36 protein-coding genes and 1 pseudogene (1 of these 37 running past the window's edge) are annotated in these 57,671 nt (G+C 74.1%); 20 read left to right on the forward strand and 17 right to left on the reverse strand.

What is annotated here, in order from left to right:
* Together ABTY61_RS35335 and ABTY61_RS35340 are read right to left on the reverse strand one after the other, a co-directional pair.
* Positions 1–1,112, reverse strand: a 1,112-nt coding sequence (locus ABTY61_RS35335; protein WP_350509270.1) for an NAD-dependent epimerase/dehydratase family protein, incomplete at its 3' end; no start/stop codon positions are given.
* 403 nt (positions 1,113–1,515) lie between these two features.
* Entirely contained in the window at positions 1,516–2,094 is a 579-nt protein-coding gene (locus ABTY61_RS35340) for an NADPH-dependent FMN reductase (protein WP_350509271.1), read from the reverse strand.
* 211 nt (positions 2,095–2,305) lie between these two features.
* Here ABTY61_RS35340 and ABTY61_RS35345 point away from each other — a divergent pair, with 211 nt between their 5' ends.
* Positions 2,306–3,337 carry an AraC family transcriptional regulator ligand-binding domain-containing protein gene (locus tag ABTY61_RS35345; RefSeq protein ID WP_350509272.1) on the forward strand — a complete coding sequence of 344 codons (1,032 nt, stop codon included), beginning with the start codon at positions 2,306–2,308 and terminating at the stop codon, positions 3,335–3,337.
* 190 nt (positions 3,338–3,527) lie between these two features.
* On the opposite strand, the gene ABTY61_RS35350 is transcribed toward ABTY61_RS35345, so the two are convergent.
* A complete protein-coding gene (locus tag ABTY61_RS35350) occupies positions 3,528–4,046 on the reverse strand; it encodes a GNAT family N-acetyltransferase (RefSeq protein WP_350509273.1) in 519 nt (172 codons plus the stop codon).
* A gap of 51 nt (positions 4,047–4,097) precedes the next feature.
* On the opposite strand from ABTY61_RS35350, the gene ABTY61_RS35355 reads away from it, so the two are divergent.
* Positions 4,098–4,679: a TetR/AcrR family transcriptional regulator gene (locus ABTY61_RS35355; RefSeq protein ID WP_350509274.1), complete on the forward strand. Its 582-nt coding sequence runs from the start codon at positions 4,098–4,100 to the stop codon at positions 4,677–4,679.
* A gap of 97 nt (positions 4,680–4,776) precedes the next feature.
* Here the strand turns inward: ABTY61_RS35355 and ABTY61_RS35360 are convergent, their stop codons facing one another.
* The 6 genes from ABTY61_RS35360 to ABTY61_RS35385 all read right to left on the reverse strand — a co-directional run bounded on the left by ABTY61_RS35360 (position 4,777) and on the right by ABTY61_RS35385 (position 11,919).
* Positions 4,777–5,820 (reverse strand): hypothetical protein, encoded by a 1,044-nt coding sequence (locus tag ABTY61_RS35360; protein WP_350509275.1) that lies wholly within the window; start codon positions 5,818–5,820, stop codon positions 4,777–4,779.
* Complete coding sequence (locus ABTY61_RS35365; RefSeq protein ID WP_350509276.1) at positions 5,821–7,290, reverse strand: phenylacetate--CoA ligase family protein; 1,470 nt, start codon at positions 7,288–7,290, stop codon at positions 5,821–5,823.
* Between the two features lie 61 nt (positions 7,291–7,351).
* Positions 7,352–7,552, reverse strand: a complete 201-nt coding sequence (locus tag ABTY61_RS35370) for a hypothetical protein (protein ID WP_350509277.1) — start codon at positions 7,550–7,552, stop codon at positions 7,352–7,354.
* 98 nt (positions 7,553–7,650) lie between these two features.
* Positions 7,651–9,252, reverse strand: a complete 1,602-nt coding sequence (locus ABTY61_RS35375; protein ID WP_350509278.1) for a carboxylesterase/lipase family protein — start codon at positions 9,250–9,252, stop codon at positions 7,651–7,653.
* A gap of 236 nt (positions 9,253–9,488) precedes the next feature.
* Positions 9,489–10,163: a L,D-transpeptidase family protein gene (locus ABTY61_RS35380; RefSeq protein WP_350509279.1), complete on the reverse strand. Its 675-nt coding sequence runs from the start codon at positions 10,161–10,163 to the stop codon at positions 9,489–9,491.
* A 205-nt stretch (positions 10,164–10,368) separates the two neighbouring features.
* Entirely contained in the window at positions 10,369–11,919 is a 1,551-nt protein-coding gene (locus tag ABTY61_RS35385) for an MFS transporter (RefSeq protein ID WP_350509280.1), read from the reverse strand.
* Positions 11,920–12,067: 148 nt separating this feature from the next.
* On the opposite strand from ABTY61_RS35385, the gene ABTY61_RS35390 reads away from it, so the two are divergent.
* Entirely contained in the window at positions 12,068–12,709 is a 642-nt protein-coding gene (locus ABTY61_RS35390) for a TetR/AcrR family transcriptional regulator (RefSeq protein WP_350509281.1), read from the forward strand.
* Positions 12,710–12,935: 226 nt separating this feature from the next.
* Complete coding sequence (locus ABTY61_RS35395) at positions 12,936–13,607, forward strand: polysaccharide deacetylase family protein (protein WP_350509282.1); 672 nt, start codon at positions 12,936–12,938, stop codon at positions 13,605–13,607.
* 78 nt (positions 13,608–13,685) lie between these two features.
* Here ABTY61_RS35395 and ABTY61_RS35400 read toward each other — a convergent pair whose 3' ends face one another.
* Positions 13,686–14,477 carry a hypothetical protein gene (locus ABTY61_RS35400; protein WP_350509283.1) on the reverse strand — a complete coding sequence of 264 codons (792 nt, stop codon included), beginning with the start codon at positions 14,475–14,477 and terminating at the stop codon, positions 13,686–13,688.
* 413 nt (positions 14,478–14,890) lie between these two features.
* Positions 14,891–16,003: a peptidoglycan recognition protein family protein gene (locus ABTY61_RS35405; RefSeq protein WP_350509284.1), complete on the reverse strand. Its 1,113-nt coding sequence runs from the start codon at positions 16,001–16,003 to the stop codon at positions 14,891–14,893.
* Between the two features lie 259 nt (positions 16,004–16,262).
* Here ABTY61_RS35405 and ABTY61_RS35410 point away from each other — a divergent pair, with 259 nt between their 5' ends.
* From ABTY61_RS35410 to ABTY61_RS35420, 3 genes are all read left to right on the forward strand, one after another.
* Complete coding sequence (locus tag ABTY61_RS35410; protein WP_350509285.1) at positions 16,263–17,495, forward strand: hypothetical protein; 1,233 nt, start codon at positions 16,263–16,265, stop codon at positions 17,493–17,495.
* Between the two features lie 272 nt (positions 17,496–17,767).
* Complete coding sequence (locus ABTY61_RS35415) at positions 17,768–18,574, forward strand: ferritin-like domain-containing protein (RefSeq protein WP_350509286.1); 807 nt, start codon at positions 17,768–17,770, stop codon at positions 18,572–18,574.
* Entirely contained in the window at positions 18,571–19,377 is an 807-nt protein-coding gene (locus ABTY61_RS35420; protein WP_350509287.1) for a ferritin-like domain-containing protein, read from the forward strand. The genes ABTY61_RS35415 and ABTY61_RS35420 overlap by 4 nt, the downstream gene beginning before the upstream one ends.
* A 102-nt stretch (positions 19,378–19,479) precedes the next feature.
* Here the strand turns inward: ABTY61_RS35420 and ABTY61_RS35425 are convergent, their stop codons facing one another.
* The 3 genes from ABTY61_RS35425 to ABTY61_RS35435 all read right to left on the reverse strand — a co-directional run bounded on the left by ABTY61_RS35425 (position 19,480) and on the right by ABTY61_RS35435 (position 23,464).
* Positions 19,480–20,733, reverse strand: a complete 1,254-nt coding sequence (locus ABTY61_RS35425) for a helix-turn-helix domain-containing protein (RefSeq protein WP_350509288.1) — start codon at positions 20,731–20,733, stop codon at positions 19,480–19,482.
* 171 nt (positions 20,734–20,904) lie between these two features.
* On the reverse strand, positions 20,905–21,603 hold the full coding sequence (locus ABTY61_RS35430; RefSeq protein ID WP_350509289.1) for an SDR family oxidoreductase: 699 nt from the start codon (positions 21,601–21,603) through the stop codon (positions 20,905–20,907).
* A gap of 643 nt (positions 21,604–22,246) precedes the next feature.
* Complete coding sequence (locus ABTY61_RS35435; protein WP_350509290.1) at positions 22,247–23,464, reverse strand: alpha/beta hydrolase family protein; 1,218 nt, start codon at positions 23,462–23,464, stop codon at positions 22,247–22,249.
* Between the two features lie 112 nt (positions 23,465–23,576).
* Here ABTY61_RS35435 and ABTY61_RS35440 point away from each other — a divergent pair, with 112 nt between their 5' ends.
* The 4 genes and pseudogenes from ABTY61_RS35440 to ABTY61_RS35455 all read left to right on the forward strand — a co-directional run bounded on the left by ABTY61_RS35440 (position 23,577) and on the right by ABTY61_RS35455 (position 26,975).
* The gene (locus ABTY61_RS35440) at positions 23,577–24,212 is read left to right on the forward strand and encodes a TetR-like C-terminal domain-containing protein (protein ID WP_350509291.1); all 636 of its coding nucleotides are present in this window, start codon (positions 23,577–23,579) and stop codon (positions 24,210–24,212) included.
* A gap of 167 nt (positions 24,213–24,379) precedes the next feature.
* Positions 24,380–24,967 carry a fasciclin domain-containing protein gene (locus tag ABTY61_RS35445; protein ID WP_350509292.1) on the forward strand — a complete coding sequence of 196 codons (588 nt, stop codon included), beginning with the start codon at positions 24,380–24,382 and terminating at the stop codon, positions 24,965–24,967.
* Between the two features lie 43 nt (positions 24,968–25,010).
* Positions 25,011–25,226, forward strand: a pseudogene (locus tag ABTY61_RS35450) (hypothetical protein); the annotation flags it as partial.
* A gap of 33 nt (positions 25,227–25,259) precedes the next feature.
* On the forward strand, positions 25,260–26,975 hold the full coding sequence (locus ABTY61_RS35455; protein ID WP_350509293.1) for a DUF7927 domain-containing protein: 1,716 nt from the start codon (positions 25,260–25,262) through the stop codon (positions 26,973–26,975).
* Positions 26,976–27,044: 69 nt separating this feature from the next.
* Here the strand turns inward: ABTY61_RS35455 and ABTY61_RS35460 are convergent, their stop codons facing one another.
* Positions 27,045–29,459, reverse strand: coding sequence for a ricin-type beta-trefoil lectin domain protein (locus tag ABTY61_RS35460; protein ID WP_350509294.1), 2,415 nt, complete (start codon positions 29,457–29,459; stop codon positions 27,045–27,047).
* A 581-nt stretch (positions 29,460–30,040) separates the two neighbouring features.
* Between ABTY61_RS35460 and ABTY61_RS35465 the strand changes: the two genes are divergently transcribed.
* The 4 genes from ABTY61_RS35465 (at position 30,041) to ABTY61_RS35480 (ending at position 34,928) form a co-directional block, all read left to right on the forward strand.
* Positions 30,041–31,090 carry a substrate-binding domain-containing protein gene (locus tag ABTY61_RS35465; protein ID WP_350509295.1) on the forward strand — a complete coding sequence of 350 codons (1,050 nt, stop codon included), beginning with the start codon at positions 30,041–30,043 and terminating at the stop codon, positions 31,088–31,090.
* Between the two features lie 123 nt (positions 31,091–31,213).
* Entirely contained in the window at positions 31,214–32,833 is a 1,620-nt protein-coding gene (locus ABTY61_RS35470) for a sugar ABC transporter ATP-binding protein (protein WP_350509296.1), read from the forward strand.
* The gene (locus tag ABTY61_RS35475) at positions 32,830–33,870 is read left to right on the forward strand and encodes an ABC transporter permease (protein ID WP_350509297.1); all 1,041 of its coding nucleotides are present in this window, start codon (positions 32,830–32,832) and stop codon (positions 33,868–33,870) included. The genes ABTY61_RS35470 and ABTY61_RS35475 overlap by 4 nt, the downstream gene beginning before the upstream one ends.
* Positions 33,871–34,121: 251 nt before the next feature.
* The gene (locus ABTY61_RS35480) at positions 34,122–34,928 is read left to right on the forward strand and encodes a DeoR/GlpR family DNA-binding transcription regulator (RefSeq protein ID WP_350509298.1); all 807 of its coding nucleotides are present in this window, start codon (positions 34,122–34,124) and stop codon (positions 34,926–34,928) included.
* Positions 34,929–34,982: 54 nt separating this feature from the next.
* On the opposite strand, the gene galK is transcribed toward ABTY61_RS35480, so the two are convergent.
* A complete protein-coding gene (galK, locus tag ABTY61_RS35485; protein ID WP_350509299.1) occupies positions 34,983–36,125 on the reverse strand; it encodes a galactokinase in 1,143 nt (380 codons plus the stop codon).
* Positions 36,126–36,381: 256 nt separating this feature from the next.
* Between galK and galT the strand changes: the two genes are divergently transcribed.
* Complete coding sequence (galT, locus tag ABTY61_RS35490) at positions 36,382–37,485, forward strand: galactose-1-phosphate uridylyltransferase (protein WP_350509300.1); 1,104 nt, start codon at positions 36,382–36,384, stop codon at positions 37,483–37,485.
* A 79-nt stretch (positions 37,486–37,564) separates the two neighbouring features.
* On the opposite strand, the gene ABTY61_RS35495 is transcribed toward galT, so the two are convergent.
* Positions 37,565–39,091 (reverse strand): FMN-binding glutamate synthase family protein, encoded by a 1,527-nt coding sequence (locus ABTY61_RS35495; protein WP_350509301.1) that lies wholly within the window; start codon positions 39,089–39,091, stop codon positions 37,565–37,567.
* A gap of 518 nt (positions 39,092–39,609) precedes the next feature.
* On the opposite strand from ABTY61_RS35495, the gene ABTY61_RS35500 reads away from it, so the two are divergent.
* The 4 genes from ABTY61_RS35500 to ABTY61_RS35515 form a co-directional block, all read left to right on the forward strand.
* The gene (locus ABTY61_RS35500) at positions 39,610–40,866 is read left to right on the forward strand and encodes an NAD(P)/FAD-dependent oxidoreductase (protein WP_350509302.1); all 1,257 of its coding nucleotides are present in this window, start codon (positions 39,610–39,612) and stop codon (positions 40,864–40,866) included.
* 83 nt (positions 40,867–40,949) lie between these two features.
* A complete protein-coding gene (locus ABTY61_RS35505) occupies positions 40,950–42,191 on the forward strand; it encodes an aromatic ring-hydroxylating oxygenase subunit alpha (RefSeq protein WP_350509303.1) in 1,242 nt (413 codons plus the stop codon).
* Between the two features lie 2 nt (positions 42,192–42,193).
* Positions 42,194–51,340, forward strand: coding sequence for an amino acid adenylation domain-containing protein (locus ABTY61_RS35510; RefSeq protein ID WP_350509304.1), 9,147 nt, complete (start codon positions 42,194–42,196; stop codon positions 51,338–51,340).
* A protein-coding gene (locus tag ABTY61_RS35515; RefSeq protein ID WP_350509305.1) for an SDR family NAD(P)-dependent oxidoreductase crosses the window boundary here: on the forward strand, positions 51,337–57,671 show its 5' portion. The gene runs 2,479 nt beyond the window's last position; 6,335 of the gene's 8,814 nt are visible here — the first part of the coding sequence; it begins with the start codon at positions 51,337–51,339; its stop codon lies off the right edge, out of view. The genes ABTY61_RS35510 and ABTY61_RS35515 overlap by 4 nt, the downstream gene beginning before the upstream one ends.

Raw genomic sequence — 57,671 nt, forward strand, 5'->3', positions numbered from 1 at the left:
GGGGCCCCCCGCGCGGGGGGCGCCGCCCCCCCCCCCGCCCGCCGCCCGGGCCGGCCGCCGCCCCCCCCCCCCGCCGCCGCGAACTCCACCATGCCGTCGGCGAAGCCCACCCGGGCCCGCCAGCCGAGTTCCGCGCGCAGCCGCGAGGAGTCCGCGGTGATGTGCCGGACGTCCCCGAGCCGGTAGCGGCCGGTCACCACCGGCGTCGGCCCGCCGTGGGCATGGGCCAGCGCCCCGGCCATCTCCCCGACCGTCCGGACCTCGCCGCTGCCCACGTTGTACGCCCGGACGCTGCCCGGGGCGCGGTCGCCGACGGCGTCGAGCGCGGCGAGGTTGGCCGCCGCGACGTCCCGGACGTGGACGAAGTCCCGGCGCTGTCCGCCGTCCTCGAACACCAGCGGCGCCTCACCCCGGGCCAGCGCGGAGCGGAACAGCGAGGCCACGCCGGCGTACGGGGTGTCGCGGGGCATCCCCGGGCCGTACACGTTGTGGTAACGCAGTGTCAGGAGTCGGCCCCCGCAGGCGCGGGCCCAGGCGCCGGCCAGGTGCTCCTGGGCGAGTTTGGTGGCCGCGTACACGTTGCGCGGGTCGGCCGGCGCGTCCTCGGCGATCAGGCCGGGGCGCAGCTCGGCGCCGCACTCCGGGCACGGCGGTTCGAAGCGCCCGGCGTCGAGGGTGTCCGGGTGCCGCGGGCCGGGGGAGACGTCCCCGTGCTCCGGGCAGCGGTAGCGGCCCTCCCCGTAGACCACCATCGACCCGCCGAGGACCAGGCCGCGCACCCCGGCGCGGGCCATCGCGGCGATCAGGACGGCGGTGCCCAGGTTGTTGCAGCCCGCGTAGGCGGGGGCGTCGTCGAGGTCCAGGCCGAGGCCGACCATGGCCGCCTGGTGGCAGACCGCGTCCACGCCGGCCAGCGCCTCCTCGACCGCCGCCCGGTCCCGGACGTCCCCGTGCCGGAATTCGACGCCGTCCGGGAGCGCGGGCGCCGCGCCGGAGGGGTGGACGGCGGGCAGCAGCGCGTCCAGGACCAGGACCTCGTGGCCCGCGGCCACCAGGGCCCGTACGACCGTCGAACCGATGAACCCGGCGCCGCCGGTGACCAGAATCCTCATGACCGGCGACGCTACCGCCAGGCGGCGCGGCGGCCGCCGGTTCCGGTCGTCGTGTCACGCTTCGGTAAGACTCCGGGGTTCGACCCCCGTCGACGACGAGGTGTAGCGGTGGGTAGAGATGACATGTACGCTGCGTGTCGCCGAGTGAACAGTAATCGGGCCCGGCCGCTGCTCCGTGGGGGGAGTCGCGCCCAGGCCCGGTCGCCGGCCGGGGCCCGGCTGCACTCGTGGGGGAGTCGCGGCCGGGCCCGTAACCGGATGCCTCCGGTATGCCCGCCCGGTGCTTCCGGCAGACATGACAACCGTCCAGCCGGAGGCCCGTTCCAGGCGCGTCCGTCCAGAAGGGCCGGTGGGCGGGCCGGTCACCGGGTCAGGAGGCGGGCCGGTCGCCGGGCAGGGCCGGTCAGCCCTGGGCGCGGGCGGCGGTGATCTTGTGCTTGAGCGCCCCGAGGAGGTCCTGGAGGAGCGCGACGGTGCCCTCGTCGACGAGGTTGCCCGCGTCGTCGAAGCGCTCGTGCGAGCGGAAGACGATGACCTCGGGCTTGACCACCACGTCGGTGTGCGTCCAGACGAACACCTGCCGCAGGGCCAGCTGTGCGCGGACCGAACCGAAGTTGGTCGGGGCGGCGCCGAGGATCGCGGTCGGCTTCCGCTGGAGCGGCAGGCCCTCGGACTTCGTCCAGTCGGTGCTGACCCAGTCGATCGCGTTCTTCAGTACGCCGGGGACGGAGTAGTTGAACTCCGGTGTGGCGATCAGCAGCCCGTCGGCCGCGGTGATGCGGTCGCGCAGCTCCTGCACGACGGCGGGCCGGGCCTCGGGGGTGTCCTGGTCGAAGTCGTAGGGCGGGATCTCCCGCAGCCGGTCGTACACCTCGATGTCGAGGCCGCCCGGGTTGAGCTTGCGGGCGGCGTGCAGCAGGGCGGTGTTGTGGGAGTTCGCGCGCAGGCTGCCGGAGATGGCGAGGATCTTCAGGTCGGTCATGGCTGGGCTGGTCCTTCCTCGGGAGCGGCGGGGAACCGACCGGCCCCCCGGTTTCGACCGTAGGCGCGGCGCGGAGGCCCGGGGGGAGCCCGGACGCGCCACCGGGGGGACCATCGGCGCCAACGGGGACCGTTCGCGCCAGGAGGGGGACACTTCGCGACGGACGGGTGCCCGGGCCTTGATTTCTGGCGTGCCATTAGAATCGCGCGCTGTGCACAGAGACACGGTTCCCGCCCACCTGGTGCGGCTCGTCCGCAGCAGCGCGCTCCGCCTGGGGATAACCCCGCAGGAGATCGCGCTGGCCACGGGGCTGGAACCGGCCGCGCTCGCCGACGACCTGCTGCGGGTCCCCACGGCCGCGATCAACCGGATCTGGGAGCTGATCTTCGCCCGGAGCGGCGACGGGGCCGGCCTGATGGTCGCCGGGAACGTCCCGCTGGGCAGCCTGCACGCCTGGGACTACCTGGTCACCAGCGCCCCCACGCTGGCCGACGGCCTGCGGGAGGGGGCCCGTTGGATCGCCGCGCTGACCGATCCGGCGGTCTCGCTCGACGTGGTGGAGGACGGCCGGCACCTCACCCTGCACTACCACGGGCTGCCGTTCCGGGACGGCGTGGACCGGGAGATCAGCGTCTTCGCCCTGGCCACCTTCCTGCAGCGGATGCGGGAGGCCGGCGGCGCCTCGGCCGGACCGGTCAGGGTGGCGTTCGCCCACCCGGCGCCACCGCGGCACCGCCACCTGATCGACGCCTTCGGCACCGCCCGTATCGACTTCGACCAGCCCACCAACGCGATCGTCCTGCTCGACGCCGGGCAGGAGACCGCCACCGCGGATCCGGAGCTGGCCCGTATCATGCGGCGCTACGTCGAGATGGGCCTGGCCGCGGCCCGACCCGTCCCCGACTGGCGCGACACCTTCCGGGCCGCCCTGGCCGAGGCCCTCGCCGACGACCTGCTCTCCCTGGAGCGCGTGGCCGGCCGGCTCGCGGTGAGCCCGCGGACCCTGCAGCGCCGGCTCAGCGACCGCGGCACCACCTGGCGCGAGGAGATCGACGCGGTCCGCCACGAACAGGCCGCCCGGCTGCTGCGGGACACCCGGCTCCCGGTCCAGTCGATCGCCGCCCGCCTCGGCTACGCCGACCCGCGGGCCCTGCGCCGGGCGTTCCAGCGCTGGACCGGCCACACCCCGGACACCTACCGGAAGTCGGCGCTCCCGCCGACGGCCACCGCCGAGCACGGCTGACGGGGCGCCCGACCCCGGCGGCCTGGCGCGAGCTGTCCGCCGGGCACGAGGCGGTGTCCGAGGCCCCCGACGAGCTGCTGGACCTCCTGCTCGCGATCGGGGATCCGCCCCGCCCGGTGGGCCGCCGCTGCGAACGCTGGGCCCGGGCTTCGGCCTCGGCCCGGTAGCGGAGGGTCGGGCGGCGGGGCGCTCAGAGCCGCAGGTCCATCCGCTGCTCGACGGTGTCGAGCCCGAACTTGTGGGCCGGGCGGGAGACGGTCAGTTCGAAGCCGGCCTCCGCGTACAGGTGATGGGCGGCGTCGAGCCCGGTGATCGTCCAGAGCAGCACGCCCTCGTACGCGCGGGCGCGGGCCTCGGCCAGGGCGATTGCCAGCATCCGGCGGCCCAGGCCGCGGCCGCGGGCGACCGGGTCGAGGATCACCCAGCGCAGCTGGCCCCAGCCCGGGCGCTCCTCGGCCCGGACCAGACCGGCGGCGCCGACCACCCGGCCGTCCAGCTCGGCGACCCACAGCCGACCGGGCGCCGGGGTGCCCTCGACGGCTCGGGCCAGGGCCAACTCGGCCATGCCGGCGGCGACATAGGCCTCCATGGTGGCGTCCATGCCGTATTCGCGGGTGTAGAGGACACCGTGCAGGGCGGCGACGGCGCCCAGGTCCCCGGGGCGGTCGGCCTCGCGGACGGTCACGACTTCAGGTGCGGTGCTGGCCATGGCGGCATCCCCTTGTGGTGAAACACTCGTTTCAGTGGAACGATAGACCACGTGTCCACCCCAGCCACCGCACCTTCGCGCCCCGCGCCGCGCCGCCCGTCGATGCGCCGCGAGGACCTCCTCGCCGCGACCGTCCGCTACGTCGCCGAGCACAACGTGTCCGACCTCTCGCTGCGCCCGCTCGCGGCCGAGATCGGCACCAGCCCGCGCGTGCTGCTCTACCTCTTCGGCTCGAAGGAGGAGCTGGTCCGGGATGTGCTGGCGGTCGGCCGGGCCGAGCAACTGGCCCTGCTGGAACGCTCCGAGGAGGCGGGCGGCAGCGCCCGGGAGACCCTCGAACTGCTCTGGGCCTGGGTGGCGGACCCCGAACACCGGGGCGCGCTGCGGCTGTTCTTCGAGGGCTACGTCCGCGCCTTCGGGCACGCCGAACCCTGGCGGGACTTCGGCACCGCCTCACTGGACGAATGGCTTCCGCCGCTGGCCCGGGTGCTCGACGGCACCGGGGCGAACGCCACCGTGGTGCTCGCCGTGCTGCGCGGGCTGCTGCTGGACCTGCTCGCCGCCGAGGACGACGCCAACGCGGCCCGGGTGCAGGCCGCCTGGCGGGACTTCCTGGACGCCACCCTCGGCTGAGGCTGAGGCTGAGGCTGAGGCTGAGGCTGAGCCCGAGCCCGAGGCCCGACGGCGGACGGCGGACGGCTGGCGACGGATCGCGGGCGGGCGCGGGTGCTCAGACCATCCGGGCCGTGGTCGGGGTGTCCGCCCCCCGGCGGCCGGCATCCCGACGGGCCCGCCCCGGGGTCGCTCCGGTGCCCAGGACCCGGCCGTCACCGAGGGCCAGCCAGCTGCCCGGCGGCGTGCCCTCGGGCGCGGCGGCGTCGAGCGCGGCCGCGAGTTGGGCGTCGGACGGCGCCGGGAGCGGGAGCGGTCGGCCCGCGCGCCACTGGGCGGTGGTGCGCTCACCGCCCGAGCGCCGCCGCCAGTACAGGTGTTGGGCGACGATCAGCGGGCCCAGCGCGGTCAGCAGCGGGAAGCCGGTGGACAGCAGGCCGAGCGCGAAGCAGGTACTGACGGCACTGGTCACCAGCAGGCCCGCCAGCGCGGCGGACCACGCGGCCGCCCGGCCGTACGCCTTCGCGGCGACCAGCGGGAAGAGCACCAGCAGCAGCAGGTCGCCGAGGCCGGCCGCGACCGGCTGGGGCCCGCCGGTGAGGGCCAGTACCGGGGCGAACGGGCGGTCGCGGACCTGCTCGAAGAAGCGGGCCGTGGTGTCGGTGAGCGTGGTGGCGGCCAGGTCGTACGCGGTGAGCGCGGCGGCCAGGGCGGCGGTGTGCCCGGCCCGCAGCCCGCTCTGCGTCCACAGGTTCGCCACCCCGACCACCGCGACGGCGATCAGCAGGTCGCTGCCCGCCCGGGAGCCGCCCGGATGGCCGGTGAGCGCGGCCAGGGCGGTGGCGGCGGTCCCGGCCAGGGCGGCCGCCCAGGACCACGGCGTGGCCCGCAGCCCGGTGGCGGCGAGCAGCGGGGCGAGGGTGAACTGCACGGCCAGGCACAGGACCAGCCCGAACACGGCGGAGACGGCCGCCCCGGGCAGCGCGGTGTACAGCAGCGGCGCGACGACCACGCCGACGCACAGCACGGCGATGTCGCCCCCGGTGTACACCCCGACCGGCGGCCTGGGCATCCGGACCCGGGCGAGGTACCGGGCCGCGACGGCGATCTCGACGGCCACGGCGGTGCTCAGCGCGGTGAGCGCGAGCGGGCTGACGTCCATTCACGGCCTCCCGGGGCCCATGGCGGCCGAGGTCTCGAAGCTGTGTTCGCGCAGGTCGGCGCGGACCGGGGCGGTCGGCGGCATGGTGGCGCGGTCCTCGTGCAGCACGAGGTCGGACAGCCGCAGGCCGGCCGCCGCGGCCCGCTCCTCCAGCCGGTCGCGCAGGGCGGTCGCGGGCAGCCGGGGGACCAGCAGGTGCAGCCGGGCGGGACCGTCGGGGCCCTGCGGGCCCTCGGTGAGCGCGTACCGGGCGGGCAGCGGGACCTCCGGTTCCGCCTCCACCAGGTCGAGTACCTCGCGGGTGGTGACGGCGGTGCTCAGCGGGCCGGACCAGCGGCCGAGGATCTCCGAAGTGGCCGGCAGGTGGGCGAGTTCGCAGTCCGGCGGCCCGTCCGGGAGGCGGACCAGGTCCCCGGTGGCGTAGCGCAGCAGCAGGGTGCACTCGCGGTAGGGCACGTACGGGGTGTGCACCACGGTGCCGATCGCGCCCGGGGCGGTCGGCTCCCCGTCGACCGGGTCGAGCACCTCCAGGTGCCCGAACTCGGTGGTGTGGTGCAGATGGCCCCGGCCGCACGGGGTGGCGCCCGAGGGCAGGATCTCGGTCATCAGGTACGCCGATTCCACGGCCGCGCCGAACACCGCCTGCGCCCGGCGGCGCAGCGGCGCGGAGAGCACCTCGCCGCCGACGCTGATCGAGTCCAGCCCGAAGTCGCCGCTGCGCCAATGCTGTTGCTCCGCCTCCTGGACCAGCGCGGCCAGGTAGGAGGCGGAGGTGGTCAGATGGGTGATCTGCGGCTCCCTGCCGGGCAGGCCGAGCGGGGCGGCCAGGCGGTCCAGGGCCACCGCCGGGTCGACGGTGCCGAACTGCACGAAGCCGGCGCCGGCCCGGGTGGTCGACTCCTCGGCGTAGAGCAGCGGCAGGGTGGCGCGGGAGCAGCCCGCGTAGGCGACGGTGTGGCGGGGCCGCAGACCGAGGCCGAGCACGGCGGAGATGGTGCTGAACGCGATGGCGCTCTCGATCTCGGCGCGGGAGAACCACACCGCGGTGGGGGTGCCGCTGGTGCCGGTGGTGAGCGCCAGCAGGGCGGGGGTGGCGGCGGCGGAGACGAAGGCGGCGGGCAGCGCGCGCAGCGCCTGCTTGGAGGTGACCGGCACGCGCGACCAGTCCTCGGGCTCCAATGTCCGCGGATCGAGGTCCAGTTCGGCGAACCGGCGGCGGTAGTAGGCGGTGTGCCGGGCGGCGGCGCGGGCGGTCGCGCGCAGACTGCGCCGGGCGACCTCGCGGCGCAGCTGGGGGTCGACGTGCCCGGCCCGGCCGGGCAGCAGGGCCGAGTCCTCCCCGGGCTCGCCGAACTCGGCGATGGTGTCGACCAGGTCGCGGGCGAGGCGCTCCAGATCGCCCGGGCGGATCCGGCGGTTCGTCAGGATTGCTGCACCGTAGCGCAGTTGGCTCATTGCGGTCGCGAACAAGCGGGCTCCCCGGGCCAGGGTCGGACGGTACGCCACCCGGCCCTGGCCGGGGTCGGCCGGATCAGGCCATGTGCAGGAACATCGCCGCAGTGAGGGTGCTGAAGGCGTACTTGAGGTAGTGCTTGACCATGATCGGTTCCTCCTCCGTACGGGCGCGCGGCCGCTCGGGGCGCGCGCTGCGGTGTGGCCCGTGGCCGGCCGGTGGTCGGCGGGCAGCGGCAGTGTAGGCACGGCGCGGGGTTCCGGAACAGCCCATGTGCATGGGCAATTCTTCTGGCATTCACCTCAGTTGTCGGCGGGTGCCGGCTCAGTGGCGCCCGCCGGTGCTCAACTGCCTTGTCATGGAGTTGAGTTGATGCCCTAGAGGTCCAAGTCCGGGAAGCCGTAGTCGTCCCAGAGCGCCCGCTCGTCGTCGCGCGGCGCGTACCGGACGCTCGGTTCGAGGTCCCAGATCCGGGTCGCCCGGGAGTCGGGGGTGTAGCGCGGCCAGCCCGGCTCGCCGCCCCGGGCGAAGTCGGCCCAGGCCCCCATCATCCGGTCGGACAGCCGGGTGAGCGCGGGCCCCTGCTCGGCCACCGTCCGGGCGCCGCGCGGGAACCGGTGGAGGTCCAGGCCGCCGAAGAGGAAGGGCAGTTCCAGGGTGTGCGCGGCCCCCAGGTTCTGCGCGGCCGGCAGTCCGGTGACGTACGGCACGTGCCAGTCGAACTGGTAGACGTAGGTGGGCCGCCAGTGGGACTGCGCCTCGGCCAGGCGCAGGGTGGGCACCCGCTCGGTCTGGTCCGTGAGCATCGCGTTGACCACCCGCCCCTCGGCCAGGCCGGGGCGGTTCGCCGCGTAGTGGTCGTACATCCGCTGCTTGCGGTCGGCGAGTACCGCGGGGAAGGTCCGGTAGGCGCTCAGCGGGAGGTCCAGCACGGACGGGTTGAACAGCGCCCAGAAGTCGGTCTCGTTCTCCGTGCTGCCGGTCATCACGTCGACGTGGCGCGCGCTGCCGGCCGCGACCCGCTCGACCACCGGGCCGGGGATCAGCGAGCCGTCGATCCAGGGTCCGAAGAAGACGGCGGCGGACGGCCCCGACAGCCCGCCCTGGGCCTGCTCCTGGAGGTCCAGGACCTGGCGGGTGGTCAGCCGGTCGAGATCCGCGACGGTGTGGATCCCCCCGGTCGCGAAGACGTGCCCGGCGGTGCGCCGTGCGGCGGCCGCGGTGTGCACCAGGTAGCCCGGCCCGCTCTGGACGACGGCCCGCCGGAACAGCCGCTCGGGATGGTCCCCGGCCAGCATCGCGCTGATCGAGACGGCGCCCGCCGACTGCCCGAAGACGGTGACGTCCGCGGGATCCCCGCCGAAGGCCGCGATGTGCCGGTGCACCCACTCCAGGGCGGCCAGTTCGTCCCGCAGGCCGTTGTTGCCCGAGCCCGCGTAGGCCGGATCGAGCGCCCCGAGTTCCGTCCAGCCCAGGATGCCGAGCCGGTAGTCCAGGTTCACCACCACCGCGTCGCCGCGCACCGCCAGCCGGCCGCCGTCGAACACCGCCTCCTCGGCGGAGTCCAGTTGGAACGCGCCGCCGTGCAGGAACACCATGACGGGCTTGTGCCGGCCACCGGTGCCCGGCGCCCAGATGTTCAGGTGGAGGCAGTCCTCGACACCGTCCCCGCCCGCGCTCAGGTCCTGCGGACAACCGGGTTTGGCCTCCTCGGCCCGCAGCGTGCCCCGCCAGGGCGCCGCGGGCTGCGGCGGCCGGAACCGGTTGGCCCCGGTCGGCGCCGCCGCGTACGGCACCCCGAGGAAGGCGCAGCGCCCGTCCTGCGCCACCCCCGCCAGTCGGCCCAGCGAGGTCACGGCGCGACACCCGTGCCGCTCCGGCCCGTGGGACTCCTGGGCCCCTGCCGCCCCGGCGGGGGCCAACGCCAGCAGCGTGGCCGCGGCCGTCGCCGCCCACCGCTTCACCCTGTGCACGCGCACTGTTCCGCGCCTCCTCCGACTCCGCACGCGCGGCCCCCGGTCGGGGCCGCGGCGTGGTCTCGGCCCGAGTCTGGCGGGCGGCTTGACGCCCTGTCATAGGCGCGCGGGTGGAGCTTTCGGCTCCACCCCCGGATGGAGCGGGTGGAGATCGCGGCGCGCGCCCGGCGAGTTCGCCCTCGGACTCCCTGCGGCGAGGACCGGGTGGGATGCCGCGTCGGGCGCGGCGCGGGGAGTCGCTAGCCGATCGCGATGACGGGGTGGTCTGCGGGGTCGATCCAGTGCATGGTCCGGGTCAGGAAGGCGGCGGGGACGGCGACGCAGCCGGCGGTGGCGTCGGCTCGGGGGCCGAGGTCGTGGAGGAAGATCCCGGCGCCGCGGCCCTTGACGACGGGGGAGGTGTTGAAGTCGATCACCAGGGCGTTGTCGTACTGGACGGGGTAGTTGATGAGGTGTTCGCTGCCGAGGGGGCCCTGCTCGGTGAGGTGGAAGCCGCCCTGGGTGTCGGTGCGCATGCGGTTGTAGTGGGCGGAGGAGGGGTCCTGGACCCACCAGTCGTGGGTGGTGACGTGGTGGTAGGGCAGTTTCGTGCCCGGGTCCGGGGAGATGCCGAAGGCCTGGGTGAGGGTGTAGGTGCCGGTCGGTGTGGTGCCGGTTCCCTGGACACGGGTGAGGCCGTCGTGGAGGCCGCCGGACCCGATGCGCGCGTCGGCGGTGGAGTCGAGGGGCCGCCAGCGGCCGTCCTGTCGGCTCCAGAGGGTCACGGTGGCGCGGGTGCCGTCGGCCTTGACCGTGATCACCTGGCCGGCCAGGCGGGCTGTCACCGGCACGGGGAACGGGCCGTCGTCGGCCGATGCCTGCTGGGCGGGGCTTGCGCCGGTGGCTGTGACGGCGACGCCGAGTGCGAAGGCCACGCTCGCACAGCGGTGTGCCGGGCTGCGGCGGTGGGAGGACGGTGTCCGGGAAACGGCCATGGACGGTGCTTTCTGGTAGGGACGAGTCGAGCACGCCAGGGCCATGATCGGCTCACCGGGGTGGCCGTGCCGGTACCGACACCGCCGAGCGGACTCCGACGGTGCCGACCGCTGCCGCGAGGGCACGGCCGGCCGTGACACCGGCTCAGCGTTCCAGCCGGGCGGGCGCCGGCGACGCCGACCCGGGTGCGGGGGCGGGGTGGGCGCCGGGCAGGGCCAGGGCGAGGGCGGCGCCGAGGAGGCAGACGGCGAGGCCGACGGTGCAGGCGAGGTGGAAGCCGTGCATGAAGGAGGTCTGGACCGCCGTCCGCAGGGCCGCTCCGGCCCCCGGGGTCGAGGCCGTCGCGGTGCCCAGGGCCTCGGCCACCGAGCCCTTGGCCGCGGTGAGGGTGCCGGACGGGAGGGTGGCGAAGGCGGTGGTCGCGAGGTGGGAGGCGTAGAGGGAGGTGAAGACGCTGCCGATGACGGCGACGCCGAGGGTGCCGCCGGTCTCCCGGGTCGCGTCGTTGACGGCCGAGCCGACGCCGGCCTTGGCGGGCGGCAGGACGCTGAGGATCGATTCGGTGGCCGGCGCGGTCGTCAGCCCGAGGCCGAGTCCCATCAGGACCATCTGGCCGACGATCAGCCCGTAGGACTGGAAGGCGGGGGAGAGGGCGATCCAGCCGAACGCGCCCCCGAGGAGCAGCAGCCCGGAGGTCACGACCGTCCTGGTCCCGGCCCTGGCGGCGAGCGCGACACCGCCGAGCGAGCCGAGCGCGATGGTGAGGGCGACCGGCAGGATCCGCACGCCGGTGGAGAGGGCGCCGTACCCGCGGATGAACTGGAAGTACTGCGTCACCAGGAAGATGAAGCCGAAGAGCGCGAAGAACGCGACGGTGACCGCTCCGCTGGCGGCCGAGAAGGCCGGGGTGCGGAACAGGGTGAGGTCCACCATCGGGTGGCTGCGCCCGCGTTCGATCACCACGAAGAGGGCGGCCAGGGCGGCGGAGGCCGCGAAGCCCGCGAGGGTGGCGGGCTGGTTCCAGCCCCGGGTCGGCGCCTCGATGACGGTGAAGACCAGCAGGCCGACGGCGGCCGAGGCGGTGAGCAGGCCCGGCGGGTCCAGCCGGGCGCTCGACGGGTCCCTGGACTCCGGGACCCAGAGCCAGGTGGCGGCGAGGGCGACCAGTGCCACCGGCACGAGCGCGAGGAACACCGAGGGCCAGGCGAAGTGGGCCAGCAGGAGTCCGCCGACGACCGGGCCGACGGCGACGCCCAGGCCGGTGACCGCGCCCCACAGGCCGACCGCCTTGGCGCGGTCGCGGCGGTCGGGGAAGGCGTTGGTGATGACGGACAGGGTCGTGGGGAAGATGACGGCCGCGCAGGCTCCCATGGCGAAGCGAACGGCGATCAGCGCCCCGGACGACCCGGTGACGGCGCCCAGGGTGCTGGTGAGCGCGAAACCGGCGAGTCCGGTGAGGAGGGCGGGCCGTCGCCCGAACCGGTCGCCGAGCGAACCGGCGGTCAGGACGAGGGCCGCGAAGGCGAGGTTGTAGCCGTCGACGATCCACTGGAGGTCGCGGGTGGTGGCGTTCAGCTGGCGGCCGAGGTCCGGGAGGGCGACGTTGACGATCGTGGTGTCCAGGTTGATCGCGAAGGCGGCGAGGCAGACGGATGCGAGGGCCAGGGAGCGCCGGGGCGCGGGACGGTGGGGCATGGCTGCCTCCGACCAGGTGGAGCGGATGGTGCGGGCTGGACCGAGGGGTGGACCCTGCGGATGTTGACAGCGGGAACATCTGGACATCTGCCAGCATTCCACCGCAAAGTGGACACTGTCAACACCGGAAGGACGGGAGGGACGGACCGTGGCCACGAGCCGGGCCTACCACCACGGAAACCTGCGGGAGGCACTGGTCGCCGGCGGGGTCGACCTCGCCAGGACCGGCGGGCCCGCCGCCGTCGTCCTGCGCGCGGTCAGCCGGCGGGCGGGCGTCTCGCACAACGCCGCGTACCGGCACTTCGCCAACCACGAGGACCTGCTGGCGGCGGTCGCGGCGCGCTGCATGGAGAAGCTGGGGCGGCTCATGCTCGCCCGCTCCGCGGCCGTCGACCTGCCCGACGAGGTGGCGGCGGCCCGGGCGCGGCTGGACGCGATCGGCCGGGCGTACATCGACTTCGCCCTGGCCGAGCCCGGCTGGTTCCGCACCGCCTTCTGCGGTACCGCCACCCCCGAGGGGGAGGCCCGCCACGACGGCCCGAGCCACGACGGGCCCGGCTGCGAGGGCCCGGGCGAGGGCCCGTACGCCATCCTGTCCGCCCACCTCGACGAGTTGGTCCGGCTCGGCGCCTTCCCCGCCGACCGCCGCCCGGGCGCCGAGTACGCGGCCTGGTCGGCGGTCCACGGCCTGTCGGACCTGCTGGTCGAGGGCCCGCTGCGGGGCCTGCCCGGAGCCGAGCTGCGGACCGCGGTCGAGGCCGTCCTGTCGACCGTCGCCCGCGGCCTCTGAATACGGGGGTCCTTCATTTGTTCCGGCATTCGGGTGAACCGATGGGGAAAAGCCTGGCGCGAATGGAAGACGGGTCCGACGCTGCCAGAATTCAGTTTCCCTGAAAGCCGCCCGCGCGGGCGGTGCCACTGCAAAGACGCAGGAGCAGAACGTGCGATTCATCCAACCGCGTAGCATCCCGGGGCAGGCGACCGGCGTCGTTGCGGGCCGTTTTCCGTGGACGCTGATGTACCACTCCGTGGCGACCGTGGGTGAGGATCCTTATCTGATCACGGTCGACCCCGCGCGGTTCCGTCGCCAGCTGCGCTGGTTGTCCTCCTGGGGGCTGCGCGGGGTGGCGGTGGGCACCCTGCTGCGGTCCCACCGGGAGGGCGCCGCCGGGGGGATGGTCGGGTTGAGCTTCGACGACGGGTACCGGGACTTCGCCGAGGAGGTCATGCCCGCGCTGGTGGAGCACGGCTTCACCGCCACGGTCTACGTGGTGGCCGACCGGCTGGGCGGGTACAACGACTGGGACCGGCAGGGCCCGCGCAAGCCGCTGATGACGGCGCAGCACGTCCGTGAAGCCGTCGCCGCCGGGCTGGAGATCGGCTCGCACGGGCTGACGCACCGCCGCCTGGCGGGCCTGGGGGCGCAGGACCTGGCGGCCCAGGTCACCGGCAGCCGCCAGGTGCTGGAGGACCTCACCGGCCAGGCGGTGGAGGGGTTCTGCTACCCCTACGGTTCACTCGACACCGCCGCCGTGGAGGCGGTGGCCCAGGCCGGATACGGCTACGGGTGCGCGGTCAGCCCCGGCCCGCACAGTGGGGTGTACGCCCTTCCGCGCTGCTACATCGGTGACCGGGACGGGGCGCTGCGGATGACCGCGAAGTTGGCGCGCCACCGCTGGCAGCGCTGACGGTGCAGCCGGCGGAGCCGGGTGACGGGCGGTGCAGCGAACCGGTGCCGCCCGTCACGTCGATGACTTGACGGTGCGTCAGGAATCGGTGCCGGCGGGTTCCAGCCGCAGCCATGACTCGTGCCAGAGCAGGGCGCACTGGCGGTCGCAGCCATTGGCGATCGGCTCGCCGTCGCAGCGCAGGCCGTGGAGGATGAACCAGCGTCCCCCGGTGGGCTGCTGCCACCAGGCGAGCGACCGGTGGCGCAGCTCGGAGGCCCCGTGGCGGGTGCCGGTGTGGCGTTCCATGCCGGGCTGGAAGGGCACTCCGTCGAGGCAGTTGTCGGACCCGAGGGTGGCGCTGATCTCCGCGAGGCTGCGCACGGTGGCCCACAGGCCGGCCGGCCGGACGGCGGGGATCGGGGCGGCGGCAGGCTCCAACCACTCGTCGCGGAACAGCAGGGCGCAGTCCAGCCCGCAGCCCTGGGTGCCGTCGGCACCGTGGCAGGTGGCGCCGGCCAGGGCGACGGTGCCCGAAAGGCGGCGCATCCGGTAGTGGTCGTCGACCATCCGCCGCACGACGCGCTCGATCCGGTAGACACCGCCGCAGAACGACCATTGGCTGTGCGTGAACCACAGGCCGCGGTGGCGGTCCTCGGCGTCGAGGGTGGCCCGGACCGCCGCCTCGTCCTTCACCCGGACCCAATCGCCCACGGTGTAGCGGGAGGGCCGGCCGGGCGCCGGAGGGCCGTTCCGGCGCTCGCGCAGGTCCTCGCGGGCGATCCGGGCGCGGCGGATGACACCGAGCGGGGGGAAGTCGCGCAGGGGGAGGCTCTTGTACTGGCACCGCTTCACGGCCGCTCCGCAGCCCGGCTCCATGGTGCGGGTCAACCATGATTTCTCGACGGCCATCAGTGAGATCCCATCGGGTCGGAGATATCGGCAAAGGCTAGCGCACCCCGACTTTCCGAGTCCGCCCGTAGATCCTTTCCGACGCCATGTCGAGAGAAGTCTTTTCATGGGAAAAGCTGCGGGGAATACGGCCTGGGAATTCCCGGATCGGCGACTCGGCGCCGAGTCGCCTGTGTGCTGGAGGCGAATCGGATCCGCGGTTCCCCAAGGGCCGCGATATGTCGATTCCGGCTTCCCCTCAGGTGGCCTGGTGCTGACGCTGTCGGCACCCGTGATGCTCGCGGGAGCGGATCTGCCGACCAGGCCGGCGGTCGTTCTCCCGGTGGGGCGGGTGCGGTCCGCCGGCGGTGGCCGCGACGCTGCTCGCGGTGTGCCGACGGACCGCCGGCCCGTCACCTCTGGAGGGCGGCCGCCGTGTCGCGGATGGCGGGGAGCCGGTGGTAGAGGGCCTCGCCGGGGCATTCGGTGGCGAAGCCGTCGCGGTGGCCGGAGATGGGGGCGAAGTCGACCGTGGTGCCCTTGGGGTAGAGGCTGGAATCCGAGGCGGAGGTCAGCTGGGAGACTCCGTCGGCCTGTCGGCCGGTGAGGCCGAGCTTCCAGGCCGCGATCTTCGCGAGGCCGTCCTGCAGCTCCTGCGGCGGAGCGTCCGAGCTGAACGTCCCGATCGCCGCGATGCCGGAGGAGTTGCTGTTGAAGCCGAGCGTGTGGGCGCCGAGCACGGGCTGGTCGACGCCACCGGCGCGACCCTCGTAGACGGTGCCGCAGTGGTCGACCAGGAAGTTGTAGCCGATGTCCCGCCAGCCGTTGCTCTGCACGTGGTACTGGTAGATCGATCTGATGATCCTGGGCGCGTCGGAGCAGGCGTAGTCGGTGGCGGTCGCGGTGTGGTGGAGGAAGGTCACCCGGACCGCGCCGGTGTACACGAAGCCCGCCTCACGGATGGACTCGTCCGCGCCCCATCCCGCCCGGGTGACGATGCCGGGGCGCGGCGCGGCGAGCGCCTCGGGCCCGGCCGGGTGCTCGGGCATGGGTTGGCTCTCGACGGAGGCCGCCCCCTGGCCGGGGTCGACCAGTTCGACCCGCAGTCCGTGCGGGAGGCCGGCCGGACCGGGGCGCACGTCGACCGCGACGCCGTTGCTGCGCCCGGCCCACAGCGGTGCGGTGCCGCCGTGCGGGAGGGAGTCGGGGCCGTCGACGGAATCGGCTTCGAGGGTGTGCCAGTCGCCCCAGCGGCCGGTGACGGCGTCGCGGGTGCGGACGCGTACGGAACCGCCGGCGAGCGCCTTGGGCGAGCCGTCCCAGACCACGCCGAGGAGTTCGAACGAACGGGTGGCCCGGGGCGCGACGGTTCCGCCGGAGGTGAGGGCCACCGAGGTGACCGAGCCGCCTCCGGCGGAGGTGCGCGGTGCCGGGGCGACCGCGTTGTCCGCAACGGCGACGGTGGGCTGGAAGAGCAGGGCGGTGGTGCAGCCGGCCAGGACCGCTGCCGGGATTGAGATCCTCATGTAAGGGATGTTCACCGCAAACCGCCCTTCCTGCATGTCACCGAGGAGGCTCTCGCGGTCACGGAGGGCGGCCGGTGTGCGGGCGCGGCCGCGGCCGCGGCGCACCGGCGGGGGCGGCGGAGCGGACCGGGCGGCCGGCATTCCCCCGTTCTCAGCAATCCATTGGGCCGGGACGGTTAACCCGCGGCGGCGTGCCTCGTCGCCGGGTGGTAGAGACGCGTATTCAGAAGATCCGTTTTGCGGATCATCCAGGAGCGTCATGCGAACTCGAATCACCACCCTGGTCCTGTCGGGCCTGACTTCGGCGGCCCTCGTGTGGGGCGCCGGCGGCGTGGCCCACGCCTCGCCCGCCATCGACCACAGCGTGACCCTCGACTCGTCGGCGGCCCAGGGCGAATGGGTCGACAGTCTTCTGCGACTCGCCGAGGAGGACGGTGTCTCGTCGGACGGTGCCTGGACCAGCACCAGTCGCAGCGACCTCCAGTCGATGCGGCTCGTCCGCCCGGCGCACCGGGCCGACGCCGGCACCGAGTTCGAGGGGATCCCGGCCGAGGGCCAGGAGCCGGGCTCGGTCCAGCCGGACGACTCGGCCCGGCCCGGCGAGCAGGGGCAGCCGATGGAGCAGGGCCGGCCGCCGGAGCAGGCGCCGGAGTCGGCGCATCCCGAGGGCGCCTGGGCGGACGGCGGCGAGCACTGCGAGCAGGCCCCCGGCCACGAGTCCCACGGCCACATCCCCGGCCCCGGCGGCCCCACCGACTGCATCTGCCTGCCCGAGGTTCCCGGCGCCCCCACCGGGCACGGCGAGCACGGGGAGCACGGGGAGCACGGCGAGCACGGCGAACATGGGGAGCACGGAGAGCACGGCGAACATGGGGAGCACGGAGAGCACGGAGAGCACGGGGAGCACGGAGAGCACGGCGGCGGCTCGGAGCAGGGCCAGGGCCAGAACGGCCAGCAGGACCAGGGCCAGGGTCAGAACCAGGGCCAGGGGCAGGACCAGAACCAGGGCCAGGGCCAGGACCAGAACCAGGGGCAGGACCAGAACACTCAGCAGAGCCAGGGCCAGGACCAGCACATCGACGTGACCGTCGTCGTGCAGAACACCGTGGCCAACAACCTGAACAACAGCGCCAACAACAGTGCCACCAGCAACTCGAACAACTCCGCGCAGAACAGCGCCCAGAACTCGGCGCTCAACAACCAGTCGGCCTCGCAGGCCAACCACCTCTCCAACCAGCAGAGCCAGAACAACCAGCAGTCCGCGTACAATCTGAACAAGATCAAGTTCGTTGCGGAGGAGGTGGGGGTGCGGCCGCACAAGCCGTCCCACCACGGCGGGCAGGGCGGCGGCGAGTCGCACCACGCCGGACACCACCACCACGGCGAGCTGGCCCAGACGGGCGCCCCGAAGACGCCGGTCCTCCTCGGCCTCTCCGCCGCGTTCCTCGCGGCCGGCGTGGGGGCCATGCGGCTCAGCCGTCGGCGCAGCTGATCGGGCCCGTACGGGCGAGTGCGGATACCGTCCGAACGCCTGGGTGAAACGGCCTCCGCCAGGACTTCCTCCTGGCGGAGGCCGTTGCCGTGGGTGCGGGGCGGACCGCGCGGCATCCACGGGGGAGCCCCGGCCCCGTTCGGGCCGTCACCCCCACGGGTGAATTCGGGGGCCGTTCGGGGGGTTGGACCAAGCCGGGTGCGTAAGCGTGCCGAACGTCAGGGCAGAGCGGTCCGGCATCCGGCCGGGCCGCAGGGCCGAGACGGGACATGATGGCCAGCGAGCACATCGACACCCGGCTGCTGGAAGAACTCACCGAGCAGTCAGAGGATTTGAACAGCGACGCGCTGCGGATCACCCGCGGGGCGCTGAGCGACTTCCGGGAGGGCGGCGAGCCCGGGCGCCGGTGGTGGCAGCGCGGAGCGACCCTCGGGGTCCTGGCCGGCGGGGCGGGGGTGCTGAGTGCCGTACGGGCGGCGGCGGCTTCGCCGTCGGCCTCCGCGTCGGCCTCGGCGGACGACATCAGGGCGCTGCAGACCGCCGCGTCCCTCGAGAACCTCGCGGTCGGCGTCTATCAGACGGCGGCCGGGCTGCCGTTCATCAAGGACGGCAACAAGACGGTGGCCGCGTTCATCGCCAAGACCACCGAGCAGCACCAGGCCCACGCCAAGGCCTTCAACGCCGCCGCGACCGCGGCCGGCGGGCAGGCGCAGAACGACCCGGACCCGAAGTACAAGGCCGTCGTCGACCAGGCGCTGCCCACCATCAAGACTCCGGCGGACGTGGTGAAGCTCGCCATCTCCCTGGAGGACGTCGCCGCCCAGACCTACACCAAGAACGTCGGCCAGGTCAGTAATGCCGAGCTGCGCCAGCTGTTCGCCTCCGTCGCCCCCGTCGAGGCCCAGCACCGCGCCGTCCTGCTGGCCGTGCAGGCGCTGCTGGCGGGCAATGCCGCCGATCTGATCACCATCCCGGTCGACCCGGCGAAGCTGCCCGCGGCCGCGGGCAGCGTGGGCTTCCCCGACGCCTTCTACAAGACCGACAACGCCTCCCCGATCACCGAAGGGGCCGTGAAGTGAGCACCGACCGCACCTGGGAGCCCGCCATCGGCGAGGCCGAACTCGCCCGCCTGACACGGGACATGGAAGAGGCCCACCGAGCGACCCTGCCGGTCATGCGGGCCGCGGCGGTCGACCTGACCGAGGAGCTGCGCGCCACCGGCCAGGCCGACGCGGGCCGGCGCCGGTTCCTGCTCGGGGCGGGCGGGGTCGCCGCCGCCCTCGTCCTGGCCGCGTGCTCCAGCAGCAAGAACGTCAAGGACCCGGCACCGAGCAGCCCGGCCGGCACGATGCCCGGCTCGGCGTCGGCCTCCGGGAAGTACACCGGGGACCTCAGGGTCGTCGCGCTGGCCACCGCCCTGGAGAACCAGGCCGTGGGCGCCTACCAGGCCGCCCTGGACGCCGCGAAGGCCGGCAAGCTCGGCACCGTGCCCCCGGCGGTGGCGACGTTCGTCACCACCGCGATGGCCCAGCACAGCGACCACGCCAAGGCCTGGAACGCCGTCCTCACCGGGGCCGGTCTGCCCGCGATCACCGACGTGCCGCTGTCCAACCAGCCCGACACCCTGGCCGCGCTCGGCAAGGCCGCCTCGGTCGGGGACGTCGCCAAGCTCGCCCTGGAACTGGAGGACCAGGCCGCCCAGACGTACCTCTTCGCGACCTACAACGTCACCAGCCCCGCCGGCATCGCCACCGCGGCGAGCATCGCGCCGGTCGAGGCCATGCACGCCGCCATCCTGAACTACGTGCTCGGCCAGTACCCCGTCCCGGACGACTTCCTGCCCACGGACAAGGCCGCCAGCCCCACCCTGCTCACCGTCTGACCCGACACCCCCTCGAGACCGGGCGCGCGCCCGGCCCACCGGTACCCGACACCCCGCCGGCCGGGCCGGGCGCGCGCCCCCTGCCGGTCGGCCCGGTGGCGCTCAGCCGCCCTCGCGCTTGACCCATTCGCCGCCGCCCAGCGGGTAGTCGTAGCCGGGGCGGTGGACGTCGGCGCTGGTTCGGAAGGGCGTGCCGCCGTTGTCGATGTGGACGGTGCCGTGGCGGGCGCCGCTGGACCAGTCCAGGGTGAGGTCCCAGCGGACGTCGTGCGCCTTGGTGTGCGCGGTGACGTAGAAGACCTCCGGGTCGGACTTGCTGACCTTGTAAGGGAAGTCGCGCCGGCCGCCCTTGGTCGTGATCACCGGGCTGCCCCGGTCGAGGTCGACGTCGAAGGACTGGGCGTCCACCTGGCCGCCGCAGCCGACGCCCATCGAGTAGTCGTTCCAGGCCAGCGGCGCGCCCTTGGCGGTGACCCGGACGTGCAGCGCCAGGAGGACGACGGTGTCCGTGCCGGTGCCCTGGACGGTGAGGGCGACCTGCTGCTCGCCCGAGGAGACCGCGCCGTAGGCGGCGGCCCAGCGCGGCGCGTCGCGCTCGGGGGCGGGCGGGCCGACCTGGGCGGGCGCGCTGTTGACCAGGAAGTGCTGGCTGCACGGGTCGGCGTAGACGTACGGGCGGGTGCCGACGGTGAGCGGGGCGGGGCCGGTGTCGGCCGGGGCGGGGGTCGGAGTCGGGGTGGGGCCCGGGGGTGTGGCCCCGGCGACGGCGGCAGCGGGGGTGCTGGGCGGCGGTTCCGGCGTGGCCGTCGTGACCGGGTCGTCCGGTGTGCCCGTGCTGTCCGTGGTCGTCGATGCGGTGGCCGTCGCGCCGACGGCCTGCTGGTCGCCCCGCGCCTTGTCCCCGCCGCCCCAGATCGCGGGGCGCGCGACGGCCAGGGCGGCGGCCAACAGGGCGGCGGCCGTGGCGGATACGAGCAGCGCGCTGCGGCGCCGGCGCGGCGGCGCGGGTTCCGCCGGCACCACCTCGCCCACCGGTTCGGCCTCCGCCGCGGGGCGGTCCGCCGGGGCGCTCTCCGGAGCCCGCTCGATCCGGCGCCCCCGGGCCGCGTCGGCCAGGATCCAGCTCCGGTGGAGTGCCATGAGCTCATCGGGAGTCGCCCGGCACAACCGCGCGAAGCGCTCCGCCGACGCGAACTCGTGCGGCAGCGCCGTGCCGTTGCAGTACCGGTGCAGCGTGGAGGTGCTGGTGTGCAGCCGCTTGGCCAGCGTTCCGTAGCTCAGGCCCGAGCGTGTCTTGAGCTCGGTCAGCAGTCGCGCGAACTCCTCCGCGCCGGCGGTCCCCGTATCCTCCGACACCCGACGTCTCCCGTTCCCCGCGTCCCACCCCCGCCGACTCGGCCCTTGCGCGTCACCGCTGTTCAGGGCCCGTGCCGACGTGCCACCTTACCCATCGTGCTGATGGACGTGGCAGCCGGGACGGACGGTTGCGCGAGCCACGGTCATCCGACGGTCATGGAACTCCGGGCGTCAGCCGAGCTGCCCGGTCGGCCGCAGGGTGATGTGGTTGATGTCCACGCCCGCGGGCTGGTTGACGGCGAAGACGATGGTGTCCGCGATCTGCTCGGCGGTCATCGTCGGCGACTCCTCGGGGGTGCCGCCGCGCTCGCTCCAGAACGGGGTGTCCACCACCCCGGGGGCGACGACGGTCACGCCGACTCCGTCCTTGCCGACCAGCAACCGGGTGTTCTCGGCCAGCGCGTGCGCGGCCCACTTGGTGACCGAGTACAGGTTGCCGGGCGTGTTGCGCAGCCCGGCGACCGAACCGATGATCACGATCCGGCCCTTGGACTCCCTGAGCCGCGGCAGGGTCTCCCGCACCAGCAGGGCCGGGCCCAGGACGTTGGTGAGGACCATGGCACGCATGTCCTCGGGGGTGTGGCTCTCCAGGTTGCCGGGCAGTGAGAAACCGGCGTTGGCGATGACGTTGTCCAGCCGGCCCCACGCGTCCACCACGCTGCGCACGGCGGAGGCGACGTCGTCCGCGTCGCTGGTGTCGCCGGTGATCGTCAGCAGCCGCTCGCCCGCTCCGGCCGAAGCGGCGAAGGCGGCCAGCTTGACCGCGTCACGTCCGGTGACGGCCACGCGGTGGCCCTGCTTGAGCAGGGCGCGGGCGGTGGCGGCGCCGATTCCGGTCGAGCCACCGGTGATCAGCGTGACGGGTTCCATCGGGACGGCCTCCTCGGCGCTACGGGTCGTCAGGGCTGCGCCGGGGCCCGGCTGCCGATGAACGCGCGAGGTGGCGCGTGTGGTCGGCCGACTCCGGGTCGCCGGATCCCTGAAACGCCAGCACTATATCCATCGATCTTCCCGCCGAGCCGGTCGGCCGTCGCCGACCGGCGACGATGCCGTGCGAAGCGCCCGAAACCGCGCTTCCGGCACCCGTGTCGGGCCGCGCACTCACGTCGCGCCGGTTCCTTGCGGAGCGGTTCACGGCCGCCAGGCACCGGCCAGGGCGGACCCGGCCGAGCCCGCGCCGCCGTTCACGTACGCGTCGAGGGCCCCACCGGCTCCCGCGCTGTCCTGGACGGGCAGTGCGCGGAAGCCGGGCCCGGACCAGACGGCGCAACAGCTGGTGCCGGACCCCGAAGGCCTCCCGGGAGAAGCGGGTGGACTCCCCGAGGCCGACCACCGTCGCCCCGGCGGCCGACCGGCCGGCGATCTCGCCGGGTTCGGCGTCGGACAGGGGGAGGGCGGCGGTGGACCGACCGGAGCCCGCGGTGTTGTTCGGCATGCCGATCAGTCTCGACCTTGACGTCGACTTGAGGTCGAGCGACTCGGTCGCCGGGCTGCCGGACGGGGTGCCGCCCCGTCAGGCCGCGGGCCCGGGCGAGGGGGCGAGGGTGGTGTCGAGCCAGTCGAAGGTGACCTGCTGGAACCGGGCCATCGCGCCCATGTGGCAGTGCTCGCCCGCGCCTTCGGACTCGGGGAGGGTGATCAGGGTGTGCGGGCAGGTGAGGGCGGCGGCGACGCGCTGGGGCTCGCCGCGGAAGAACTGGTCGTCCTCGGCGGCCAGGACGAGGGTGGGGCAGGCGATGAGCTGGGCGACGCCGTCGAGGGAGTAGTCGGCGGTCCTGCGGATGTAGTCGGTGGGGGAGGCGGCGCCGAACGTCCACACGCCGTTGCGCAGGGCCCAGCGGAGCTGGGTGCTCACCTGCATCAGCAGGTTCAGCACCGGGTCGGCGAGGTCGTCGCGCCCGGACTCGATCCAGTCGCGCAGGAACGGCGGCATCATGCGGAGGTGGGCGTCGTGGTAGTCGTACAGGCCGTCGTCCAGGACCAGGGCGGCCAGTCGGTGCTCATGGGCGGCGGCGCGGGCGGTGAGGTAGCCGCCGAGGCTGTAGCCGAACAGGGCGAGCCGGTCGGGGTCGATCTCGGGCCGGGTGAGCGCGTAGTCGACCACCGGGGTGACCACGGCCTCCCAGTCGGAGCGGAAGACGAGTCCCTGCTCGCGCAGGGCGGCGCCCTGGCCGGGCCCGTCGTACGCCAGCACGTTGTAGCCGCGGCGCAGGGCGGCCGCGCCGATGACGAAGTAGGCCTCCTCCAGGGTGGAGTCGAAGCCGCTGGTGAAGATGACGGTCGGGCGGGGGAGGCCGGAGTCGTCGACGAGGAAGAGGTACCCGGGCAGGGTGGTGTCCCCGTAGGGGATGCGGACGGCCTCGACGGGGTTGTCCAGCAGGCCCGCAGCGGTCGCGAAGGTCTCCCGGGAGAGGGCGGAGAGCGCCTTGACCTCGGGGTCGTGGGCGGGGTCGTCGCGGCGGTAGAACTCGGCGGTGCGGTAGTAGTTCGAGGCACGCAGCAGGGCCTCGCGGGCGCTGACCCGGTGGCCGGCGGCGAGCGCGCCGGTGCCGATGGCGTGGACGCGCTGCGCGGTCTTCTTCCACTCGCGCAGCCAGGCCTCCTCGTCGCCCTCGCCGACGTTGCGCAGGATGGTCAGGACCTCGCCCAGGTCGGCGCCGCCTTCGTTGGCGAAGCCGGCCGCGCGCAGCGCCTCGAAGGAGAAGGACTCGTCCTCGTACAGGAATCGCATGGTGCACCCCAGACCCATTGTCGAGACGGAACGGTTCCGTCTCGCCTTCGCCACCGACGATAGACCTCGCCCAGTCGAGACGCAACCGTTCCGACTCGTGTAGGTTCGGGCCATGCCCAGCACTCCCGCCCCCCAGCCGTCGCCCCCCGCACCCGACCGCCCCCCGGGGCGCAGGCTCCCCGGCGGGCCCGTGCTCCAGGACTCGGTGACCGCGGCCATCGCCGCCGCGTTCTTCGAGGAACTGGCGGCCGCCGGCTATGCGCGGCTGTCCCTGGAGGCGGTGGCCAAGCGCGCCGGCGCGGGCAAGGCGGCCATCTACCGCCGCTGGACGTCCAAGCTGGAGATGACCGTCGACCTGGTCTCCGCCGTCGCCGTCGACGCCTCGGGGACCGCCGACACCGGAACCCTGCGCGGCGACGTCCTCGCCTTCCTCTCGGAGGTCGCCGACGCGCTGTGCCGGCCGCTCCCGGCGAGGATCATCCCCGACCTGATCGCCGAGGGCGGCCGCAACCCCGAACTGGCCGCGGCGCTGTTCAGCACCGTCCGCGACACCCGGCGGGCCAAGGCCGCGGAGCTCCTGGAGCGGGCGGTCGACCGCGGCGAGCTCCCCGCCGACCTGGACCGCGGGATCGCCCTCGACCTCCTCGTCGGTCCGCTCTACTGGCGCCTCGCGGTCGTCCACACCCCGACCGCCCCCGACCACCTCGACCGCCTCACCGACAAGCTGATCGCGGCCTTCCGCGCCTGAGGCCCGGCGTGCGGCGCGCTGCGTGCCCCGCGGCGGGTGGCGGACGGGTGACGGGCGGGGCGGGGCGGGCCTGACCTCCCGTCAGGCAGCCTGGCGTGGTGCGACTATCTGGGGCGTATCGGCGCATCCGGCACGATTCGACCGGTTCCCCTAGGAGGACCTCAGCAATGAGCCGTCGCACCCACCGCCCCGCCATGCTCGTGGCGCTGGCGCTCGTCCTCGCCCCGCTCGCCGGCTGCGGCGGGGTCGACGCGCCCGGCCCGGTCACCGTCGCGCCCCCGCCGCCGGAGAAGGCCTTCGGCCAGGCCTGCGCGGCGCTGCCCGGCGAGGGCCCCGGTAGCCTCGACGCGATGCGCGGCCTGCCCGTTCTGACCGCGATCGACCAGACCAAGGACCTCGGCCAGCTGTCCGCGCTGGTCAAGACCGCCAAGGCCAAGGACATCTTCGACTCGATGGAGAACGTCACGGTCTTCGCCCCGAACGACGCCGCCTTCGCCAAGCTGACGGACGACCAGAAGAAGACCCTCGCCACCCAGCAGGGCGCCGGCGACCTCGTCCGCAAGCTCATCGTCGTCCGCGACCTGCGCAAGGACGACCTCCAGGACAAGCAGTACAACTCGCTGCAGGGCGCCGTCATCAAGGCGGCCGGCAGCGGGGAGGACTACCGCATCGGCGGCGCGCAGGTGCTCTGCGGCAGCATCAGGACGGCCAATGCGCGGCTGGCGATCCTGGACACGGTGCCGGCCTTCGGCTGACGGGCGCCGGTGAGGCGGGCCGGTCCTCTGGACCGGCCCTTCGCGGGCGCGGAATGTGGTGGTGACGCACCGGGTGCCGGCTGGTGTGTCGAATGTGTCGATGACGGCGGCGGACGGGACCGTCTGCCCGATCGCGAACGGGACAGCGACGTGTCCGGCGGTGGAGATCGCGGTTGGTGATTCGATGAGCTGGACGCTCACTGGCAGGCTGGATGCGAATGCCACGGTGACGCCGATGAACTCGGTGACGGTCACTGGTGGTCCGGATCCGGGCACGCCGACGCATACGGCGGTGGCTTCGCCGAGCGGCACCCCCGTGCCGCAGGCGCACCTGACTGTGTCGAAGGTGCTGCTGACCAACCCGGTCGTCCCCGGGCAGCGGATCCAGTGGCAGGTCTCGGTGGCCAATGACGGTCCCTCCCGGGCCCGCAATGTGGTCGTCACCGACCGGGTGCCCGCTGGGGTACTGGATGCGTCGATGGCGGCGCAGGACGGCGCCGTGTGCCCGATCGCCAATGGGACCGCGACCTGTCCGGCCGTCGAGATCCCGGTCGGCGGCCTGCTGACCTGGACGCTGAGCGGCACGCTCGACGCCGGTGCCACGGCGACCCCGACCAACACCGCGCTCGTCACGGGTGGCCCGGATGCGAGCACCAGTTCTCACACGGCGGTGGCCAGTCCCTCGACCGGGCCGGTGGCGGAGGCGCGCCTGTCGGTGTCCAAGGTGCTGCTGACCGACCCGGTGGTCCCTGGGCAGCGGGTCGAGTGGCAGGTGGCCGTCACCAACCGGGGGCCGTCCGTTGCCCGGGACGTGGTCGTGGCCGACCGGGTCCCGGCCGGGGTGGCGGACCCGTCGATGACGGCGGATGACGGTACGGCCTGCCCGATCGCGAGCGGGACGGCGACGTGCCCGGCGGTGGAGATCCCGGTCGGCGAGACCCGGACCTGGACGCTGGCCGGCACGCTCGATGCCGGTGCGACGGTCACTCCGGTCAATACGGTCGTCGTGACGGGTGGGCCGGATCCGGGTACGCCGACCCACACGGCGGTCGCCTCGCCGAGTTCGTCGCCGTCGGCGCAGGCCCGGCTGAGTGTCGCCAAGGTGCTGCTGACCTCCCCGGTGGTCGCCGGGCAGCAGATCCGGTGGCGGGTGACGGTGACCAACGACGGGCCGTCGCGGGCACGCAATGTGGTCGTCACCGACCGGGTGCCCGCCGGGGTGAACGACGCGTCGATGACGGCCGACGCGGACGGGACGTCGTGCCCGGTCGCGGACGGGACGGCGACCTGTCCGGCCGTCGAGATCCCGGTCGGCGCCACGGTGGCCTGGACGCTGAGCGGCACGCTGGACCCGAACGCCACGGCCGTCCCGGTCAACACGGCGGTGGTGACGGGTGGTCCGGATCCGTCGGTAACGGCGCACACCGCGGTGGCGACGCCGACCGAGCCGATCACCGTGCTGCACGACCTGCTGCTCACCAAGCAGGCGAGCCCGGAGAACCCGAAGGTCGGTGACACCGTCACGTACACCGTGACGGCCACCAACCGGGCCAGTGGCACGTACCTCGGCGCCGTCGTCACCGACGACCTCTCCGGGGTGTTGGACGGGGCGGCCTATGGTGGTGACGCCCGTGCCGGCAGCGGGGGGACGGCCTACGCCGCGCCGCGGCTGACCTGGACGCTGGACATCCGGCCCGGTGCGACGGAGACGCTCACGTACACCGTCACGGTGAAGCCGGACGCGGGCGGGCGGACGCTGGTCAACCGGCTGACGGCCGACGGTTCGAACTGCTCGGACGGCAACGCCAACGCCAACGGCAACTGTTCGACCAGCACCACCGTCCGCAACACGCCGAGTCCGAGCCCGAGTCCGAGCCCGACGACCAAGCCCCCGCTGCCGCCCACCGGGAGTGGGAACCCGGTGCCGGCGCTGCTGGTCACGCTGGTGTTCCTGGTGCTCGGCAGCAGCCTGATCGCGGCCCGCCGCTCCCGGCGCTCCCGCCGCTGACCCGCGGGCACCGTCGGGCGGCCGGTTCGGCTGGCCGCCCGACGGTGCGGGGTGTTGACGGCGGTGGCGTCAGGGGAGGGTCCAGCGCTGGTTGGCGCCCGCGTTGCAGTCCCAGATCTCCAGGCGGGTGCCGTTGGTGGTGGCGAGGCCCGGGTCGTCGAGGCAGCGGCCGGACTGGGTGCTCCTGAGGGTGCCGTCGGGTTGGGGTGTCCACTGCTGGTTGGGGCCGGCGTTGCAGTCCCAGAGTTCCACCGGGGTGCCGTTGGTGGTGGCGCCGCCGGTGACGTCGAGGCACTTGCCGTCGTGGGTGAGGGTGCCGTTGGACCAGGTCCACACCTGGGCGGCGCCGCCGTTGCAGTCCCAGAGTTGGACGGCGGTGCCGTTGGCGGTGGAGTCGCCGTTGTCGTCGACGCACTTGCCGGTCAGGGCGGAGGTGATCGGGCCGGTGTGGGTGGTCGGGGTGCCCGGGGTGAGGGCGAAGTCGTCGAACTGGTCGGTCCGGTAGCCGGTCACGCCGAGGCCGGCCTGCCCGTTGGTGAAGGAGGCGTCGGTCGCGCTGCCCACGGTGACGCCGTCGATGCCGGCGGTGAGGGTGGTGTCCTGCATCGACAGGGTGACGGTGTGCCAGCCGCCGGTTCCCGGCGCCGTGACGGTGCCGCTCGCCAGGGTGGTGAAGTTCCAGCTGGTGTCGCTCTTGTCGATGGACCAGGCGCCGGTGTCGCTGAAGCGCAGGTGGTAGGCGTTCAGGCCGTTGTTGTTGCGACCCTGCTGGTTGACCCGGCCCAGGAGTTCGACGCTGCCCGACTGTTCGAAGAGGGTGTCGGCGCTGACGGTGTAGTTGGACCAGCTGCCGTCGCCCATGATCGTGTACGGCGCGTCGTAGGGTTCATCGGTCCACCGGATCGGCTCGGTCGGGGCCATCTGGCGCAGGCAGCTGCCGTTTCGGCCGCCGCCGCACGGGACGGTCCGGAAGGCGCCGTTCATGTCGGTGAAGTACTTCGGCGAGGTGGTGGTGGCGGCCGTCTCGAAGTCGTCCGCGTAGGGCAGGCCCATCGGCGCGGCGGGCGGCGGGGTGGCGGTGCCCTTGCCCTGACCGGTGGTGGTGGTCACGGTGTAGACGTGGCCGGGCTGGAGGGTGAGGGTGTACGCGCCGCCCTGCGGGGTGACGTCCTGGGAGTGGACGAACCAGTCGGCGGAGTCGCCGGAGTTCAGATCGGTGGACCAGACGTGGACCTGCCCGGTGGAGAGGCCGCCGGTGACGGTGAAGCTCGCGGTCTGGGCCGCAGTGGCGTCCATGGTCTCGATGACGGTGCTGTAGTCGTGGTTGTTCGGCGACTTGAGCGTGACGTAGCTGCCGTTGGTGCGGGCGCCGCCGAGGTAGCCGCTCGCGGAGTCGATGTAGTGCCAGCCGGGCTGGGTGAACTGGGCGGTGTGCGCGGTGACCCAAGTGGTCTTGCCGATCGTGTAGTGGCCGGACCAGGGCTGGTTCGCGATCGACATGCCGTCGGTGGAGAAGTACAGGTTGGGGTAGAGCGCGGCGATGACGGGCCAGTTGATGAAGGAGGTCATCCGGCCGTCGAGGTAGTCGCGGTTGATCCCGCGCGCGACCGCGCCCGCCCCGCCGTCGGCGTCCTCGGAGCCGTTCTCGCTGGCCCAGAGCGGCTTGCCGAGCGCCTGGGCGGCGGGGGTGCTGGGGCAGCTGCTGAAGTTGCTCATGTACCCGCACGGGTAGTGCACGCCGACGACGTCGACGGCGTTCTTGAACGCCGGGTCGGTGGCCATGGCGTCGGCCACGGCCCAGGTGTCGTCGGCGGCGACGACCTTGGTGGCGCCGTAACCGTGGGAGACCAGCGCGCTCTTGAGGCTCTTGTACCAGCCGGCGTTGAAGCCGCGTTCGTTCCAGCCGCCGAGGTAGGAGACGTCGAGGTGGTGCTGGGCCGCGCAGCCCATCCAGTCCATCAGGTAGTCGACGGTGTCCTGGGACCAGAAGGAGCCGCCGCTGCCGGTGTTGCCGATCCAGCCGGGGGTGCCCCAGGTCAGGCCGTAGAACGTGATCTTCGGGTTGCGGGCCATCGCCTGTTCGGCGAGCCACCACTCGTAGCCCTGGTCGCAGTCGACGGTGCCCTTGGTGTGCTCGATGCTGGGCTCGGCGCCGTCGGTGGAGTTGGTGTCGCCGCCGATCTCCAGTTTCAGCACCTGGAGGGAGGCGCCGTAGCCGGGCTTGAACAGGTAGTCCAGTAACTGGCTCCGCTGGGGCTCCGGATAGTCGACCAGCAGACGGGAGTTGCCGCCGCCGCCGGAGATCGCGCCGACCCCGTCGAAGGTGAGGCCGGGCTTGGTGCCGTCGACGGTGACGGCGCTGTGGACGGCGGCGGTGGCGGCGCCGGCGGTGGACGGGGTGGTCAGGCCACTGAGCGCGCCGAGCAGCAGGGCTGCGGCGCCGAGGGCGGTGCGGAGTTTCGAGGGCAGGTGTCTGCTGCGCATGGACGTCCTCCGGGGTGGGGGTGGGGGGACGGGGCCGGCCGACCGGGGCACCGAGTGCCGTGTCGGGTGCTGTGTCAGGTGCCGTGTCGGGTGCATGGCGGAAGGTCGGAGTGGAGCGTAGACCCGACTTCCAACACTAATCAACAGCATGGCTGAAGATTCAACGCCACCGATCGCGCGTCGCGACCGGCGCACACGATCGACCGCGCGCCGGGGGAGCGGTTGCTGCGCCGTCAACCCCTTGACGCCGTCCCGTCATTGGCGGAAGCTGTTCCGGATGCCTGCCTACCGGCCGGTAGGCAGGCACTAGGTCACTTCGAAGTCTCTGACCAGTGTGATTGTCGGGCTGCTGGCCCGTTTCGCGCGCGGGCGAGGGGCCGCCCGGCTGGTCGGCGCTCTTCGCATCCGCGCGGGGCGGGTGGCATAACGAGACGGTGTCGATCCTGCCTCGGAGGTAAACGCGAGCTTGACTCGGATGTGAACTGGGCGTTTCCTGATGCCTCATCGCGTTTGATTGCGATGTTTTCTGATCGACTGTGTTGCTTATGGTCGATCGGCCCACACCCTCAGGAGCCTCCACCATGCATCTCACCCTCCGTGGCCGCCTGGCCCCGCTCGCCGCGCTGAGCCTGGTCACCACTCTCGGTCTGACGGCCTGTTCCACCGGACAGACCTCCTCCTCCGGGGCCGACGCGTCGGTGGCCCCGGTGTCCGGCAAGGTCTCGATCACGTACCTGCAGAAGCAGGGCGACCAGCAGTACTTCGTGGACGAGGCGGCCGGCGCCAAGGCCAAGGCCGCCGAGCTGGGCGCCGACCTGAAGGTCGTGAACCTCGGCAGTGACGCCAACAAGACGGTCGGCGAGGTGCAGGCCGCGATCGCCCAGAAGAGCAACGGCCTGATCATCGTGGTGCCCGATCCGGCGGTCGGGCCGCAGGTGGTGCAGACGGCCCGGGACGCCAAGGCCGCGCTGCTCACCTCCGACGACCAGGTCTGCGCGAGCGGCCCCTCCCCGGCGCAGTGCGCCGCCGGAGACCTGGTGCCCCGGATCGGCTTCTCCGGCCAGCAGATGGGCCAGCAGGTCGGCCGGCGCGCCGCCGAGGAGTTCAAGAAGGCCGGTTGGAACGCCGCCGACACCCGGATCATCTCCGCCTGGAAGCAGGACGTCACCGTCTGCGGTGACCGGGTCAAGGCCGCCAAGGACGCCTTCGACCAGGCCGTGCCGGGTGTGCAGGCCATCGACGTCGCCACCGACAACACCCCGACCGGTGCGCAGGACAAGGTGGCCGCCACCATCACCGCCAACCAGGGCGTCAAGCACTGGGTGACCTGGGGCTGCAACGACGAGAACGTCCAGGGCGCCGTCACCGCCCTGCAGAACGCCGGGATCAGCCCGGACGACATCGACGGCGTCGGCCTGGGCGCCTACCTGGCCTGCAAGGACTGGTCCGCCGGCAAGCCCTCCGGGATGAAGGCCGCCCTGTTCATCAACGGCAAGGACGTCGGCGCCCTGTCGGTGCAGACCATGTACGACAAGCTCAAGAACGGCAAGGACTTCCCCAAGGAGGCCTTCGCCCCGACCAAGATGGTCGACGCCGCCAGCTGGCAGTCCGCGGGCGTGTCCTGCAGCTGACGCCGCGTTCGGCGTGACGTCGAGCAGGCGGTGCGGCGGGCGAGTGATTCACGCCGCCGCGCCGCCGCCGGTTCCGCCGCCCGTCCGCACCCCCGCCCGTACCGCACTGCCAACGAGGCCCCGATGACCCCACCCGAACCCTCGCCCCTCCCGCCACCGGGCACCTCCGCCGGCCTGAGCGCCGAAGGGGTGTCCAAGCGCTTCGGCGCCGTCCAGGCGCTGACCGACGTCACGCTCTCCTTCCCGCCCGGCCGGATCACCGCGCTGATGGGGGAGAACGGCGCCGGCAAGTCCACCCTGCTGCGCATCCTCACCGGCGACCACCGCCCCACCGAGGGGCGCGTCCTGCTGGACGGCCGGCCGCTCGACCTGCACTCCCCGCAGGACGCCCGCCGCGCCGGGATCCGGATCATCCCGCAGGAACCCGAGATCATCCCGCACGTGCCGGTCGCCGAGAACGTCTACGCGGGCTCGCTGCCCCGCACCGGGCTGCGCCGCCTGGACCGCGCCGAGCTGCGCCGCCGGATCACTGCGGACCTGGCCCGTCTGGGCTTCGACAAGGTCCTCGACCCCGACCTGCTCGGATCCGAACTCACCGCCGCCCAGCGCCAGTTGGTCGAGATCATGCGGGCCCTGACCGGAGCCGTCGCACCGCGTGCGATCGCCTTCGACGAGCCCACCTCCTCGCTCTCCGAGCACGAGGTCGAGGCCCTGTTCGCGCTGATCGGCCGGCTGCGCGACGAGGGCATCGCGGTCGTCTACGTCTCCCACCGGATGAAGGAGATCTTCCAACTCGCCGACCGCATCGCGGTGTTGCGCGACGGCCGGGTCGCCGGGGTGGTCGAGGCCGCGGCCACCGACGAGGGCGAGCTGGTCCGGCTGATGGTCGGCCGCGACCTGTCCTCGCTGTTCGTCCGCCAGCAGGTGGCCACCGACCGCGTCGTGCTGGACGTCGACGGCTTGACCACCGACGACGTGCGCGACGTCAGCCTCAAGGTCCGGGCCGGCGAGGTGGTCGCGCTGGCCGGACTGATCGGCGCCGGACGCTCCGAACTCGCCCTCGCCCTGGCCGGCGACGCCCCGATCCGCTCCGGCACGGTGGCCCTCGACGGCGAGGTGCTGCGGCTGTGCACCCCGCGCGACGCCATCGCCGCGGGCATCGGGCTGGCGCCCGAGGAGCGCAAGGCCCAGGCGCTGTTCCTGCAGCGCACGATCCGCGACAACACCTCGCTGGTCAGCCTGCGCCGACTCAGCCGGTGGCGGTTCGTCAAGCGCCGCCAGGAGAAGGCCCTCGCCCAGGAGTACGCCGACCGGCTGCGGGTCCGCGCCCCCTCCGTCGAGACGGAGGTGCGCACCCTGTCCGGCGGCAACCAGCAGAAGGTCGTCCTGGCCCGCTGGCTCGCCCGCCGGCCCGAGCTGCTGATCCTCGACGAGCCCACCCGCGGCGTCGACATCGGCGCCAAGGCCGAGATCTACCAGATCATCGCCGACCTCGCCCGCGAGGGCACCGCCGTCCTGGTCATCTCCTCCGAACTGCCCGAGGTGCTCGGCCTCGCCGACCGGATCGTGGTGATGCAGAACGGCCGCACCACCGGCGAGCTCAGCCGTGAGGAGGCGACGGAGGAAGCAGTCCTCGCCCTCGCCATGGCCGACGACCTCGGCGCCGCCGACCGCCGTACCGCGGCCGACCGCCGTAGCCCGGCCCCCGCCACCACCCCCGCCCAGACCGGAGAGACCCGATGACCACCGCCACGCCCCCGACCGCCCCGGTGCCGGACACCGGAGCCCTGCCCGTGCGGTCCGGCGGCCCGCGCGCCCTGCTCGCCGCGATCGGCGGTCAGAACCTCAGCCTGATCGGCGCCCTGGTCGCCGTCGTCGCCCTCTTCGGCACCCTCAACCCCAACTTCGTCGGCTGGGACAACATCCAGGTCATCGCCGAGGCCGCCACCATCTCCGGACTGCTGGCCGTCGTCCAGACCGTCGTGATCATCTGCGGCGGCCTCGACATCTCGGTCGGCTCCCAGGCGGGCCTGGCCTCCGTCACCAGCGCCATGGTCTTCACCTCCAGCGGAGCCAACCCCTACCTCGGCATCGGCGCCTCGCTCGCCATCGGCGCCGGCATCGGCCTGTTCAACGGCGTCGTCATCATCTACGGCCGGGTCAACCCGACCATCGCCACCCTCGCCGGACTGGCCGCCTACAAGGGCGTCGCCCAGCTCGTCTCGGACGGCCGCGCCCAGGGCTACGTGCTCAACGACCCGGTCTTCGTCTTCCTCAGCCGGGGCAGGATCGCCGGACTGCCCACCATGGTCTGGCTGCTGATCCTCACCGCCGTCGCCGTGCACGTCCTGCTGACGTACACCGACATCGGCCGCAACATCTACGCCATCGGCGGCAACGACACCGCGGCCCGGCTGGCCGGCATCAACCTCAACAAGTACCTGATCGCCGCCTACGCCCTCTCCGGCACGGTGGCCGCCCTCGCGGGGGTGCTGCTCACCGCGCGCACCGGCAGCGGCCAGCCCGTCTCCGGCAGCGAGGGCCTGGAGCTCCAGTCGATCACCGCGGCCGCGCTGGGCGGCTGTGCCCTCAAGGGCGGCAAGGGCAGCATCGGGGGCACCCTGCTGGCCGTCGCGCTGCTCGGCGCGCTGCAGAACGGCCTCACCGTCCAGGGCATCAACTCCTTCTGGCAGAACGTCGCCCAGGGCGCCCTGCTGGTCGCGGCGGTCGTGATCCAGCAGCGGCGCAACCGCGAGCGCGCGGTCGGCCTGCCCGCCTGACGGCCGTACCCCGCGCCCTGCCCCTGCCCCTGGGTTCCTGCGGAGCCGGACGGACGATCCCGTCGGTCCGGTCCCGCGGGTCGGGTCGGGGGCGCACCCGGCCCCCACACGGGTGCGCCCCCGACCGCCACCTCCTCACGTCGGCCCGCCGGGGTGCGGGGATAATGGATCACGCGGGCTCCGGCCGCCGTCGCCGGTCGCCGACGGGGCCGCCCCCGGCCGTACCCGCTCGTTCGATCGAAAGGTCCTCCGTGGCTGACCAGACGTTGCTCGCCGCCCAGCGCCAGGCGCTGATCCTGGAGGCGATCCGCCGGACCGGCGCGATCCGGGTCGCCGAGCTGGTCGAGCAGTTCGGCGTGTCCGACATGACCATCCGCCGGGACCTCGACGCACTGGTACGCCAGGGCGCGGTGGAGAAGGTCCACGGCGGTGCGGTGGCGACCGGGGCGGCCAGCACCTTCGAGCCCGGCTTCGACGCCAAGTCCGCGCTGGAGGAGGGCACCAAGGCCGCGCTCGCGGACGCCGCGGTGCAACTGGTGGAGCCGGGCAGCGTGGTGGCCCTCTCGGCCGGTACCACGACCTACGCGGTCGCCGCCCGGCTGCTGGAGGTCCCGGAGCTGACCGTGGTGACCAACTCGCTGCGGATCGCCGACCTGCTGTGGGCGGCGGGCAGCGACGGGAGGGAGAGCGCGCCGACCCTGCTGCTGACCGGCGGGTCGCCGACCCGCTCGGCGGCCCTGGTGGGGGCGCTGGCCGACCAGACCATCCGTTCGCTGCACGTGGACCTGCTGATCCTGGGCGTGCACGGGGTGAGCGAGCAGGCCGGCCTCACCACGCCCAACCTGGCCGAGGCGCAGACCAACCGGGCCCTGATCGCCTCCGCCCGGCGCACCGTCGTGGTCGCCGACCACACCAAGTGGGGCGTCGTCGGCCTGAGCAGCTTCGCGACCCTGTCGGAGGTCGACTGCTTCATCACCGACGACGCCCTGCCTGCGGCGGCCCGCGGGGTGCTGGCCGAGGCGGTCGGCGAAATCCTCGTCGTCCCGACCGCCGGCTGACGCCGGATCCGACCGCGCGGGGGCTCAGCCCCCGTGCCGTCGGTCCGCCCGCGGTCAGCCCACCTTGCGGGCGCCCGCCGAGGGAACGGCGGTGAACGGGACCGGTGCGGCGTGGCCCGCGGTGCGGAAGGCCGCCGTCACGGCGGCCGAGACCTCGGCCACCCGGGGGGCCTCGACCAGGGCGATGACGGACCCGCCGAAGCCGCCACCGGTCATCCGGGCGCCCAGGGCCCCGGCGGCGACGGCGGCCTCGACCGCGAGGTCCGTCTCGGCGCAGGAGACCCGGAAGTCGTCGCGCAGCGAGGCGTGTCCGGCCGTCAGGATCGGCCCCAGCGCGGCGAGGTCACCGCGGACCAGGTGCTCGACGGTCTCCAGCACGCGCCCGTTCTCCGTCACCACGTGCCGTACCGGCGGCCGGAGTTCGGCGGGCAGCCGGTCCAGGGCCGGGCCCAGGTCGGCGGTCGCGAGGTCGCGCAGCGCGGGCAGGCCGAGCAGCTCGGCGGCGCGCTCGCAGCCGGCCCGCAGGGCGGCGTAGGCGCCGTCGCCGAGGTCGTGCTTGACCCGGGTGTCGATCACCAGCAGTCGCAGGCCCGCCGCCGCCAGGTCGAACGGGACGTGCCGCTGCTCCAGTGTCCGGGTGTCCAGGAACAGCGCGGTGCCGTCCGTGCAGCAGGAGGAGGCCATCTGGTCCATCACGCCGCAGGGGACGCCGACGAAGGCGTTCTCGGCCCGCTGGGCGAGCACGGCGAGCTCCGGCGCGCTCAGGCCGAGGTCGTACAGGTCGTTCAGGGCGGCGGCGGTGGCGCACTCCAGGGCGGCGGAGGAGGAGAGGCCGGCCCCGCTGGGCACGTCGCTGTCGAAGAACAGGTCGGCCCCGCCGATCTGGTGCCCGGCCTCGGCGAGGGACCAGAACACGCCGGCCGGGTAGCCGGCCCAGTCGGCGACCACGCCGGGCGCCAGGCCGTCGAGCGCGAGCTCGGTGATGGTGCCCCCGCCCTGGGCGCTGTACAGCCGCAGCCGGCCGTCCTCGCGGCGGCGGGCGCTCACCCGGGTGGTGTGCGGGAGGGCGATGGGCAGGACGAAGCCGTGGTTGTAGTCGGTGTGCTCACCGATCAGGTTCACCCGGCCGGGGGCGGCCCAGACGCCGTTCGGGCGTCCGCCGTGGACGGCCTCGAAGTCGGTGGCCTCGTCGATCATCTGCTGCTCCATGCCTGGTGCGCGGGTGGGTTCCCGTCGACGGGTGTTCGTCGACGGGCGGAAGTGAATTCCGACATAATCAAACATGACCGTCCCCACGGTCAACACCTGCGATGTCCATGTTCATCCGGGTCGAGTCAAGCGCCTGGGACGGCCGCTACCAGCGAAGATGCTTGTTGACAAGCGATCGTCTCTGTTTGAATCTGTTGAAGCTCGAAACTGCCGGGCCGACGCCCCACGCGTAAGGAGTACAGCGGTGCACAGAACCGCCACCAAGTTGGCCGACGGCCGCGAACTGGTCTACTTCGACCAGGGGCCGGGCGCGCTCCGCGAGGTCCCGGACGAGCGGCCGCTCGAACCGACCGCGAGCCTCTCCGAGGCCCGGCTCGACCCGGTGCTCGGCGAGTGGGTGACGGTGGCCGCCCACCGCCAGCAGCGCACCTACCACCCGCCGGCCGGCGAGTGCCCGCTGTGCCCCTCGCGGGACGGCCGGCTCAGCGAGATCCCGGCGCCGGACTACGAGGTCGCGGTCTTCGAGAACCGCTTCCCCTCGCTCGCCGCCGGCTCCGCCGACCACGTCGCGGCCCGGGACGAGCCCCTGCACACCCTGCGGCCCGGCAGCGGCCGCTGCGAGGTGGTCTGCTTCACCTCCGACCACGACGCCTCCTTCGCCGACCTCGACGAACCCCGGGCCCGCCTCGTCCTGGACGCCTGGACCGACCGCACGGCGGAGCTGTCCGCCCTGCCCGGCGTCCGGCAGGTGTACTGCTTCGAGAACCGCGGCGAGGAGATCGGGGTCACGCTCGCCCACCCGCACGGGCAGATCTACGCCTTCCCGTTCGTCCCCTCCCGCACCTCCCGGATGATCGCCCGGGCCGGGGCGCACCGGGCCCGCACCGGCCGCAACCTCTTCGAGGACCTGCTCGCCGCCGAACGGAGCTCCCCGGAGCGGCTGGTGCTCCGGGGCGAGCACTGGACCGCCTTCGTCCCGTTCGCCGCCCGCTGGCCGTACGAGGTCCACCTCTACCCGAACCGCAGGGTGCCCGACCTGACCGCGCTCGACGAGGCCGAGCGCGCAGAGTTCCCCGGGCTCTACCTCGACCTGCTGCGCCGCTTCGACGCCCTGTTCCCCGCCGGGCCCGGCGCGGCGCCCAACCGCACCCCGTACATCGCCGCCTGGCACCAGGCCCCCGACCAGGGTGGTGCCGAACTCGCCCTCCACCTTGAGCTGTTCACCGTGCGGCGGGCGCCCGGCAAGCTCAAGTACCTGGCGGGCGTGGAGTCAGGGCTGGACGCCTTCGTCACCGACGTCAGCCCGGAGGCCGCCGCCGAGCGGCTGCGCGCCGCCGCGCCCGCCTGAACCGGGCCCGGGGACGGCGACGGCCTCCCGCCCCGGCGGGGGTGGGAGGCCGTCGTGCGTGAGAGAGGACGTGCGCCGGTCAGGCGGTCGGCTTCGCGGTGACCAGGGCCGTGATCTCGGCGGCGAGGCGGGGGCCGAGCTCGCCCCAGCCTTCCTTGTAGCCGTAGACGCCGGCGAGGGTGCGGGCCTCGTAGTCGCCGTTCATGATCTCGATGTCGTCCGCGGTGATGAGGCCCGGGTGGGCCACGCCGACGGCCGAGGAGACCTTGAGCAGCTCCTTGCGCAGGGTGCGCAGGTAGACGGCGGCGCGGGTGGACTTGGACGCCGGGTCCAGGCCGCGGGCCAGCCAGGGGTTCTGGGTGGCGATGCCGGTGGGGCACTTGTCGGTGTGGCACTTCTGCGCCTGGATGCAGCCGATGGACAGCATGGCCTCGCGGGCCACGTTGATCATGTCGGCGCCGAGGGCGAAGGCGACCGCGGCGTTCTCGGGCAGGCCGAGCTTGCCGGAGCCGATGAAGGTGAGGTCGTCGGTCAGCCCCAGCTCGGCGAAGGTGCCGTAGACCCGGGAGAAGCCCATCCGGAACGGCAGCGACACCGAGTCGGCGAACATCCGGGGCGCGGCGCCGGTGCCGCCCTCGCCGCCGTCGACGGTCACGAAGTCGACGCCGCGGTCCCCGCGCTCCATCAGCGCGGCGAGCTCCTGCCAGAAGCCCATCTCGCCGACCGCGCTCTTGATCCCGACCGGCAGGCCGGTCTCGGCGGCGATCAGCTCGACGAAGTCCAGCATCGAGTCGACGTCGCCGAACGCGGAGTGCCGGGACGGCGAGGCGCAGTCCTGGCCGACCGGGATGCCGCGGATCGCGGCGATCTCCGGGGTGACCTTCGCGCCCGGCAGCATGCCGCCCAGCCCGGGCTTGGCGCCCTGGGAGAGCTTGATCTCTATCGCCTTGACCGGGGCGCCGGCCACGACGTCCTTGAGCTTGTCGAGGTTGAAGCTGCCGTCCTCGTTGCGGCAGCCGAAGTAGGCGGTGCCGAGCTGGAGGACGAGGTCGCCGCCCTGGCGGTGGTACGGGGACAGGCCGCCCTCGCCGGTGTTGTGCATGGTGCCGGCCTCCGCCGCGCCCTTGTTGAGGGCGGTGATGGCGGCGCCGGAGAGCGAGCCGAAGCTCATCGCCGAGATGTTCACCACGCTCGCCGGGCGGAACGCCTTGGCGCGGCCGCGCGGGCCGCCGAGCACCTTGGCCGAGGGCAGCGGGGACTGCGGGTCGTGGGTGTCGGGCAGGGCGCCGGCGAAGGTGCGCTGCTTCACGTAGGCGTGGCCCTGGACGTGCTCGACGTCGACCTCGGTGCCGAAGCCGAAGTAGTTGTTCTGCTCCTTGGCCGAGGCGTAGATCCAGGTGCGCTGGTCGCGGCTGAACGGGCGCTCCTCCTCGTTGGAGGTCACGATGTACTGCCGCAGCTCGGGGCCGATCGTCTCCAGCAGGTAGCGGGCGTGCCCGAGCACCGGGAAGTTCCGGAGCAGCGCGTGCTTCTTCTGGATGAGGTCGCGGGCAGCCAGAAGCGCCACCGCTGTCGCGGCGGCCGCGCCGATCTTCCGGGCTTGCATGGACGTTCCTCCTCGGTGCACGACTCCATCGCCGTCGGTGGAGTCGTCGTGTCGTGCGGGGCGTTGGGCGGCGGGCGCGCGGCCGGGAGGCAACGGCGCCCGTCGAGGGACCCGATGTGATCGTAGGACGCCCGTCCGACCGGTCTGCGGCCAGGGGCGGGTTCGCGGCCCGCTCCGGCGGCCCGGTGGACTTTCGGCCATGGCGTGGCCGAATTCCTCCGCGAACTTCACGAGTTACTTCACCCCAGTGATTCCGTGCCCTTCCGGTGGTGATTCCGGGGGCAATCGGAGAAACGGCGGGCTCGGTGAATGTGAGCAAGATGTGTGCCCTGCCTTGTCCGTATTTGGATGGACAGGAGGCGGGTGGTGAGGCGCGTAGACGGTCCGGGAATTGCCTTGCCTCTACCAAGTCTTGACCTTCCCTAGGGGATTACGTAGCCTCCTGATCAATACGGAGGGCCGGTCGCCCGGGTGTTCGAGCGAGCCTGTTGCCGCCGTGTGGGGACCAATTCGAATCCGTGGGGGATCTCGTGTACGACGTCATTGTTGTCGGTGCCCGCTGCGCCGGATCGCCGGTGGCCATGCTGCTGGCCCGGCAGGGGCACCGGGTGCTGGTGGTGGACCGGGCCTCGTTTCCCAGCGACTCCGTGTCGACCCACTACATCCACCAGGCGGGACTGCTGAAGCTCCAGGAATGGGGGCTGCTCGAGGAGATCGTCGGCGCGGGCACGCCGGCGCTGCGCAGGATGCACTACGCCTACCGCGGGGTCGAGCTCAACGGCTTCGCCGAGCCGGTCGACGGCGTCGACGCCGTCTACTGCCCGCGTCGCACCGTGCTCGACGAGATCCTCGTCAACGCGGCCCGCCGGGCGGGCGCGGAGGTGCTGGAGGGCTTCACCCTGACCGACCTGGTCTTCGACGGCGGACGGGTGGTCGGCGTCCGCGGGCGCGAGGGCGACGGCCCGGAGCGGGAGTTCCGCTCGACCGTGGTGGTCGGCGCCGACGGCTTCCACTCGACGGTGGCCAAGCGGACCGGCGCCGAGCTGTACAACGTCCGCCCGGCCGCCGGGTTCATCTACTACTCGTACTACACCGGGCTCGACGACTGGGGGCTGCACCACAAGACCGGCATGAACGAGCGCTGGTTCGGCACCTGGCCGACCAACGACGGGCTCCAGATGCTGGCGGTCATCTGCACCCGGCGTCAGCTCAAGGAGTTCCGCCAGGACGTCGAGGGCCGGTTCCAGGCCGTGTTCGACGACGTGTCCCCGGAGATGGGGGTCCAACTGCGGGACCAGGGGCGGCGCGAGGAGGACTTCAAGCCGATGCGCTACCCGGACAACTACTACCGCCGCGCGTACGGCCCGGGCTGGGCCCTGGTCGGCGACGCCGGGTACCACAAGGACCCGTACACCGGGTGGGGCATCACCGACGCCTTCCTCCACGGCCAGCTGCTCGCCGACCGGATCCACCAGGGACTGGCCGGCGAGCGGCCGATGGAGGAGGCGCTCGCCGAGTACAACAAGCTGCGGGACGAGGAGAGCGGCGACGTCTACGACTTCACCACCACGCTCGGCGAACTCACCGAACTGCCGCCCTTCTTCCGCGCCACGATGTCCGCGATGAGCGCCACCCAGGAGTGGACCGACCGGATGCTCGGACTGATCGGCGGCGTCGTCGAGGGACACGAGATCTACGCGCCGGACGCCCTGGAGCGCCTCTACGACAGCGCGGGTGTGCCGCAGGACCAGCGGATCTACGACCCCGCGGGCTGAGCCACCGCCCGGGTGCAGTACCTGATGTGTCGTCAACTCGACACGGTAGTCGTCGTTCTCCAGCCCGCCGAGGGAGCCAGTAGATGAAGCACGCCTCCAGCATGTTCGAGCTCATCAGCGAACAGCCCGAGCAGAGAGCCTACTTCGAGACCGGTGGGACCGGCCGGTCGCACGAGTTCTACACCGGCGAGGAACAGCACCGGCGGGAGATGGAGCGGATCTACGGCCGCCGCTGGCTGCCCGTGGACCACGTCTCCCGGCTCAAGGAGAAGGGCGCGTTCAGCACCCTGAACATCGGCACCGGATCCGTCCTGCTGCTGCATGGCGACGACGGGATCCGGGCCTACCACAACTACTGCCGCCACCGCGGTTACAAGCTCGTCGAGGAGGCCGCGGGCAAGCGGCAGAGCCTCGTCTGCCTCTACCACTGCTGGGTGTACGACCGCAACGGCGCGCTCAAGAGCCTCAACGGCACCTACCTCGACCACTTCTTCGCCAAGGACGAGAACGGGCTGCTGCCGATCCGCACCGAGATCCGGCACGGCGTCGTCTTCATCGCCTTCTCCGACGACGCCCCGGACCTGGACGAATCCCTGGGCGAGTTCGGCGAGTTCGCCCGCGTCTACCACCTGGCCGAGCTGGAGTGCGTGGAGGCCAAGGACTACCCGGTCGCCTCCAACTGGAAGCTGGTCGCGCACAACGTCAACGAGAGCCTGCACTTCCCGACCGCCCACAAGGACCTGCACCGGATCACCGACTTCGACGACGCGGGCACCTACGACCTCCGGGGCGACATCGTCGGCGCCTGGCAGTCGATCCGCGGCGGCTTCAACTCCGTCTCCATGACCGGCCGCAGCCGGCGCGCACCGATGCCGCTGGTGCCCGAGGCCGACCGGCAGCGGATCAACTGGATCACCATCCTGCCCAATCTGCTGTTCGGCTTCACCGCGGACTACGTGATGATGCAGTGGGTCTGGCCGGAGAGCCCCGGCACCTGCCTCGTCCGGCACTTCTGGCTCTTCCACCCCTCGGAGACCGCCAAGGACGACTTCTCGCACGAGGCCGTGTTCGCCCTGTGGGACAAGGCCAACTACGAGGACTGGACGATGTGCGAGCGCACCCACCGGGGCCTGGCGAACCCGCGCTGGGCGCCCGGGCAGCTCTCCCTCGACGAGGAGGTGGTCTCCCAGATCGACGCCTGGATCGCGGCACAGACAGCTGAGATGAACGGGACAAGTGATGCGGTTCACGCCGCCCCGCCGGGCCGAGCGGGCGTGACGGACCAGGCGGCCGCCTCCGGCGGCGCCGCGGTCGGCGGTGCGTGAGCATGGCGACGAACTGCTACCTCATCGGCGGCACCCGGGTCCTGACGCAGTGCGCCGCCCGACTCCTCGACGCGGGCGTGCGCATCGAGGGCATCCTCAGCGAGGACCCCGCCGCGGCCGCCTGGGCCGCCGAACACCGGATCCCGCTGCACGACCCGCGCGCCGACCTCACGGCGCTGCTCTCGGGCCAGCCCTTCGACTACCTCCTCAGCACGGTCAACTTCCGGATCCTGCCCGCCGAGGTGCTCGCGATGCCCAGGATCGCCGCGATCAACTTCCACGACGGCCCGCTGCCCCGCTACGCCGGCAGCCACGCCCCGGCCTGGGCGCTGTACGAGGGCGCCACCCGACACGCCGCCACCTGGCACCTCATGGCGGAGGCCGTCGACGCCGGAAACGTGCTGCTGGAGCGCTGGTTCCCGGTCCGCGAGCACTCCACCGCCCTGTCGCTGACCTACGAGACGGCCGAGACCGGCATCGAGCTGTTCGGCGACCTCGTCCCGTACCTCACAGCCGGCACCCTGCCCGAACCCGTCGACACCCGCGGCCGCGAACGCCGCTTCTACCGCCGCAGCGCCCGGATGGCCGCCGGCGGCGCCATCCACGCCGGCACCACGGCCGCCGAAGCCGTCCGCACCGCCAAGGCCCTCGACTACGGCTCCTTCCCCAACCCGCTCGCCCTGCCCGCGTACGTCACCGAGCAGGGCGCCGTGTTCAGCCGGCAGATCCGCTCGATCCCCCGCAACGAGCCCCGGACCGGCACGACCGCGCTCTCGGTGACCACCTCCGCGCTCACCCTGGCCGCGGCCGACGCCGACCTCGTGCTCAGCGACTTCACCGCCGTCGACGGCAGCGCCCTCAGCGGGCAGGCCGCCGCCCAGTGCCTCGGCATCGTCGAGGGCGCCCCGGTGCCGCCCGCCCCGCAGGAGCTGCTCGCGGCCCTGGCCGACGCCCAGCAGCGGCTGCGCCCCCACGAGCCCTGGTGGCGCGCCCGGCTGCGGGACCTGCGCCCGGCCCGGCTGTCCGCCGGGGACTTCTCCGCCGCCACGGCCCACTACGGCCGCTACGAGCTGGCGTACACCCCCGCCTCACCCGAGGACACGGTCGAGGTCGTCCGCGCCTTCCTGCGCGCCGTCGCCGAGCGCACGGACGACCCGGAAGCCCCGGAGGGCTTCGACTTCGCCTGGTCGCCGTCCGCCGCGCGGATCCTCGCCGAGCGCACCCACGGACTCGTCGCCGCCCGCTTCCCGGTCCGCTTCGAGGCCGATGACACCGGCGCGGCGCTGCGGCGCCGACTCGACCTGGCCGCCGGGAAGGGCGGCTACGCCGCCGACCTGGAGGCCCGGCTCGGCCTGGCCGGGCGCCCGCTGGGCGAACAGGATCCGACCTTCACCCGGGTGATGGTCCTGGAGCGGGACGCGGGCGAGGAGGCCTCCGCCGAACCGCACACCGAGGTCGCGCTGCTGTGCGTGCAGGACGGCCCGCCCACGGTGTTCGTCCGGGAGACGGCCATGGACCGGGAGGAGGCGCTGGCGTTCACCGAACGGGTCGAGGATCTGGCGCTGGCCGCGCTGTTCCACGGCGACGACCCGACGCCCGTGCGGAGCGGGGAACCGCCGGCAGTCGAGAGCGAGGGTCCGACCGTCCTGGACCTGGTGGCCGCCGCCGTCGCCGAACGGCCCCGCGCCGTCGCCGTGCGCTGCGGCGACCGCACCCTCGACTACGCCGGCCTCGACGCCTGGGCGGACGCGATCGCCGCCCGGCTGCACGACCACGGCATCGAACCCGGCTCGGTGGTCGGCGTCCTGACCGAACGCGGCCCGCACCTGCTGCCCGCGCTGCTCGGCGTCCTGCGGGCCGGTGCCGCCTTTCTGCCGCTGGACCCCGGCTACCCCGCCGACCGGCTGCGCCGCTACACCGAGGCCGCCCGGTGCGACCTGGTCCTCACCGACGACCGCACCCACGCCCTCGGGCAGTCGCTCGGCGCCGCGCTGGGCGTGCCGGAGGCGGACGGCGCCGCACTGGCCGTGCCGGCCCAGGTCGGCGCACCCGACCTCGCGTACGTGCTGTTCACCAGCGGCTCCACCGGAGAGCCCAAGGGGGTGGAGGTCGAGCACGGCGCCCTCGCCAACTTCCTCACCGGCATCGGCGCCCGGCTGGCCGTCCCGGCCGACGCCCGGGTGCTCGCGCACACCACGGTGGCCTTCGACATCTCCCTGCTGGAACTGCTCCTGCCGCTGACGCTCGGCGCCACCGTGGTCCTCGCCTCCCGCGACACCGCGCGCGACCCGCACCGACTGGCCGAGCTGACCGGCGAGGTGACCGTCGCCCAGGCGACCCCGAGCCTGTGGCGCCTGCTGCTGGAGACCGGCTGGACCCCGCCAGCCTCGCTCACCGTCCTGTCCGGCGGCGAGGCGCTGCCCGCGAGTGTCGCCGAGCCGCTGCACGCCTCCGCGCGGGAACTCTGGAACCTCTACGGCCCGACCGAGGCCACCATCTGGGCCTCCTGTCACCGGGTCACCTCCGCCGACGCGCCGCTGCCGCTCGGCGAACCGCTGCCGAACCTCCGACTGCACGTCCTGGACGGGCAGTTGGAGCCGTGCGCGGCCGGCGAAACCGGCGCGCTCTACATCTCCGGCGCCGGACTGGCCCGCGGCTACGCCCACCGGCCGGACCTCACGGCGGACGCCTTCGTCGTCCACCCGGCCGGCGGCGTACGGCTGTACCGCACCGGGGACGAGGTACGGCTGCACCCGGGCGGCGCGATCGAGTGGCTCGGCCGGGCCGACGCCCAGGTGAAGGTCCGGGGCAACCGCATCGAACCGGCCGAGATCGAGCGGGTGCTGGAGCGCTTCGACGGCATCACCGCGGCGGTGGTCGTCGCGGCCCGCTTCGAGGGGCGCGGCGAACCCCGCCTGACGGCCTACCTGGTCGGCGGGCGGACGGCGACCAAGTCCCGCCTGGACGCCTTCGTGCGCGCCGCGCTGCCGGAGTACATGGTGCCCGACGCCTACGTACGCATCGACGCGCTGCCGCTCACCGACAACGGCAAGGTCGCGCGCGCCCGGCTGCCCGAGCCGAAGCGGGACAACATCGTCCGCGCCGCCGACGGCGCCGAGCCGACCCGCCCGGCGGCCGAGGACCGCACCGCCGAGATCGCCCGGGTCTTCGCCGCCGTGCTCGGGCACACCGGGTTCACGGCGGACGGCAACTTCTTCGACCTCGGCGGGGACTCGGCCAGTGTCACGGTGGCCGCGGCGCGGCTGAGCGGGGCGCTGGGCGTGCGGATCAGCGCGGCGGACGTCTTCGCGACCGGTACGCCGGCCAAGCTGGCCCGACTGCTGGGGGCGGCGGAGGGGGCGGTGGCCGTACCTGCAGTGGCCGTACCTGCCGTCGTCCCTGACCCTGTCCCTTTCCCTGCTCCTGTCCCCGACCCTGACCCGGTTCCCGAGGCCGAGGCCGAGGCCGAGCCCGCACGGCCGCAGCCCGCGCCGCGCCCGGCCGACCACGGCGCGCTGGCCGTGGTCGGCATGGCCTGCCGGTTCCCCGGCGCCGCCACCCCGGACGAGTTCTGGCGCAACCTGGTCGACGGCGTCTCGGGTGTCGGTCCGGCGCCGGCCGGGCGGCGCGGCTGGGCCGAGCTGTGGTCCGAGGCCGACGACACGCCGGCGGGCTGGCTCGACGGCGTCGAGTACTTCGACCCCGCGCGCTTCGGCCTCACCGACCGCGAGGCCCGGCGGATGGACCCGCTCCAGCGCCTGCTGCTCAGCGTCACGGCTGAGGCGCTGGAGAGCTGCGGCCACGACCACGCCTCACTCGGCGCCTCCACCGGGGTCTTCGTCGGCACGATCGCCAGCGACTTCCCCGAACTGGTCGCGCGCAGCACCGGCCACGCCGATCCGCACGCGGCCACCGGCACCGCCATGTCGATGATCGCCAACCGGCTCTCGCACGTCTTCGACTGGTCGGGGCCGAGCATCGTGGTGGACACCGCCTGCTCCTCCTCGCTGGTCGCCCTGCACCAGGCCGCCATGCACCTGCGCGCGGGGGACGTGGACGCCGCCGTCGTCGGAGCGGCCAACCTGGTGCTCACCCCCGACAAGTCCCGCTCCTACGCGCGCACCGGCATGCTGTCCCCGCAGGGCAGGTGCCGCACCTTCGACGAGGCGGCGGACGGCTACGTGCGGGGCGAGGGCTGCGGCGTCGTCGTCCTCAAGCGGCTCGCCGACGCCGAACGCGACGGGGACCCGGTGCTCGCGGTGATCCGCGGCACCGCCGTCAACCACACCGGCGGCAGCGCCGGGTTCCTGACCGCGCCCAGCAAGCCCGCGCAGGAGGCGGTACTGCGCAAGGCCCTCACCGCGGCCGGCCTCACCGCCGACGGCATCGGCTACATCGAGGCGCACGGCACCGGCACCCCGCTGGGCGACCTGATCGAGCTGGAAGCCCTGCACGCCGTCCTCGGCGAGGGCCGGGAGGCGGCGCGACCGCTTCCGGTGGGATCGGTGAAGACCAACCTCGGCCACCTGGAGCCCGCCGCGGGCATCGCCGGCCTCATCAAGACGGTCCTCGCCCTCCAGGCGGCGACGATCCCGCCCTCGCTCAACCACCGCACCCCGAACCGGGCGTTCGACTTCGCGCGCTCACCGCTGGCCGTCGCCGACCGGGTGCTGCCGTGGGACGGGCCGAAGGCGGCGGGGGTCAGCAGCTTCGGCTTCGGCGGTGTGAACGCCCACGTCGTGGTGGCGGCCGCGCCGGCCGCCGCCCCGGCGCGGGACGGCGGGCCCCGGCTGGTCGTGCTCTCGGCCGGCTCGGCGACGGCGCTGCGCACGCTCGCCGAGCGGACCGTCCTGATGCTGGAGTCCCCGCACTGCCCGCCGCTGGCCGCGCTGAGCGAGGCAGCCCTGCGCCGTCCGGCGCGGGCGCACCGGCTCGCCTGCGTGGTGGACGGCATCGAGCAGCTCGACGACAAGCTCCGGCTGTTCCTGGCCGGTGCGGGAACCTCGCGCTCGCTGCACACCGGCGTGGTCTCCGGCGCGGCCAGGGCCGCTCGGGCGCCGTTGGCCCCCGGCGCCACCAGGGATCAACTCGACGACGTTGCGCGGCAGTTCGTCGCCGGAGTGGATCTGGCCGGCGGACCTGGCCGGGCCGGGGTGCGCCTCCCGACCGCGCCGCACGAGGAGCGCCACCTGTGGCCGGTGCCGGCGCCCGTGGCAGCACCGGTCCCCGCACCAGACCCCGCACCAGGCCCCGCACCAGACCCCGCACCAGGCCCCGCACCGGACCCTGCACCGGTCCCGCAGGCGGCCGAGCCGGTCGGCCGGTCAGCCCGCACCTGGGACGGCCAGCCCGAGGCCGCCGAACACCTCGTGCTCGGCCGGCCGACCCTGCCCGGCGCCGCCTACCCCGGCCGGGTCGCCGAACTGCTCGGCCGGGACCGCTTCACCCTGCGCGACCTGACCTTCCGGATGCCCGTCGAAGGCGCCGACACCCTCACGGCCGAACAGGACGGGCCCGCCGTCCGGTTCCGCACCGCGGCCGGGGCGCTGGTCTGCGACGGCGAGGTGACCGCTGCCGAGGTGCCGTCACCCACCGCTCCGCTCATCGCCCGTGGGCTCGCACCCGTGGACCTCGACGCGATGTACCGGGCCCACGAACACGCCGGGCTGCACTACGGCCCCGGGTTCCGCACCGTCACCGCCCTGTCCACCGCCCCCGGGCAGGCCGTCGGCACACTCTGCTCCGACGACCGGCCGCACGGCCCGCTGGACGCGCGGCTGCTCGACGGCGCCTTCCAGGTCGCGCTCGCCGCCTGCGGCGCGCAGGGCCTGTACGTGCCCTTCGCCGTCGAGCGGCTCACCGTCCACGGCCCGCTGCCCGCCACCGCCCGGGTGCACGCCCGGCGCGACCGGGAGTCCGGCCCCGACGCCGGGCTGCTCACCGCGAGCCTGGTGATCCTCGACGGCGACCGGCCCGTGCTGGAGGCCCGCGGGATCACCTGGAAGCGGATCTCGCCGAGCCCGCCGGAGCGGGCGCCCGGGCCCGACCCGCGGCGCGAGGCCGCCCACGGCGCACCCGCGACCGCGGCCACCGGCGGCACCCGGCCCACCGCGCCGACGCCACCGCCGGCGCCGCGGCGGGCCGGCGGTGCCCTCAGGGCCACGCTGGGGCAGTGGGTGGCGTCCGCCCTGGAGCTGGACGCCGACACCCTGGACGGTGACCGGCCGCTCCAGGAACTGGGGCTCGACTCGGTGCTGGCGGTCTCGCTGGCACAGGACATCCGCGCACGGCTGGACGCCGACATCCCGGTCACGCTGCTGTTGGAGGTCGGCACGGTCGACCGGCTGGCCGCCGTGCTGCTGGAGGAGTACGGCGTCACGGACGGCCCGGCCGAGCCGGTTGCCGTCCAGCCGGAGGCCGTGGAGGCCTCCGTTGCGGTGCCGGATGACCGCCGGGACGAGGAGCGCCACGACATCGCCGTCATCGGCGTCGACGGCGTCTTCCCGGGCGCCGGGGACACCGGCGAGCTGTGGCGGGTCCTGACCGACGGCCGGGACTGCCTGCGCGAAGTGCCCGCCTCCCGCTGGGACATCGACGCCTACTACGGCACCGAGGGCGCGCCCGGCACCGTGTACCTGCGGCGGGCCGGCTTCGTCGACGGGCTGACCGACTTCGACGCCGGGTTCTTCCGGCTCTCGCCCGCCGAGGCGCAGTGGATCGACCCGCAGCAGCGCCACCTGATCCAGTCGGCCTGGCGCGCCCTGGAGGACGCCGGCACGGCAGGTCGGGAGCAGCCGTCCACGGGCGTGTTCGTGGGGGCCAGCTACCAGCACTACCGGGACATGGTCGTCGGCGAGGTCGTCGAGACGGCCGCCGGGCTGGGCAACCACAACGCCATCCTGGCCAACCGGTTGAGCCACTTCCTCGACCTGCGCGGCCCGAGCATGACGATCGACACCTTGTGCTCCTCCTCGCTGGTCGCCCTGCACACCGCCGTGCGCTCGCTGCGCGCGGGTGAGTGCGAGCGGGCGATCGTCGCCGGGGTGCACCTGGGGATGTCGCCCCAGTACTTCCAACTCGGCTCCCGCCTGCGGTCGTTCTCGCCCTCGGACGCGATCCGGCCGTTCGACGCGGCCGCCGACGGCTTCGTGCCGGGCGAGGGCGTGGTGTCGGTGGTGCTGAAGCCGCTGACGGCGGCACTGCGCGACGGCGACCGGATCCGGGGTGTCATCCGCGGCACCGCCGTCAACCACGGCGGCCGCACCAGCGGCCTGACGGTGCCGAGCAGCGGGGCGCAGGAGGAGGTGGTGCTGGCGGCGCTGCGGGACGCCGGGGTGTCCCCGGACACGATCGACCTGATGGAGGCGCACGGCACCGGCACCGGTCTGGGCGACCCGATCGAGGTCGAGGGCCTGACCCGGGCCTGGCGGCGGTACACCGACCGGTCGCAGTTCTGCGCGCTCGGCTCGGTGAAGTCCAACATCGGCCACCTGGAGCCCGCCGCCGGACTGGCCGGTCTGGTCAAGGTCCTGCTCGCGATGGAACATGACACCATCCCGCCCTCGCTGCACGTCCGGCGCCCCAGCGACCACGTCCGGTTCGAGGGTTCACCGTTCTACGTCGCCGACCGCGCCCTCGACTGGCCGCGCGGCGGCGGGCGGGTGCGCCGGGCGGCGGTGAGCGCCTTCGGGATGGGCGGGGTCAACGCCCACGTCATCGTGGAGGAGCCGCCCGCCCTCCCGGCCCGCACCCAGGCGCCGCAGCGCAGCCACCTGATCCGGGTGACGGCCGCCGACGAGAACGCCGTGCGCACCCTGGCCGCCGCCTACGCGGACCGCCTGACCGACGCCACGGCAGAGGAACTCGGTGACATCGCCTACACCGCCAACACCGGTCGCGCCGCCCACCGTTGGCGCGTCGCCGTGCACGGCGCCAGCGCCCGCGAACTGGCCGAGCGCCTCACCGGGGTCGCCGACGGGCGTACCCCGGCCGTCCGGCGGAGCGGCCGGCCCGGCACGGCCTTCCTGTTCACCGGCCAGGGCTCGCAGTACCCCGGCATGGCGAGCGGCCTGCTCGCCGCCGAACCCGCCTTCCGCGAGGCGCTGCACGAGTGCGCCGAGCTGCTGCGCCCGCACCTCGACGTCCCGCTGCTCGACCTGCTCCACGGCGACGCCCGGCAACTGCTGGACGAGACCCGCTACGCGCAGCCCGCCATCGTCAGCGTCGAGGTCGCCCTGGTCCGGCTGCTCGCCGGGGTCGGCGTGCACCCCGACGCCGTCGCGGGGCACAGCCTCGGCGAACTCACCGCGGGCTGGGCCGCCGGCGTGCTCGACCTGCCCGACCTGCTGCGGCTGACCGCGCTGCGCGGCGCCCTCATGCAGGAGTGCGGCGGCGGGGGAGGGGCGATGGCTGTCGTCCACGCCGAGGCCGATGCGCTGACCGAGGAGCTGCGGGCACACCCCGGGGTCGAGATCGCGGCCTACAACGCGCCGCGCGTGCACACGGTCAGCGGGCCGGCCGAGGCCGTCGCGCGATTCTGCGGGCAGACCCCGCACCGCACCCAGCGGCTCGCCGTCGGCCACGCCTTCCACTCCGCCGCCATGCAGCCGGCCGTTCGGCCGTTCGCCGAGGCGGTGGCGGCGACGTCCCTCAAGGCGCCGGCCGTCCCCTTCGCCGCCACGCTCACCGGCGGGTGGCACACCGCCGAGACCGCCACCGACCCCGAGCGGTGGGCGGCGGCGATCCGCGAACCCGTGCGCTTCGCCCGGGCCCTGGCCGTGCTCGGCGAGTCCGCGCCGGACGCGGTCTGGGAGCTCGGCCCGCACCCGCAGCTGCTGCCGGCGGCCCGCACCGTCCTCGCCGAACCGCACCCGGCCTGGATCGCCACCCTCCACCGCGACCGTGACGACCAGGCGCAGCTGCACGCCGCCCTGACCGCCCACCACAACCGCACCGGTGCCGACCTGGACTGGAGCGCCCTGCACGCCGGCCGGGACCGGCGCACCACCACCATCCCCGGCTACCCCTTCCACCGGCAGGAACTGACCGCGCCCCCCGCCCGCCGCCTCGCGGCGAGCGCCGTCGGCCACCCGCTGTTGGACCACCCGCTGTTCGACCGCCGTTACCAGAACGGGAGCGAGGGCCAGTGACGACGCATCGAGCCGACACGCGCCAGCCGCAGGACACCCCCGGAACGCGCGAGACCTACGAGAAGACCTTCGCCGGGCGCGAACCCCTCATCGCCCAGCACCGCGCCGACGGCCTCGGCCTGCTGCCGGCCGCCGTGCAACTGGAGATGGCCCTGGCGGGCATCGCCGGGCTGCGGCCCTTCGCCCCGTCGGAGCTCACCGACGTGGCCTTCCGGCGCCCGCTCAGCCTCACCGAGGACGCGGCGGCGGCCGTACGGCTCGAGGTGGCGCACAGCGGGGCCGACGGCACCCGCTCGCGCTTCGAGCTGAGCACCGTCCTGGCGGGCGAGCGCAAGACCCTGTCCACCGGTACCGGGCGCCGGCTCGGCGCCGACCGCCCCGGCCCGACGGCCTGGCAGGTGAGCACGCCTCGGACGATCGACCCGGTCGAGCTGTACGAGGGCTGGGCGCGGGAGGGGCTCGCCTACGGGCCCGACTTCCGCACCGTCCGGGAGCTGGCCGTCGGGGACGGCACGGCCCGCGCCGTGCTGGCCACCGACACCGAGCCGCTGCCCTGGCACGCCCACCCGCTGCTGGTGGACGGCGTGTTCCAGACCGCCGCCTGCGCGCTCCAGGACCTCGCCGACGGCCCGCTGCCCCTGCTGCCGATCGGCGTCGCCCGGATCGCCGTCCACGCCGAACTGTCCGGACGGACCGGCGGCGCGACCGTGCTGGTGCGCCGCACCGGCGACGAGGGCGCCTACGCGACGGCGGACGCCCTGCTGGTGGGCCCGTCCGGAGAGGTCGCCGTCGAGTTCACCGGCCTGCGCATGCGCCGCCCGACCGGGTCCGCGGCGGCGGGCCCTGCTCACCCGCTGTCCCGGATCCGCTGGCGCGAGGCGCCCGGCCCGGGGTGCGAGCCGGCCGGGGGCACCTGGGTGCTGCTGCGCCCCGCCGGGGCCGACGGCCCGGGGGAGCGCACCGCCCGTCGGCTGCGGGCGGAGGGCGCCCGCGTGGTGGAGGCCGTCCTCGGCGCGGACCCCGCCACCGGTGGACCGGACCGCTTCGCGCTGCCCGCCGCCGACGAGGAGTCCTTCCGCCGACTGTGGGAGTCGGTGGGCGAGCCGCCGGCCGGGGTCGTGCACACGGCGGCCACCGGGCCCGCGCGCGAGCGGCGGGTCGAACTCGAGCAGGGCCTGCACGGCTGCCTGGCCGCGCTGAAGACCCTCGGCGAACTCCGCTGGAAGACCCGCTTCTTCGCGGTGACCGCAGCCGCTCAGCCGGTCGCCGACGACGACGCCCCGGTGCCCGCCCGGGCCGCGCTCTGGGGCCTGGTGCGCACCGCCGCGATCGAGTACCCGGGGCTGCGCCCGCGCCTGATCGACCTCGACGAGGCCTCGGTCGACGCGCTGGCCGGTGAGCTCGGCGACGGCCCCACGGAGGTCGCCTACCGGCGGGGCGTGCGCCACGAACCGGTGCGGGTGCGCACCCGCCCGGTCCGTCCGGGCGCGCGGCCGGTCCGGCCCGGCGGCCGCTACCTCGTCCTCGGCGGACACGGCGGCCTCGGCCAGGAGCTGGCCGCCCGGCTCGCGCGGGAGGGCGCGGGCCTGGTCGCCCTGGTCAGCCGCTCCGGCGGCGCCGGCCCCGACCTCCCGGGCTGCACGGTCGTCTCGTACGCGGCCGACATCACCGCGCCGGGCGAACTCGCCGCCGTGGTGGGCCGGATCCACGCGGAGTACGGCGAGCTGCACGGCGTCGTGCACGCCGCCGGGACCCTCAAGGACGGGCTGATCCGCTCCGCCACGCCCGCCGACCTCGCCGAGGTGCTGCGGCCCAAGGTGGACGGCGTCCACGAACTCGCCGCCGCCGTCGCCGGTACGGACCTGGACTTCGCCGTGCTCTTCGCCTCGGTCTCCGGGACCTTCGGCAACCTCGGGCAGGCCGGGTACGCCGCCGCCAACGCCTACCTGGACGCCTTCGCCCACGCCCACGGCCGGCCCTGGCTGAGCGTCGACTGGGGCCTGTGGGGCGAGGTCGGCATGGGCACCGCCGTCGCCGACCAGCTGCGACGGCGCGGTGTGCGGCCGCTGGGCACGGCCGAGGCCCTGGACGCCCTGATGGCGGTGCTCGGCGAGGACGTCCGGCAGGTCGTCATCGCGCACCCGGACGCTTCGGTGGTCCTGCCCGAGGACGAAGTCCTGAGCAGCGGGCTGCCGGGCCCCGGACCCGCCGATGCGCTGCACGCGGGTGGTGCGGGCCCCGAACGGGTCGAGCAGGCCCTGGAGGGCTTCCTGACGGAACGGCTCGGCCTGGACCGGCTGGACCGCGACGCACCGCTGTCGGACTACGGGATGAGCTCCATCACGAGCGTCGAGCTGTCGGAGGAGCTGTCCCGCCGGTGGGGGATCCAGCTGCCCGCCACCCTGTTCCTGGAGTACGGCGGCTTCGCCGAGCTGGCGCAGGCGCTGACCGAGCGGTACGGCGCGGCCGAGGCCCTTCCCGTACCGGCAACCCCCCTATCGGATAAGGCTGTTGAGCAGGAGGAGCCGCCGCCCGCTGCCCGCCCTGCTGCCCGCCCCGTCGCGCGTCCCGGGGACGTCGCCGTGGTCGCCGCCTCCGGCGACCTCCCCGGCGCCACCGACCCGGACGGCCTGTGGGCCCTGCTGCGCGCCGGCCGGCACGCCTTCACCGAGATCCCCGCCGACCGCTGGGACATCGACGCCCACTTCGGCCCGCGCGGCCCGCAGCTGACCGGCACGTACTGTCGCACCGGAGCCTTCCTCGCCGACATCGACCGCTTCGACCCGGCGTTCTTCGGCATCTCCGTCCGCGAGGCCGGGGACCTGGACGTCCAGCAGAAGCTGCTGCTGGAGCACGCCTGGGCGGTGCGCGACGAGAGCGGCCTCGCCGACCGCCGCGACATCGGCGTCTTCGTCGGCGCCACCTACACCCACCACCGCGACGCCCAGGGGCTGGAGAGCGTCGGCCCGTACAGCGCGCTCGGCTCCATGAACGCCCTGCTGGCCAACCGGATCTCCTACGCCCTGGACCTGCGGGGCCCCTCGCAGACCGTCGACACGCTCTGCTCCTCCGCCCTGGTCGCCGTCCAGCAGGCGGTCGCCGCCCTGCGCGCGGGCCAGTGCGGCGCCGCGATCGTGGCGGCCTGCCACGTCGGGCTGACCCCGTGGTACTACCGCAGCCTCAGCCAGCTGGGCGCGCTGTCCGAGGGCCTGCCGCGCCCGTTCGACGCCCGGGCGGACGGCTTCGTCCCGGGCGAGGGCGCGGTGGCCGTGATGCTCAAGCCGCTGGCCGACGCCGAGCGGGACGGCGACCGCGTCCTGGGCGTCATCCGCGGCGCGGCCGTCAACCACGGCGGCCGCGGCAGCGCCCTGCCGGTGCCGCGCAGCGAGGCCCAGACGGCCGTGATCCGCGCGGCCCTGGACGACGCCGGACTGGCCCCGGCCGACATCACCCTGATCGAGGCGCACGGCACCGCCACCCAGTTGGGCGATCCGATCGAGACCGCCGCGCTGGCCGCCGTCTTCGGTGCCGACCCGGCCCGCCGCGCCCCCTGCCACCTCGGCTCCGTCAAGGCCAACATCGGCCACCTGGAGCCGGCCGCCGGTCTGGCCGGCCTGCTGAAGGTGCTGCTCTGCCTGCGGCACCGGGAGATCCCGCCGCTGGCCGGCTTCGAAACCGCGAGCGCCCAACTCGACCTGGCCGAAGGGACGTTCACCATCCCGACCGAGCCGGTGAGCTGGGCTGTGGCGGGGCCGCGCCGGGCCGGGATCAGCGCCTTCGGCATGGGCGGCACCAATGCGCACATCGTCGTGGAGGAGTACGCGCCGGAGCCCGCCCGGCCCGCCGCCCCGGGCGGGGCGCCCGAGGCCCTCGGCGAGCATCTGCTCGTGCTGTCCGGGCACACCCCCGGGGCCCTGGCCCGGCGCGCGGCGGACGTGCTCCGGCTGCTGCGCCGGGACACCCCGCCCGACCTCGCGGCCCTGTGCCGCTCGGCCGCCGTGGGCCGCGACCACCGGCGCCACCGGATCGCCGTCCTCGGCTCCACCGCAGGGGAGTTGGCGGCCGGGCTGGCCCGCCACCTGCGCGACGGACAGGGGCAGGTGCTGCGCGGCGACACGCCCCTGGACGCCACCGGCACCGGCGCGGTCGTCGAGGACGCCTTCTACGACCAGGTCGCACGGTTCACCTCCGTCGGCGCCGACCGTCTCAGGGCCCGGCTGCGGCTGCCCGAGCAGCGACTGGGCACCGCACTGGCCCGGCACCACGTCGGCGGCGGGACCGTCGACTGGCGGGCGGTCCACCAGGGCGTGCCCGCCCGGCGGATCGCCCTGCCGCCCTACCCCTTCCGGGCCCCCGCCGAGACCGCCCGCCGGCTGACCCGCGCCCACCGGGTCCTCGGCAAGCCCACCGTGCCCGGGGCGCTGCCGCTGGCACTCGCCCTGCAACGGGCCGAACTCCTGCACCGGGCGGCCTTCCTCGGCCGGGGCGCGGGGGAAGGCCCGCTCAGCAGCGACCTGGACGACCCTGCGCTCACCGGCGCCGCCACCTTCCGCCACGGCGGGCGCGCCATCGCCCGCGTCGAGCCGGCCGGCCCGGACGCCACGCCCGCCCCCGCCCCTCCGGACGCGGACCTCGACGCCCTGCGTGCCCGCCTCGGCCGGACCCTCGAAGCGGACGGCCTGTACGCCTGGTTCGCGGCCAAGGGCATGGACCTCGCCGCGCCGCTGCGCTCGCTCGGCGAGGTGCGCTACGGCCCGGACCGCGTGCTCGCCCGCGTCGACCTGCCGGACGGAGGGCCGCTGGAGCGCTCGGTGGTCGCGCTGGACGCGGCCCTGCAGAGCATGGCCGTCCTCACCCTGGCCGACCCGTCCGCCGCCGCGGAGACGTACCTGCCGGAGTCCGTCCGGCGGGTCGAGCGGTGGGGGGATCCCGCCCGGACCGCCTATGTGCTGCTGGAGGCCGAGGACACCGGGACGGAGCTGGTCCGCCGGGGCGACGCGACGCTGCTCGCCGCCGACGGCAGCGCCGTGGCCCGGCTCACCGGCGTCGAGTACCGGACGGTGCGGGGGCCGGCCGCGCCTGCTCCGTCCCGGTCCGCGGTGCCGCCCCAGGTCGTCGAGACCGTACCGGGCAGGCGCGGCACGGCCGTTGAGGCCGCCGTCCTCGGGATCGTCCGGGACGCCTTCCGTGACCCGGCGATCACCCCGACCACCCCGCTCTCCACCGTCGGGCTCGACTCCCTGCTGGCGACGGCCGTCGCGGCGGACCTGGAGGCGGCCTACGGGCTGCGGCTGAGCCCCGGGGAGGTGCTGGAGCACCCCGACTGCCGTTCCCTGGCGGCGTACGTGGCCGGGCAGGCCGCCGCCGCGGGCGTCGTCGCCGACGCTGCCGACGCTGCCGACGCTGCCGCCGCGGGCGTCGTCGCCGACGCTGCTGACGCCGCCGATGGTGCCGACGAACCGGCCGGGGAGCCGGGGCTCGCGTCACCGGACGTGGCGGTCATCGGCTTCGCCCTCGCACTGCCCGGCGCCCGGGACGAGGCCGCGCTCTGGTCGCTGCTCGCCGACGCGGGCACCGCCCTCGGCCCGGCACCCGCCCACCGCTGGAACGGCTCCGCGCCCGCGCGGGCCGGCGATGTCGGCGGATTCCTCGACAACGTCGAGGAGTTCGACGCGCGGTTCTTCGACTTCTTCCCCAAGCAGGCCGAGGTCCTGGACCCCCAGGCCCGCTGGCTGCTGCGCACGACCTGGGAGGCACTGGAGTCGGCCGGCCTGCCGCCGCGCGGCCTCGACCGCGACACCGGCGTGTTCGTGGGCGCCAGCTACCAGCACTACCGCGAGTACAATCTCGCGCCGGAGCTGGACGCCCACAGCGGCCTGGGCAACCACAACGCCTTCCTGGCCAACCGGTTGAGCCACTTCCTCGACCTGCGCGGCCCGAGCATGACGATCGACACCTTGTGCTCCTCCTCGCTGGTCGCCCTGCACACCGCCGTGCGCTCGCTGCGCGCGGGCGAGTGCGCCCAGGCGGTCGTCGCCGGGGTGCGGGTCGGGCTGTCGCCGCTGCACTACACCGCGATGACCAACCTGCGCGCGCTGTCGCCGACCGGCCGGGTGCGGGCGTTCGACGCGGACGCGGACGGGCTGGTGCCCGGCGAGGGTGTGGTGACCGTGGTGCTGAAGCCGCTGACGGCGGCGCTGCGCGACGGCGACCGGATCCGGGGCGTCATCCGCGGCACCGCCGTCAACCACGGCGGCCGCACCAGCGGCCTGACCGTGCCGAGCGGTTCCGGACAGGAGGACGTCGTGGCGGCGGCGCTGCGCGAGGCGGG

The organism is Kitasatospora sp. NPDC096128 (assembly GCF_040303105.1).
Taxonomy (GTDB): domain Bacteria; phylum Actinomycetota; class Actinomycetes; order Streptomycetales; family Streptomycetaceae; genus Kitasatospora.

Coding starts and splice junctions, on each gene's coding strand:
- ABTY61_RS35385 (WP_350509280.1), bottom strand. CDS start 11,919: ATGCCCCACCGTCCCGCGCCCCGGCGCTCCCTGGCCCTCGCATCCGTC.
- ABTY61_RS35495 (WP_350509301.1), bottom strand. CDS start 39,091: ATGCAAGCCCGGAAGATCGGCGCGGCCGCCGCGACAGCGGTGGCGCTT.
- ABTY61_RS35410 (WP_350509285.1), top strand. CDS start 16,263: ATGCGAACTCGAATCACCACCCTGGTCCTGTCGGGCCTGACTTCGGCG.
- ABTY61_RS35395 (WP_350509282.1), top strand. CDS start 12,936: ATGTACCACTCCGTGGCGACCGTGGGTGAGGATCCTTATCTGATCACG.
- ABTY61_RS35505 (WP_350509303.1), top strand. CDS start 40,950: ATGAAGCACGCCTCCAGCATGTTCGAGCTCATCAGCGAACAGCCCGAG.
- ABTY61_RS35430 (WP_350509289.1), bottom strand. CDS start 21,603: ATGGAACCCGTCACGCTGATCACCGGTGGCTCGACCGGAATCGGCGCC.
- ABTY61_RS35510 (WP_350509304.1), top strand. CDS start 42,194: ATGGCGACGAACTGCTACCTCATCGGCGGCACCCGGGTCCTGACGCAG.
- ABTY61_RS35470 (WP_350509296.1), top strand. CDS start 31,214: ATGACCCCACCCGAACCCTCGCCCCTCCCGCCACCGGGCACCTCCGCC.
- ABTY61_RS35360 (WP_350509275.1), bottom strand. CDS start 5,820: ATGGACGTCAGCCCGCTCGCGCTCACCGCGCTGAGCACCGCCGTGGCC.
- ABTY61_RS35405 (WP_350509284.1), bottom strand. CDS start 16,003: ATGAGGATCTCAATCCCGGCAGCGGTCCTGGCCGGCTGCACCACCGCC.
- ABTY61_RS35445 (WP_350509292.1), top strand. CDS start 24,380: ATGAGCCGTCGCACCCACCGCCCCGCCATGCTCGTGGCGCTGGCGCTC.
- ABTY61_RS35340 (WP_350509271.1), bottom strand. CDS start 2,094: ATGACCGACCTGAAGATCCTCGCCATCTCCGGCAGCCTGCGCGCGAAC.
- ABTY61_RS35435 (WP_350509290.1), bottom strand. CDS start 23,464: ATGCGATTCCTGTACGAGGACGAGTCCTTCTCCTTCGAGGCGCTGCGC.
- ABTY61_RS35415 (WP_350509286.1), top strand. CDS start 17,768: ATGGCCAGCGAGCACATCGACACCCGGCTGCTGGAAGAACTCACCGAG.
- ABTY61_RS35440 (WP_350509291.1), top strand. CDS start 23,577: ATGCCCAGCACTCCCGCCCCCCAGCCGTCGCCCCCCGCACCCGACCGC.
- galK (WP_350509299.1), bottom strand. CDS start 36,125: ATGATCGACGAGGCCACCGACTTCGAGGCCGTCCACGGCGGACGCCCG.
- ABTY61_RS35460 (WP_350509294.1), bottom strand. CDS start 29,459: ATGCGCAGCAGACACCTGCCCTCGAAACTCCGCACCGCCCTCGGCGCC.
- ABTY61_RS35475 (WP_350509297.1), top strand. CDS start 32,830: ATGACCACCGCCACGCCCCCGACCGCCCCGGTGCCGGACACCGGAGCC.
- ABTY61_RS35350 (WP_350509273.1), bottom strand. CDS start 4,046: ATGGCCAGCACCGCACCTGAAGTCGTGACCGTCCGCGAGGCCGACCGC.
- ABTY61_RS35370 (WP_350509277.1), bottom strand. CDS start 7,552: ATGCACATGGGCTGTTCCGGAACCCCGCGCCGTGCCTACACTGCCGCT.
- ABTY61_RS35465 (WP_350509295.1), top strand. CDS start 30,041: ATGCATCTCACCCTCCGTGGCCGCCTGGCCCCGCTCGCCGCGCTGAGC.